Genomic DNA, 57,671 nt, shown 5'->3' with positions numbered 1-57,671 from the left:
CGACTTCGCCCCCGACTTCATGTTCGGCCCCTTCTTCGGCAACGAGGCCATGGCCGTCTACCAGGCCGCACAACGCTCCGGCGCCGCCTGACGACCCCTTACTCCTCCGGTTGATCCGTTTTGGTCCCCCCAACCGGTATTCCGGCCGCACGGCGGACGCTCTGATCCGGCGCACGAACGCCATCACGCCGCCAGGCGACTACCGGGGGACCACGGTGACCCACGCCCACGCCGCTCTCCACCACCGCACCCACACCCAGACCCACCCCCACGCCCATCGCCCCTTCCGTGAGCGGCGAGTTGCCCGTGCCCTTCCCAGTACCGGCGCTCCGGCCGCCGGGCCGCTGCCTGAACTTCCCCTGTGCCGTGTCCGGGGGCCGCGGGCGGGCGGCTCGTGAGCGCGGTGGACGCGGTCGTGCCCCGGCCGGTGGCGGTGCTGCGGCTGCTGGCGGGGCGGGGCGCGTTCAGGGCCGGTACGCAGGTGGCCGCGGCGGCCCCGGCGACCGTGTGGGACGGGTCCACGTTCGGCCACTTCGCCGCCGCCCTCGGGCTGTGCGGCTGGCTGCTCCTGGTCGCGGACGCGCCGGAGAAGGCGGCGCTGAAGACGCTGGCGCGGGTCAGGCGGATCGGCCCGGCGGTCTCCCGGCCGGCGGTGGCGATGGCCGCCGCGCCGGTGGCGGTGCTGCTGGCGGTGCTCGTTCCCGTGGCGGTGACCGCGCCGCTGTCCGTGGCGACCCTGTATCTCGCGGCCGGGGCGTGGTCGGCCTGCACGGGCCTGCTGATGGCGGTCTCCGGCCTGCACCGCGTGCGCGGGCGGCCCGTGCTGGACACGATGGCGTTCGGGGCGAGCGGTGGCGTGGTGCTCGCCGTCACCGCCGCCACCCTGTGGATCGGCTGGCCGCCGCAGACACACCTGCTGCTCGTCCTGGCCGGGACGGTCGCGGTGACCTGCGCGGCCCTCGCGGCGCTCCCCCGCGACTGGCTGCCGCTCCTTGGAACGGGTGCCGCCCGTGGGCGGCGGTTGCTGCGTCCCCTGGCTCGGGCCACCTGGCTGCTGGGGGTGGCCGACCTGTGTGACGCGCTCTGCTTCGCGGCCGTGTACCTGGTGCTCGGCGTCTCCGGGCGGTCGGGGCAGAGCGGCGTGCTGTACCTCGCGCTGCTTCCGGCGGTCGCGGTCTGCCAGCTCGCCATCTACCTGCTGCGGGTCGCGCAGCCCGCGACCTCGCGGCGGCTGCGCGGGCCCGCCGGGCGGGCCGGGCGGGCCCGCGCGGTCCGGCTCCTGGGCCGGGTCGAGCGGGCGGGGGCCGCCGTCGCCGTCGCGTGCGCGGTCCTGCTCGGGTGGGCGCTGCCGGACGGGCGCGCGACGTCGCCCGGGGTGATGGGCGGGCTGGTCCTCGTCGTTCTGGCGCTGTTCCTGACCGTCATGTACGCGGCCTACCTGGTGGAGAACACGAACAACGACGTGCTCGCCGTGACGTCGGCGGGCGCGTTCGCCGGGCTGGTGGCCACCGGGTCGCTGGCGGCCGTCGTCGTGCCGTGGGCGGGGGCCGCCGGTGGCGTGGTGGCGCTCGCCCTGGGCGTCCCGGTGAAGGCCCATGTGATGCGCCGGATGCTCATCTCGCGGAACTCGGAGTGACGACATGGACGTACTGGGCATCTCCCGGGCGCACGACTCTGCGGCGGCGCTGGTGCGCGACGGCGAGATCGTGGCGTTGGCCGAGGAGGAGCGCTTCACCCGCGTCCGGCACGACGGCCGGCTCCCCCGGCGGGCGGTCGCGTACTGCCTGGAACAGGCGGGGATCGGGCTGGACGAGGTGGACCACGTCGCCTTCCACGGGCCGCGGGCCGGTTCCCCTCCCGATGGGGAGGTCAGGGAGGCCGCCGGGCACACCGGGCCGGTCGGGTACGGGGTGCACCTCGTGGAACACCACCGGGCGTACGCGGCGGGCGCGTTCTACGCGAGCCCGTTCGACTCCGCCGCCGTGCTCACCATGGACGCGGCCGGCACCTGCCTGGCCGTGGCCGACGGCGCGCGGATCAGGCACCTGCGGCACGTCGGCCGGCCCCATTCCCTGGGCGCCCTGTACGCGGCGGTCACCGGCTACCTGGGCTTCCGTCCCGGCAGGGACGAGGACAAGGTGATGGCCCTGGCCGCGTACGGCGACGACACCTACCTCCAGCCCTTCGCCGACCTGCTGCGCCTGACCCCGTACGGCGGCCACGAGCTGGACCTGAGCTGGTTCGAGCCGCACGGGGACGGCGGGCGGCACGCGGTCTCGGCGAAGTTCCTGGACGCCTTCGGCCCGCCGGGACCGCCTGCCGTCGAGACCCCCACCCAGCACTCCGCGGACGTCGCCTTCGCCCTCCAGGCCACCCTTGAGCGGGCCGCGCTGCACCTGGCCCGCTGGCTGCGCGAGACGACCGGTTCGACCCGGCTCGCGGTGGCCGGCGACGCGGCGATGAACCCGATGCTGAACGGCCGCCTGCTGGCCGAGTCCGGCTTCGAGGAGCTGTCGGTTCAGCCGGCCGCCGCCTCGCTCGGCGCGGCGCTGGAGGTGAGCGTCGGCCTGTACGGGCGTCCCCGTCCGGCGGGCGGTCAGCTCTTCGCCGGGCCCGGGTTCACCGAGGAACGCATGGAGAAGGCGCTGCGCGACGCGGGCGTGGACTACCGGCGGCCCGGCGACATCGCCCGGCACGCCGCCGCCCGGATCGCCGACGGGCTGATCGTGGGCTGGTTCCAGGGCCGGGCGGAGTGCGGGCCGCGCGGCCTGGGCAACCGGTCGCTGCTGGCCGACCCGCGCGACCCCACCTCCGCCACGCGCATGAACGCGCGGGTCAGGCGGCGGGAGCCGTTCCTGCCGCTGGCGTCGTCGTGCCTGGCCGAACGGTCCGGGGACTACTTCGCGGACGGCCGTCCCTCGCCGGTCATGCTGGTCGGGTTCGACGTGCTGGACCACCGGCGCGGCGAGGTGCCCGCGATCACGCACGTGGACGGCAGCGCCCGCGTCCAGACGGTGAGCCGCGCCGGCAACCCGGGCTTCCACGCGCTGATCACCCGCTTCGAGGAGCTGACCGGCGTGCCGATGCTGGCCGGCGCCTCCTTCCGGGACGACGACGAGCCGATCGTGTGCACACCCGAGGACGCCGTCGCCTGCTACCTCAGGACGGGCGCGGACGCGCTGGCCCTCGGCCCGTTCTGGGCCGGGAAACGGCGGTCCGGCGAACCGGAACTCCAGCTGGAGGAGGCCCGATGAGCGGCACGAGGTCCCTGGTGGTGCTCGGGGCGGCGGACGGCTCGCTGTCCACCTACCGGGCGGCGTCCGGCATGGGCCTGCGGACGATCGCGGTGGACCGCTCGGCCGACGCGCCCGGCGTCGCGCTCGCCGACGAGTACCTGCCGGTCAGCACCCACGATCCTGACGCCGTCACCGCCGCGCTCGCCGGACGTGCCGACCTGGCCGGCGTGGTGGCCCCGTCCAGCGACGTCGCGGTGCCCGCGCTGCGGGCGGTGGCCGAGGCGTACGGGCTGCCGGGCCGGCTGTCGGAGACGGCGGCGCGGGCCTCGGTGGACAAGTGGGTGCTGCGCGGCCTCCTCGACGACCTGGGCGTGTCCTCCTACCCCTGGATCGTCGGCGACGACCCGGCCGACCTGGCGACGCGGGCGCGGGGGCTGCGCTTCCCCGTGGTCGTCAAGCCGGCCGACGCCCAGAGCGGGCGCGGGGTGAGCAGGTGCGCCGCCCCCGGCGACGTGCTCGCCGCCGCCGAGGAGGCCCGGCGCAGCTCGTACGGCGGGCTGGTGATGGTCGAGGAGGAGATCCGCGGCAGGTTGTGCAACTGTGAGTGCGTCGTGGACGACGGGCGCGTGGCGTTCGTCGCGACCAGCCTGCAGGAGGTGAGCCCGCCGCCGCTGGTGCTGACCATGAGCCGCCGGATGCCGGCCGGGCTGCCCGGCGAGGTCCTGGACACCACGCGCTCGATCATGGACAAGGTCTGCGCCCGCCTGGACTACCGGCGCGGCCCGCTGAACCTCGACCTCATCGTCACCCCGGACGGCCGGCCGTACGTCATCGAGCTCGGCCTGCGGACGGGCGGCAACGGCACCGACGACATGGTGCGGTCCTGCCACGGCGTCGATCCGGTGCTGGCCGCCGTGCGGGCGGCGGTGGGCCTGCCGATCGAGCTGCGGCCGCATCCGCCCCGGCCGGTCCTGTGGCAGGTGCTGACCGCCGGGCGCGCGGGCGAGCTGGTGTCGGTGTCCGGCGTGGAGGAGGCCAGGGCCCTGCCGGGGGTGGCCGAGCTGGTCCTGCTGGCCCGCCCCGGACAGCGGGTACGGCCCTACCGCGACGTCTCCGACCGGCTCGGCTGGTTCGTCGTGCACGCGTCCGGCCCGGCGGAGCTGGAGGCGGCCGCCGCCGCCGTGACGCGGACGCTGCGCTTCGAGGTGCGGGGCGATGGACGGCGTTGACGTGGCCCGCCCGGCCGGCGAGGAGGGCGATGTACGGCGTTGAGGTGGCGCGCTCGATCAACGAGGTCGGCGCCGGGGAGTGGGACGCGCTCGCCGACGGCGTGCCCTTCGTGCGGCACCACTGGCTGGTCCTGGCCGAGCGCGTGCTGGCCGAGCACCGGCCCCGCTACCTGCTGGTCCGCAAGGACGGCGGGCTCGTGGCCGCGGCGGTGTGCGCGCTGGAGCACCGGCTGCACAACCCGGTGCTGGAGTCCCGGTTCGGGCGGCTGACCAGGCGGTGGCCGTTCCTGCAGGTCCAGGCGCCGATGACGGCGACGTCCGGGCTGCTGGGCGGTGAGGGGCCGCAGCGGCGGGTCCTGCTGCGGGCGGTGCGGTCGCTGGTCAGGCGCGAGCGGCTGCTGTTCTGCGTGGTCGACCACCTGCCGTACGCCGCCGGGCAGCCGGGCTACAGCCGCCTGGGCTGGCTGCCGGAGACGCTGCTGGACCTGACGTGGCCGTCGTACGAGGCGTACCTGGACCATCTGCCGCGCAAGAGGCGGGCCGAGATCCGGCGGACGCAGCGCCGGGCCGAGCGGGAGGGCATCGAGGTCCGGCCGCTCCTCGCCGGGCCCGGCGGGGAACTGGGCCGGCTGCTGGACCGGATGGTGGCCGCGGTGGACCTGCGCCACGGGCCGCACGTCTTCTACCGGCCCGGCCTGTTCCCCGAGGCGGCCGGCGTCCTGGGGGCGGACCTGACCGTCCTGGCCGCCTACCGGCACGGCGCGCCGGCGGGCTGCGTGGCGCTGTTGCGCGACGGCGACGAGCTGGTCGCCCGGTGGATCGGGCGCGACTACGCGCGTACGGAGGGCACCGCCGTCTACCACGCGCTGCTCACGGCGTGCGTACGGGCCGCCGTCGGCTCGGGCGCGCGCAGGCTGCGGCTCGGCGGCGCGGCGTACGAGACGAAGAAGCAGTTCGGGGTGCGGCTGGAGCCGCGCAGCCGGTTGTTCGCCGCCCGCAGCGGGATGGTCACCCGGTTCGTGGGCGGGCTGGGCCACCGCCTGGACCCCCCGCAGCTCCCGCCCCCCAGCACGTGACCCGGAAAGGACGAGGGCCGGTGCGCGCCTCCTATCTCCCTTCGCTGACCCTGGACGAGTACCTGCGCCTGGTCGCGACCGTCCACCCGCAGGTGCACGCCGTGCTGGACTTCGACCGGCCGGGCGCGGCGCGGGCGCTCGGCGTGCTCGTCGCGACCAGCAGCGAGTTCGACTCCGACCACGGTGGGCGGGGCGACTCCTACCGCCGCGCCCAGCAGGACGCGCTGGTGCGCTGGACCGGCATCCGGGCGCTCCTCGGCCTGCTCACCCCCGATCCGGCGGACGGGCCGCCGCTGCTGCTGGACGTCCTCGGCGGGGACGGGACGGTCGCGCGGGCGGCCGCCGGGCGGCTGGGCAGCCTGGACGCCAAGCCGCTGATCATCACCGGCGACCTGTCCGGCCAGATGGTCGACCGGGCCCTGGCCCAGGGGTTGCCCGCGGTGCGCCAGGCCGCCCAGTTCCTGTTCCTGCGGGAGGGGTCGGTCGGCGGGGTGCTGCTGGCGTACGGGACCCATCACATCGACCCGGCCGACCGGCCGGACGCGGTGGCCGAGGCGGCGCGGGTGACCCGGCCGGGCGGCCGGATCGTGCTGCACGACTTCGACGACTCCGGCCCCATGGCGGGGTTCTTCGCGCGGGTCGTGCATCCGCACGCGGCGGGCGGGCACGCCTACCGGCACTTCACCCGGACCGGCCTGGCCGCCCTGTTCGCGGACGCGGACCTGCCCGTACGGGTGCTCGACCTGTACGACCCGCTGATCGTCCGGGCCGGGAGCGAGGCGGCCGCCAAGGAGCGCATGTGCCGCTACGTCGCCGACATGTACGGCCTCGGCGCGTACTTCGCCGCCCTGGGGGACGTCGAGGCGGCCTGGCGGGTCCTGGAACGGCACTTCGACCACGGGACGCACCGGCACACCCCACCCCGCCCGGTCGTCTACCGGCGTGACGGGCACTACGTCGCGGAGCTCCCGAGGACGGCCCTGGTCGCCCTGGCCACGAAACCCACCGGGCGCCCCTCGGCGGGGGGCGCGTGAACCTGGCCCTCAGCGCTCGCGGTGGTCCGCCTTCCCAGCGGTCAGCCCTCCCGGCCCTCAGCGTTCCCGGCGCTCAGCCTTCGTGGTCAGCCCTCCCGGCGCTCAGCCCGCGGTCAGCGCTCGCGGGGCTTCGGGGGTGCTCGCCTGCGAAGACGCGCAGTTGGAGGGCCAGCGTGGCGTAGTAGCCGACCAGCGTGGTCAGCTCGAACAGGCCGCGCTCGCCGAGCGCCGCCGTGACCGCCCGGTAGTCCTCCTCGCTCAGCGTCCCCGCCCCGGTCAGCTCGCGGGCGGCGTGCACGGCGGCGCGTTCGGCCGGGTCGGCCAGGTCGGGCGGCCGCCCCTCGCGCAACGCGGTCAGCTCGGCGTCGGTCAGGCCGCAGGCCCGGCCCACCGCCTCGTGCGCGGCGCGCTCGAACTCGCTGCCCCAATGGGCGGCCACCACGAGGATCGCCAGCTCCCTGGCCCGGCCGGGCAGCACCGAGCCGTAGCGCACCGCCGCGCCCAGCGCCTGGAGCGCGCCGCCGACCGGCGGGCTCAGCAGCATGGCGTTGAACGGGCCGCGCAGCCGTCCGCGCTCGTCGGCGAGGGGGAAGACCTGGGGGCCCGCCGCCCGGGGGCCGCCCGTGATGGCGCGGTAGACCTCGGCCTGGGCGTCGTCGAGGTCCTCCGGGGGCAGGGCGGGCAGCCGGGCGGTCATGCGGTGCTCCTGTCTCGGCGACGGCGCGGTCACCCGGCCTCCGCGACCGGCGGACCTGCGGCGACGTCTGCCCCCGGCTGCCGGTGAGGCGGTTAGCCGTGGCCGGATCACGGAACATCCTAGGTCTCTAGCCGCGCGGCCGTCTTGGAGCCATGACCATGGAGTTCGCCACTTCCCACAGCCACCGTCCGCCGGGGCGTGCCTCGTGACCAGGACGGGGGTGTCCGGCCCGCTGCTGGTCGTGCTCGGCCTGCTGTCGGCGGTGGCGCCGCTGGCCACCGACATGTACCTGCCCGTGTTCACCGACCTGGCGGCCGACCTGGGGACGGGGGCGGCCGGCGTGCAGCTCACGCTGACCGCGTTCCTCACCGGGCTGGCGCTGGGGCAGCTCGTCATCGGGCCGCTGTCGGACCGGTTCGGCCGCCGCGGGCCCATCCTGCTGGCCACCGCGGCGGCCCTGGTCGCCTGCGTCCTGTGCGCGCTCGCGCCGGACATCCGGACGCTCGTCGCCCTGCGCTTCGTGCACGGGTTCGCCGGGTCGGCGGGCATCGTCATCGGCCGCGCGGTGGCGGCCGACCTGACGACCGGCCGGGCGGCGGCGCGGATCTTCTCGCTGCTGGCCTCCGTGGTCGGCGTCGCGCCCGTGGTGGCCCCGCTGATCGGTGGCGCGCTGTCGCCCGCCGGCTGGCGCGTGGAGTTCTGGGTGATGGCCGGGATCTCGGCCGTGATGCTGCTCGGCTCGGCGCTCGTCGTGCCCGAGACGCTGCCGCCCGGACGCCGGCACGCGGGCGGCCTGGCCGCCACCGGGCGCAATGTGCGGCGGCTGTTCGCCGACCGGGGCTATGTCGGTTACGTCTTCTCCTTCGCGTTCGGCTTCGCGGGGCTCATGGGGTACATCTCGGCCTCGCCCTTCGTCGTGCAGAACGTGCTGGGCCTGTCCACCCCCGCCTACACCGTGACGTTCGCGGCCAACGCGCTGGGCATGACGCTGACCGGCCTGGTGGGGGCCCGCCTGCTGCGCCGGTTCAGCCCGGAGGGTCTGCTGCGGGCTGGGCAGGGGGCGGTGCTGGGGTTGTCGGCCGTCCTGCTGGTGATGCTGGGGGCGGGGCTGGGCGCGGTGGTGGTGCTGCCCGTGCTGTTCGTGCTGGTCAGCTCGTTCACGCTGATCATGGGGAACGCGGCGGCGCTGACGGTGGGACGAGCCCCGTACGCGACCGGCACGGCGGCGGCCGTGATGGGCGCGTTGCAGTTCGCGCTCGGGGCGCTGGTCTCGCCCCTGGTCGGCCTGGGCGGGGAGGACACCGGGCTGCCGATGGGGGTCACGCTGGTGGTCAGCGCGCTGCTCGGCATCGGCGCCCGCCTGCTCACCAGGGGCCTGCCGGAAACCGGCCTCGCCACCGCCGAGGCCCCCGCCCGCGGGTGAGACGGTCGGGGGCTCTTCGCGGTCGAGGGCCCCACGGTCGAGGACCCCGCGGTCGGTGGCCTTCGCGTTCAGGGCCTTCGCGGTCGGGTCAGGGGGCCGGGTGGGTGTGCAGGGCGGTGAGGAGCCAGTCGAGGGCCGGGGTCGAGGGGGCCGGGGGCGGCCAGGCGTTGATCACGGCGAGGAGCCGGAGGTAGCGCTCCCTGCGGGGGTCGTTCGCCGCTTCCAGCCTGGCCAGCAGCCGCCGCCGGAGCGCGGCGTCGTCGGGGAGGCGCAGGAGGCGCGCGTACTCCCCGGCGACCGCCGCCACGACCGGTGCGGCCTCGGGCCCGGCGGGGTCCACGCCCGCCGCCAGCGCCGTCCCCGCCCGGCCCAGCCCCAGCGACACGGCATCCCGCCGCACCCCTCCCCCGCCGTCGGCGGCACGGTCGGACGCGTGGGACGTGGTCAGATCGCGCATCGCCGTCCGGAAGGACGGGTCCGCCATCAGCTCGGCCAGTTCCACCCACGCCTCCACCTGCTCCGGCTCGGCGTCGTCCGGCAGTTCCGGGGTCATCGACACCCTGGCTCCCGCGAGCCCCGGCTCCACGTCCGGGACGGCGGCGTCCAGGAAGTCGCCGACCAGGCGGCGGCGTTCGTCCTGCGACAGTTTCGCGAGTCTGTGCATGAGCTCCATCTCCTTGGGCCCCGAGCCGCGCCGGGCCACCGCCGTCAGCACCGCGTGCCGCAGCCGCAGCGTGCGGATCCGCACCGCCAGCGCCTCGGCGTGCGCCGCCGCGACCTGTGCGAGCGTGAGCTCCCGGTCCACGACCTTCCTGACCGTGGCCAGGTCCACGTCCAGGTCGCGCAGGGTGCGGACGAGGTCGAGGCGGGCCGCGGCGGCGGCGTCGTAGAGGCGGTAACCGGCCGGGCTGCGTTCCACCGGCGGCACGATCCCCTGGTCGGAGTAGAACCTGATGGTCTTGACCGATAGCCCGGTCCGCCGCGCCAGATCGCCGATCGTGTAGAGGGTGCCGCCGTCCATGCCTCCACCTTCGCGTCTCCCCTTGGTGGAGGCTCAAGCGCCTCCCTCGTTGCGCGGCCCCGGCCGCTGACCGTAGTGTCAGCCTCGGATCGTGACTGGCGTGATCGTAAGGTGGGACTGACCACCGGGGAGCGGTCCTGGACGTCGCCGCGCGCCTGGGTGCCCTCACTTCGACGGCTCGGGAGAAGTCATGGCTGAAGAGCACCCCCATTCCTACGGCGACCACGACGCTGCAACGGTGTCGGCCGCCTACCGCAACGCGCTCGACGTGATCGCCGCCGTGGAGCCGGGCGTGGCCGGCGCGATCCGCGCCGAGCTGGCCGACCAGCGCGCCTCACTGAAGCTCATCGCGAGCGAGAACTACGCCTCCCCGGCCGTCCTGCTCACGATGGGCACGTGGCTGTCCGACAAGTACGCGGAAGGCACGATCGGCCACCGCTTCTACGCCGGCTGCCAGAACATCGACACCGTCGAGCAACTCGCGGCCGACCACGCCAAGGCCCTGTTCGGCGCCGAGCACGCCTACGTCCAGCCCCACTCGGGCATCGACGCCAACCTGGTGGCCTTCTGGGGCATCCTGGCCCACAAGGTGGAGGCCCCGGCCCTGGCCGCCGCCGGCGCCCGGCACGTCAACGACCTGTCGGAAGACGACTGGGAGACCCTGCGCAAGGCCCTGGGCGACCAGCGGGCCCTCGGCATGTCGCTGGACGCGGGCGGTCACCTGACCCACGGCTTCCGTCCCAACATCTCGGGCAAGATGTTCCACCAGCGCTCCTACGGCACCGACCCGGAGAGCGGCCTGCTCGACTACGACGCGCTGCGCGAGACCGCCCGCGAGTTCCGGCCGCTGGTGCTGATCGCCGGGTACTCGGCCTACCCGCGGCGCATCGACTTCTCCCGCATGCGGGAGATCGCCGACGAGGTCGGCGCGGTCCTGATGGTGGACATGGCCCACTTCGCCGGGCTGGTGGCGGGCAAGGTGTTCACCGGCGTGCACGACCCGGTGCCGTACGCGCACGTCACCACGACCACCACGCACAAGTCGCTGCGCGGGCCGCGCGGCGGCCTGGTGCTGTGCCAGCGGGAGTACGCCGACTCGATCGACCGGGGCTGCCCGATGGTGCTGGGCGGCCCGCTCGGCAACGTCATGGCGGCCAAGGCCGTCGCCCTGGCCGAGGCCCGGCAGTCCGCGTTCGCCGACTACGCGCGGGCGGTGGCCGCCAACGCGGTCGCCCTGGCCGAGGGCCTGGTGCGCCGGGGCGTACGCCTGGTCACCGGCGGCACCGACAACCACCTGGTGCTGCTCGACGTGTCCACGTACGGGCTGACCGGGCGGCAGGCCGAGTCGGCGCTGCTCGACGCCGGGATCGTCACCAACCGCAACGCGATCCCGCGCGACCCCAACGGCGCCTGGTACACCTCGGGCATCCGCGTGGGCACCCCGGCGCTCACCTCGCGCGGGTTCGGGACGCAGGAGTTCGACCAGGTCGCCGAGCTGATCGTCGGCGTGCTGACCGACACCACGCCGTCGGCCACCTCCAAGGCCAAGTACGACCTGCCGCAGAGCACCGCCGAGAAGACCCGCGCCGCCGCGGCCGAACTGCTCGCCGCCCACCCGCTCTACCCGGGCCTCGACCTGAGCTGAGCCTTTCTGCCGTCCCCCCGCTCCGGCCTCGGCCGGGGCGGGCCCCTCACCGCGGGTCGCGACGGGCCTGCCGTGCGAAGTAGGCGGACGCCATCCGGGTGTGGATGGGGAACGCCAGCTCGGCGGGGCCGTCGATGACCAGCCATTCGGTCGTCTCGTCCGTGGCCTCCATCGGCGGCAGCCCGGACGCGGTGACGCGCGGGCCCAGGCCGAAGATCAGCACGGTACCGTCCGGGGCGCTGACCACGTCGAAGAGCGTGACGTCGGCGGCCTCGGCCACCACGCCGGTCTCCTCGCGCAGTTCCCGCACCGCCGCCTGCTGCCAGGACTCCCCCACGTCGATGAACCCGCCGGGCAGGGCCAGCTCGCCGCGGTGCGGCTCGACGTCCCGGCGTACCACGAGCAGGCCGTCGTCGACGGGCAGCAGCGTCACCGCGACCGGCAGGGGGTTGAGGTAGCTGGTGTTCCCGCAGGCCGCGCAGGTGCGGGGCCAGGGCTGGGCGGGGGCGAAGGCGGCGCCGCAGAAGGAGCAGTACGCGTTCCTGATCACGCCGCGATCCTAGAGCCACCCCGGAAGAACCCGCGGCCTCCCGCCCGGCGGCGGGGTCAGCTTGCGACCGCGCGGTCCGCGCGGCCGACCAGGGGGTTGCCGCGGTGGGGCTGCCAGGCGGCGCGCAGGACGCGCAGTTCCTCCCGCACCCGGGCCGAGGAGATCCGCCGGATGTCGTCGCTCAGGTCGAGGACGGTGGCCGCGGCCTGGTCGACCTCGCCCGCGCGCAGAAGGGAGTGGGCCGCCCGCAGCCCGATCAGGGCACGGGTGCGCAGCTCGACCGGCCGCCTGGCCCCCATGGACGCGGCGAAGTGGCGGGCGGCGGTGGCGTGGTCGCCGAGCTGGGTGAGGGTCAGGCCGATCTGGTGTTCCAGGGACTCGCGCCGGTAGTTGCCCGTCCACTCCGACTCGGGCGCGGAGTCGGCGCGTTCGAGCTGGGTCTCGGTGCGGCCGAGCAGCCGGAGGGCGTCCCAGCGGGTCCCGGCGGCGGCGTGGGTCTCGGCGCGCATGCCGGTGATCCACGCCTGGGTGCGGGCGGGGCCGTGCCCGGCCAGCGCGGACGCGCCCGCCTCGGCCAGGGCCAGCGCGTCGCCGTCGTGGCCCAGTTCGGCCGCCTGGACGGCCATGCTGCGCAGGGCGGTGGCGCGCAGCAGCAGGTCGGCGGCCTCGTCGGCGAGGCGCACGCTGCTGATGTAGTAGCGCTGGGCCAGGGCGTGGGCGCCGGCGTCCATGGCCATGTAGGCGGCCAGGTAGCTCAGCTCGGCGGCGGCGGCGAACAGGTCGGGCCTGTGGCGGCCGGTCGTACCGTGCAGGAGGGGGGTGACCTCGCGGGACAGGTAGGCGGCGACCGCGGCGCGGCCGTGGCCGCCGCCGTAGAGGTCGTCCAGGTCGGCGAAGGCGCGGGTGGTGGCGCGGATGCGCTCGACGTCGCCCGCGCCCGCCCGGCGGGCCCCCGCGCGCCCCGCTGGATGACGCGCCGGACGACGTCCCGACAGAACGGATAAGCCGGATAAGCCGGATAAGGCGGCCAGGGTGAACGTGCGCCGGTTGAGCAGGTCGTCCTCCCCCAGCACGGCCAGCCGGGCGACCGGGTCGCCGCGCCAGGGGTCGTCGGACCACGGCCACCCGCCCGGCTCGGGCCACCCCAGATGCGCCGGGCGCAGGTCGGGCCTGCCCAGGCGGCGGCGGAACGCCTCGATCGCCGCGCGCACCGCCTCGGGGCGCGGGATCGTGCCGGTCAGCCAGTGGCCGACCGCCGAGCGGTCGTAGTGCACGCGCTCGCCACTCTCGGCGGCGACGGCGTTGACGTGCCGCGCGGTGGCCGCGTGCGTCCACCCCGCCTGCTCGATCAACGCCGCGAGCGCCCGGTTGACGACTGGGAGGGTACGCCGGGGCGGCATCTCGTCTTCACATCGCTTCACATCGCGGTGGCCTCGACGGTCCGCCGGACATGGCTCATCGTCAAGGGTGCGGACCGTGGCCCCCGGGTGACGGTCCTGAGCCGGTTGCGACGAGGGAGGTCTGATGGACGGGCTGGACGGCGAGGACCGGCGCGTGACCGGGCTGGAGGAGGCGGCGCACGAGGAGCTGACGACCGCGCTGGCGGGCCGCCCGCTGGTGTGCGTCGAACGGTTCAGCACGGCGTTGCGCACCGGTTACACCGGCCCGGCCTCGATCGGGGCGCTGCGCCCGGCTCTGAGCATCGGCTGCTACTCGGCCTGGGACCCGGCGCTGCCCGGAATGGTCGTCGCCGCCGAGGACCGCACCAGGACCCGCTCGGTCGCCGAGCGGCGCGCCTGGCTGCCCCGCGTCCGGCACGAGGCCGCCCGGCACCTGCTCAAGCTGGACCGCCCGCCGGTCGTCTTCACCTGGTACGACAACGCCCGGCTGCGCGAGCTGGCCGGCCCCGGCGGCGTGGTCGCGGCCATCGACGCCGACGTGCGGGCCGCGATCGAGGCCAAGCATCTGCTGGACGACCTGCTGCGGGCGGCCGGCGTGCCGGCGGTGGCCCGGGTCCCCTGCGTGCACGTCGAACGGCTGCCCGGACTCGCCGAGCTGCGGCGCGCGGTCGGCACCGAACGGGTCGTGGTGCAGGCGGGCGGGCGGGCGGACCGGCACGGCACCGTCGTCGTCGCCGATGAGAGGGACATGCCCCGGGCTGCCCGCCTGCTGGGGCCGTACCGGGTGGCGGCGTACGTGCCGGGCTGGCCGTGCACGATCGCGGTGCTCAGCGTGCCCGGCGGCGACGGCGGCGTCCGGGTGTACGCCGACCGCCCCGCCCACACCTCGGCCGGGATCGCCGAGCTGGGCGCGGGGCCGATGCGCAGCACGGGCGACGACTGGTCGCGTCCCTGGCCGACGCCCGCCGCCGCGCTGCTCGTCGAGTGCGCCGAGCGCATCGCGTCCTGGGCCTGGCGCAGGTACGGCGCGGCCGGCCTGTTCAGCGTGGAGGCCATCCTCACGCCGGACGAGCGGGTCTACCTGTCGTCGGTCAAGTGGCGGCACCACGAGGGCACCGAGGTGTCGTCGGTCAACCAGCAGGCCGCCGGGCTGCCCCCGTTCGTGCTGGCCCACCTGTCGGTGATGCTCGGCGGGCCGGTGACCTGGCTGGGGGACGCGCACGAGTTCAACCAGCGCACGCTGCTGCGCGCGGCCCGGCCGGGCGGCCCCTTCCACGTCAGGGTCCGCCTGGACCGCGACACCCCCGTACGCGTGGTCGCCGCCCAGGGCTCCGGCGTCTACCGTCTGGACCGGTCGGGACACCTGCGGTGGGTGCGGCGGGGGGCGCACCCGTCCGACGCGCGGGCGGGGCAGGGCGAGTTCCTGCTGGCCAACCTGCCCGAGCCGGACGTCGTCTGCCATCCGGGGGCCGACCTGGCCACCGTCGAGGGGGTCGCCGAGGGCGCGGCGCACCCGTTCGACGGCCCGGACGCCGTCTCCCCGGCCACCCGGCGGATCGTCGCGGCCGTCGAGAACCTGTTCGACGAGGTCAAAGAGCCCTGATCACGAGATTTCGACGAGCTGCCCGCAGGACCGATGAGTTCGCGCGCCCGCGGGAGTCCAACCCGGCGTCACCCCGATTCCGAGGAAGGACCCACACCGATGAGCACCACGCACATTCTCGACATCCCGGGCGGCCGCCTGCGCTACCACGTCCGCGGCAGCGGCCCCCTGCTGCTGCTCGTGGGCGCGCCGATGAACGCCGAGGCCTTCGTCCCGCTGGCCGAGGAGCTGGCCGGGGAGCACACCGTCGTCACGCACGACCCGCGCGGCGTGTCCGGCAGCACGCTCGACGACCCCGACCAGGACTCCACCCCGGCCCTGCGCGCCGACGACGCGATCGCGATCATGGACGCGCTCGGCGCCGAGTCCGCCGACGTGCTCGGCAGCAGCGGCGGCGCAGTGACCGGCCTGGCCCTGGTCGCCCGCCACCCCACCCGCGTGCGCACGCTCGTCGCGCACGAGCCGCCCGTGCTGGAGCTGCTGCCCGACGTGGCCCAGCGGCGCGCCGAGGTGGACGACATCATCGAGACGTTCCGCCGGGAGGGCCCGGGGGCGGCGTTCGGGAAGTTCATGGCCACCGCGGGCTTCGAGGGCGGCGAGGACGCCCCGCCCCCGCCGCCGAGCGAGTCGCCCGAGCAGGACCTGGCCGACGCCGCCCACTTCTTCCTGCACGAGCTGCGCGGCACCACCCGTTACGTCCCCGACGTCGCGGCGCTGAAGGCCGGACCGGCCCGGGTCGTCGTGGGCATCGGGGCCGAGTCGGGCGGCCTGCTCACCTACCGCACCTCGCAGGCGCTGGCCGACCTGCTCGGCACGCCGCCGGTCGAGTTCCCCGGCGAGCACGGCGGCTTCGTCGACCGGCCGAAGGAGTTCGCCGACGTGCTGCGCGAGGTGCTGGCCCGCTGACGCGGCGGGCCCACGGCGGCGCGCTCAGCCGCCGGAGGTCGCACCGGCCGGGAAGCCGCCGGTCGCGATCGGCCCCCAGCGGTCGATCGAGATCCGGATCAGCGACTTGTTCTGGCGGCGCATGGCCTCCCGGTACTCCTCCCAGTCGGGGTGCTCGCCGGCGATGCACCGGTAGTAGTCCACCAGCGCGTCGAGGGCCTCGGGCAGGTCCAGAACCTCTCCCCGTCCGTCCACCTGGACGTACGGGCCGTCCCAGTCGTCGGACAGCACGCACATCGACACGCGCTCGTCGCGCCGCACGTTCCGGGCCTTGGCGCGCTCGGGGTAGGTGGAGACCACGATCCGGCCCTCGCCGTCGAGGCCGCACGAGACCGGCGAGAGCTGGGGACGCCCGTCGGCGCGGGTCGTCGAGAGCAGGCCGTGATGCCGGGGGCGGAGGAAGTCGAGAAGTTCGGGCAGGTCGACGCGGCGGGCGGTCGCGATCCTCGGAGCCATCTGGGACGCCTTTCCTGTGCGGTGCCGGCTTCTCCTGTGCGGTGCCGGATTCGATCCTGCCATCCGGCGCGGGCCCCGCCTTCCGGGGCCCGGCCGAACGGCCCTAGGGTGTGGTTCGCCGACATGTCCCCGTACGTGCCCGAGGAAGGGAGCGGAATGCCGGAAGTCCGTCCGCTCCGGCCGGGCGATCCCGAGAGGATCGGCGACCACCGGCTGCTCGGCGTGCTCGGCTCCGGCGGGCAGGGAGTCGTCTACAAGGGCGTCGACGGCACAGGCCGCGAGGTCGCGGTCAAGCTGCTGCACAGCCACCTGACCCAGGACGACGCCGTCACCCGGGGCCTCCTGCGCGAGGCCGAGGCGGCGCGCCGGGTGGCCGCCTTCTGCACCGCCGCCGTGCTGGACGTGGGGGTGGCCGACGGGCGGCCGTACATCGTGAGCGAGTACGTCGCGGGCGACACCCTGCAGAGGCTCGTCCGGGAGTCGGGGCCGCGTACCGGGGGCGCGCTGGACCGGCTGGCGATCTCCACGCTGACCGCGCTGGCCGCCATCCACGAGGCCGGCATCGTGCACCGCGACTTCAAGCCGGGCAACGTGCTGATGGGGCCCGAGGGGCCGATCGTGATCGACTTCGGCATCGCCAAGGCGCTGGGGGCGACGACGATGGCCTCGGCGCCGATGGGGACGCCGGCGTACATGTCGCCGGAGCAGTTCGCGGGTGAGCGGGTCGGGCCGGCGTCCGACGTGTTCAGCTGGGCGGGGACGATGGTGTTCGCGGCCACCGGTCATCCGCCGTACGCCGGGGAGACGGTCGCCGCCATCCTGCACAAGGTCATGAGCGGCGTACCGGACCTGACGGGCCTGCCGGCCCGCCTGGTGGAGCCGATCCGGTCCTGCCTCGCCAAGGACCCCGCCGCCCGCCCCACCCCCGCCGCCCTCCTGCGCCACCTCATCAGCGCCCCCGGCACCCCCCACCCGGCCTCCCTCCAGACCCCACCACCTCCCCCCGCCCCGCCGAGCCCGCCGCACACACCCGCCGCGCCCGCCGCCCCTGGCCCGGCGCACTCCCCGGCGACGGCCCCTCCCCCGGCGACCGGGGCGACGGTTCCCCCTGCCGGGGCCGGGGCGACGGGCCCGGGGACGGTTCCGCCGCCCGGGGCCGGAGCTGCGGGCCCGGGGACGGTTCCCCCTGCCGGGGCCGGGGCTACCGGGCCCGCGTTTCACGGGGAGATGACCAGGCCGGGTGCGGATCGGCGGGTCAGCCGGCGGGCCGTGATGGTCGGCGGTGCGGCGGCCGTGGCCGCCGCGGCCACGTCCGCGTTCCTCCTCCTGCGCCCCGCGAACAGCCTCGCCGACGACCCGCACCCCGGCCCCACCGGCGACCCGGCCGGCCTCCCGGCGTCGGGCACGCCGACGGCCCCCGCGACGGCCGCGACGAGCCCCGCGCCCGGCACGTCCCCGACAGCGGACCCGACTGCGGACCCCACTGCGGACCCCACCGGATCTCCCACGGGGTCCACCGGCCCGACCCCCGCGGTCGAGCCGTTCGGCGCGCCGGTCAGGGAGCCCGTGCCGCTGCCCGCCGGCAGTGGCGAGCCGGCCGTCCTGGCCGCCGCCGGCTCCACCGTCGTCTGCGGCACGTCCAAGGGCGTGGCGCTCGTCTGGGACCTGGCCGCGGCGCCCGCGACCGTCCTCAGGCTCGGCGACGGAGGCGCCGCCGCGACCGCCGTGGCCTGCGGCGACGGCAGGGCCGCCACCGGGCACCGCGACGGCGGGACGCGGCTGTGGAACCCGGCGGGCGGCGTCCTCGGCAGGGTGAGCGCGGCCGACCCCGTCATCGCCGTCACCACCGCCGGACGCGGCGTCGCGGTCACCCAGAAGTACGACAGCCTCAAGGACCTGCACAGCGTCGTACGCCTGTGGGACATCGCCACCGGCCGCCAGATCGGCCCCGCCGTCACCGACCACTTCCAGGGCGTCAACGGCCTGGCCTTCGGCCGGTTCGGCGGCGACGACGTGCTCGTCACCGGCGACGGCGGCAACCGCGTCCGGGTACGCCGCCTGTCTGACGGAAAGGTGACACACACCTACAAGACCGGCGAGATCGGCGGCATCGAGCTGCTCGCCTGCGGCGAGCTGGACGGCCGTCCCGTCCTGGTCTCCACCCACCTGGACGCCACCCTGCGCGTCTACGACCTGGCCACCGGCAGGCGCAGGAAGAAGTGGACGTTCAGCCGCCGCAGCCCCGACGACCGGGGGACGTCCTCCCTGGTCGTGGGCGCGCTCGGCGGCAGGCCCGTCGCGGTCGTCGCGCACGCGCCGGGCCGCGGCGAGACGGTCGTCCGCGTCTGGAACCTGGCCGACGGCAAGGTCATCGGGGAGCTGGGCCCGGGGCCGGGCGCCGAGATCCGGACCTTGGCGCTGGCCGAGCTGGAGGGCCGTCCCGTCGTCGTGGGCGCCGGCGGCGACGCTCTCCTCAGCGCGTGGAGCCTCGGTCCCGCCTGACGCTCATCTGCGTTTAAGAATCGCGGCCTAGGGTTCGGGCTGTGCTGACGGACGAAGCGGTGGAACCCGTGCGGACGCGTCCGCGCCGGGTGTGGCGGCGGCGGCTGGCGACGGTGGTCGCGGTGCTCTTCGCGGCGGGGACGGCGGTCCGGCTCGGCGGCCTGGAGTCGGGCTTCCTGCTGGTCCCGCTGGTGTCCTTCACGCCGTACTTCGGGATCGCGGCGCTGCTGATGCTGGGGGTGGCGGCGCTGGCCCGCAGCAGGGCGGCGGTCGCGGTCATGCTGGCGGTGTGCGTGTGCCTGGCCTGGCTGGTGCTCCCGCGCGCCCTGCCCGGCGGGGCGGACGCCGCGACCGGCCGTCCGCTGCGCGTGCTGACCGCCAACCTCAACGGCGGCCGCGGCGACGCCCGCACGATCGTCGACCTGGTGCGCACGCTGAACGTGGACGTGCTGAGCCTCCAGGAGCTGACCTGGTCGGAACGCGACCGGCTGACGGCGGCCGGGCTGGAGACGCTGCTGCCGTACCAGGTCGCCAAGCCGGAGACGTGGGGGCCGGTGGGCAGCGGCGTGTACGCGCGCTACCCGCTGACCGAGCGTACGGGCGTGTTCCAGCCGGTCGGGCACCACATGCCGGTCGTGGAGGCGGCGTTGCCCGGCGGTTCGGTGGAGGTGGTGGTCGTGCATCCGGTGGCGCCGGTGCCCTCGACCGTGCCGGAGTGGGAGGCGGGGGTCGGGACGCTGCCGCCCGCGTCGTCCACGGGCGCGCCGCGGATCCTGGCCGGGGACTTCAACGCCACGCTGGACCACGCCGTGTTCCGGCGGCTGCTGGGCACCGGCTACACCGACGCGGCGGCGGCCACCGGCAACGGGCTGGTGCCCACCTGGCCGATGCGCCGGATCCCGCCGCTGGTCGCCATCGACCACGTGCTCACGGACGGGCGCACGCGGGCGGTGGACGCGCGGATCCTCGACCTGCCGGGCTCGGACCACCGCGCCCTCTTCGCCGACCTGCGCGTCCAGAGCTGACCCGGCCGAACTCCGGCGCCCGGGACAGGCCGGACGCGGTCCCGCGCCCGGGCAGGCCGGGCGCAGGACAGGCACGACCCCGACCCCGACCCCGACCCCGGCCGCAGGCGGGGGCAGGGGGCCGGGGCGGTCAGGCGAGCCAGGCCGCCGTGTCGGCGGGCAGGCGGTCGCCGTCCAGGGCACCGCTGGCCAGCAGGACCGTGTCGTGGGCGGGCAGCGGCACCGGGCCGGGGCCCAGGTTGACCACGCAGGTCAGGCCGGAGTCCCGGGTGAAGGCGAGCACGTCGGGGCCCAGGTCGAGCCAGGTGAGCGTGCCGTCGCCGAGCCGCTCGGCGCGGATGCGCAGCCCGTTCCTGTAGAGGTTGAGCATCGAGCCCAGATCGGCGCTCTGGGCCTCGACGGTGAGCTTGTTCCAGGCGTCCGGCTGCGGCAGCCACGGCGTGGCCGTGCCGAACCCGAACGGCGGTTCATCGCCCGACCACGGCAGCGGCACCCGGCACCCGTCGCGCCCCTTCACCGTGTGGTTCGAGCGCCGCCACATCGGGTCCTGGCGCAGCTCGTCGGGGATGTCGTCCACCTCCGGCAGGCCCAGCTCCTCGCCCTGGTAGATGTAGATGCCGCCGGGCAGCGCCATGGCCAGCAGCGCCGCCGCACGTGCCCGGCGGTAGCCGAGCTCCAGGTCGGAGGGGGCGCCGTCCCTGCGGTCGCCGTGGTCCCAGGAGGTGTCGGCGCGGCCGTACCGGGTGACGACGCGGGCGACGTCGTGGTTGGACAGCACCCAGGTGGGCGGGGCGCCGAGCGGGGTGTGGGTGGCGAGGGTCTGCTCGATCACCTGGCGCAGGCCGGCGGGCTCCCAGGGGCAGGCCAGGAACGGGAAGTTGAAGACGGTGTGCAGCTCGTCGTGGCGCAGGTAGCGGGCCAGGCGCTCCTGGTCGGGCAGCCACACCTCGCCGACCAGGACGCGGTCGTCGTACTCGTCGTTGATCAGGCGCCAGCTCCGGTAGACGTCGTGGACCTCGTCCAGGTCCTCGTACGAGCCGGTCAGGCCGTCGGGCTTGGTGAGCAGGGCGGCGGAGTCGATGCGGATGCCGTCCACGCCGCGGTCGTACCAGAAGCGCAGCACGTCGTGGAACTCGCGGTGGACGTCCGGGTTGGTCCAGTTGAGGTCGGGCTGCCCGGGGTCGAACAGGTGCAGGTACCACTGGCCGTCGGGCACCTGGGTCCAGGCGGGGCCGCCGAAGATCGACTGCCACTCGCCGGGCTCGTCCCGGAACCAGAACCGGTCGCGCACGGACGGGTCGCGCAGCGCCTCCAGGAACCACTCGCTCGCGGTCGAGCTGTGGTTCGGCACCACGTCGATGATGATCCTGATGTTCAGCTCGTGCGCCTCGGCGATGAACTCCTCCGCCTCGGCCAGGGTGCCGAACACGGGATCGATGTCCCGGTAGTCGGCCACGTCGTACCCGCCGTCGGCCAGCGGCGACGGGTACCAGGGGTTGAGCCAGATCGCGTTCACCCCGAGCGTCGACAGGTACGGCAAACGTGCCCGCAGCCCCGCCAGGTCGCCCACGCCGTCACCGTTGCCGTCGGCGAAGCTGCGCAGGTAGACCTGATAGATCGCGGCTCCCCGCCACCACGTTTCGGACATGCTGAAGACAACTCCTTGCCATAGGTGGAGGCACTCAGCCCTTGAGGCTGCCGGCGGTGAGTCCCGCCATGATGTGCCGCTGGAAGATGAAGAAGACGATGATCGTCGGGATGCTGGCGATCACCAGGCCGCCCATGACCTGGTCCTGCGACACGGCCCCGGCGGTCTGGGCCAGGCCCACGCTGAGCGTCATCTTCTCGCTGTCGCTCATGACGAGCAGCGGCCAGATGAAGTCCTTGAACGAGGTGACGATCGTGAAGATCGACGTCACGCCGAGGATCGGGCGGGAGACCGGCAGCACCACCGACCACAGGATGCGGAACGGGCCGCCGCCGTCGATCTGGGCGGCTTCGAGCAGCTCGCGGGGGATGGAGTCGAAGAACCTCTTGAGCAGGAAGATGTTGAAGCCGTTGGCCGCGGCGGGCAGCCACAGGCCCCACGGGTTGTTCAGCAGGTCCCAGCCGAAGATCGGCACGTCGTGGATGGCGAGATAGGTGGGGATGAGCACGACCATCGGCGGGATCATCAGGGTGGCCAGCATCGCGCCGAGGATGACGTTGCCGAGCGCCGGGCGCAGCTTGGACAGCGCGTACGCGGCAGTGACGTCGACCGCCATGGTGATCAGCCAGCCGCCGCCGGCGTACACGACGGTGTTCCGCAGCAGCGTGCCGATGTCGAACAGCTCCCACGCCTCCAGGAACTTCCCGAAGTTCAGCTTCTCGGGGAAGAGCGTGGGCGGCACCTGGGCGAACTCCTCGGCCGACTTCAGCGCGCCGGTGATCATCCAGTACATCGGCAGCAGGAAGACGACCGTGAACGTCACGACCGTCGCGACCAGGACCGTCCAGTAGACGCGCCGCCCCCATCGGCTGTTGAGCTGGTGCGGGGAGATGATCGTGCGGAACTGCACCTCGATGCGCCGGGGCGGCCGCCGCCGTGCCCGGCGTCCTGCCGAGGAGGGCGCGGCGGGGCGTTGCAGGGTGGCGTTCGACATGGTCAGCTCTTCTCCTCGCGGGTCAGCCGGAGCTGCACGGCGGCGAAGGCGAGCAGGACGACCATGAGCATCATCCCCAGCGCGCCGCCCGCGCCGTAGTTGCTGTAGGTGAACGCCTGCTGGAACATCAGGAAGGCGACGGTGGCGGTGGCGTTCTCGGGGCCGCCGCCCGTCAGCAGGTACGGCTCGATGAAGACCTGCATGGTCGCGACGATCTGCAACATCAGCATGAGCAGCAGGATCAGCCGGGTCTGCGGGATCGTGATGTGCCTGATCCGCTTCCACACGCCGGCGCCGTCGAGCTCGGCGGCCTCGTAGAGGTCGGGCGAGATGTTCTGCAGCGCGGCGAGGTAGATCAGGGTCGCCGAGCCCATGTTCATCCAGGTCGAGACGAGCACCAGGCAGAGCAGCGCGGTGTCGGTGGAGTAGATCCAGTTGAGGCCGGGCAGCGAGAAGAATCCGAGGATCTGGTTGAACAGGCCGACGTCGGGGTCGTAGAACCAGCGGAAGAGCAGCACCGCGACGGCCGGGGGCAGCATGACCGGCAGGTACACCACGAACCGCAGGTAGGCCCGGCAGTGGCGGAGCTCGTTGAGCAGGATCGCCACCGCGAACGGCAGCCCGTAGCCGAGCACCAGCGCGAGAACGGTGAAGGTGAGCGTGTTCAGCCACGCGGGCCCGAAGGCGGGGTCGGCGAAGGCGGTCCTGAAGTTCTCCAGGCCGACCCACTCGGGCTCGTTGACCAGGTCGGTCTTCTGGAAGCCGAGGATGAACTCCTGGACGATGGGATACCAGGAGAACAGTACGAAGCAGAACAGCGCCCCGACCATGAACCCGTAGGCCGTCAGGTTCCTCCGCAACGCCCGGCGCAGCGGCGAAGGCGGCCTCGGCCGTCGCGCGGTTCCGGCGGTGGCAATGCTCATGGGGTGTCTCCGATCACCGACTCGACGTACCGGGGCGCCGGCGGACGCGGCGCCCCGGTCTCACGTTCCGCTCAGCCCTTGCTGGCCAGCATGGCGTTCGCCTTGGTCTCGGCGTCCGCGAGAAGCTGGTCGACGTCGGCGTCCTCGCGGCTCAGCACGGCCGACATGGCCACGTCGAGGATGGCGTAGAGCTCCTGGGCGTGCGGCGGCTCCATCTTGGGCGGGATGGTGGCCGAGGCGTCCACGTACGGCTGGTAGTTCTCCACCGGCAGGGTGGCGCTGGCCTTGCGGCCGTCCTGGATGGCCTTGCCGGTGGGCGAGGCGCCGTAGACGTCGTTGTCCGGCACGCCGACCGGGTTGCCGAGCGCCTTGCCGCGGGCGAAGTCGAAGCGGCCCTTGTCGACGGTGTTGAACCGGAAGTCCACCCAGGCCAGACCGGCCTTGACCTGCTCGGGCGTGGCCTTGGGGTTGACGAAGAACGCCTCGCCGCCGCTCAGTGACGCCTTGGCCTCGGGGAAGCCGGTGATGCCGTAGTCGGTGGAGGCGCCCTTGAACTTGTTGACCACGTCGGTGACGACGTCGGGGGCGCCGAGCATCATGCCGACCTTGCCCGAGCCCATGGCCTGCATGAGGGGCTCCCAGGCGTTGAACAGCTTGGCGCCGGTGCTCTTGTCCACCCAGCGCAGGTCCTTCAGGAACTGCAGCACGGCCTTGCCCTCGGGCGAGTTGAACGCGGCGGTCTTGCCGTCGGCCGAGACCATGTCGCCGCCGCGGCCGTACAGGGCCTGGTTGAAGTGCCAGCCGCCGGTGTTGCCGCCGGAGTACTCGCCGTAGCCGATGACGCCGCCGCCGAGCGCGGCGATCTTCTTGGCCGCCTCGCGGACCTCGTCCCAGGTCTTGGGCGGGGTGTTGGGGTCGAGCCCGGCCTTGGTGAACAGCGCCCGGTTGTAGACCAGGCCGACGCTGTAGTGCACGTTGGGGACGCCGTAGACCTTGCCGTCCTTGGTGACCAGGTCGCGGACGTCCTGGCGCAGGTCGTTCCAGTTCTTGATCTCACCGGTGTACTGCGTGATGTCGAGGCCCTGGCCCTTGCCGATCACGTCGGCGTAGTTGGTGACCGGCACCACGAACACGGTCTCCATCTGGCCGCCGGCCATCTTCGGCCCGAAGGTCTTGGGATCGAAGCAGGGCTGCTGGTCGGTGCTCTTGACCGTCACGCCGGGGTGGGCCTGCTGGAACGCGGCCACGTCGTCGTCCCAGGCCTGACGCTCCTTGGGCGCGGACTTCGCGGGCTGGCAGGCGACGGTGATGTTCACCTGCGCGGCACCTGAGGCGCTGTTCTGTGCCTGGGGCTTGGTGTCGTCGTCACTGCCGCAGGCCGCGGCGCTCATGCTCAGGCCTGCCGCCAGGAGCAGCCCCACAGTCCTGCGATAGTCCGATCTCTTCATCGATCTGACCCTTCCGAAGCTTGACGAAGCCGGGGGACGGTGAGGCGCCCCGCTGTGCGCTCACAATGGCAGATCGCTCAGATGTCCGCAATGTTTCGACATGGGATTGCAAGATAACGACTAGGTCACCGGAAGCCGCCTTCAGAGGGGGTCGCGCACCCGTCCCGTCGAGGCTCTGACCACCAGCTCCGGGTCGAACAGCAGCTCGTCGGCGGGCACCGCGTGCTTGTCGATCTGCGCGATGAGCAGGTCGACGGCCGCCCGGCCCATGGCGTCGATCGGCTGGCGGACGGTGGTCAGCGGCGGGTCGGTGCAGTTCATCAGGGCCGAGTCGTCGAACCCGACCACCGAGACGTGCTCCGGCACCGACAGGCCGGCCCGGCGCACGGCCCGCACCGCGCCGAGCGCGAGCATGTCGCTGGCGCACACGATGCCGGTCACGCCCTTGGCGACCAGCCGGGCGGCGGCCGCGTGGCCGCCCTCCAGCGAGTACATGCTGTGCTCGACCAGCGCGGGATCGACCTGGTCGGCCACGGCGGCGAGCTTGCGCCGGGACGGCATGTGGTCGCGCGGCCCGAGCACCAGGCCCACCCGCTCGTGGCCCAGGCTGCGCAGATGGCCGAGGGCGATCTCGGCGGCCACCACGTCGTCGGCCGACACCTGCGGGAACCCCAGGTGCTCGACCGCGGCGTTGACCAGGACGGTGGGCAACCCGCGCTCGGAGAGCAGCTCGTAGTGCCCGTGGGAGGCGTCGGCCTGGGCGTAGTGCCCGCCCGCGAAGACGACGCCGGAGACCTGCTGCGAGAGCAGGAGGCTCACGTAGTCGGCCTCGCTGACCCCGCCGACCGTGCGCGTGCACAACACAGAGGTGAAGCCCTGCTGGGCCAGGGCGCCGCCGACGACCTCGGCGAACGCGGGGAAGATCGGGTTCTGCAGCTCGGGGAGCACCAGGCCGACCAGCCGGGCGCGGTCGCCGCGCAGGCGGGTCGGGCGCTCGTACCCGAGGACGTCGAGCGCCGTGAGCACGGCCTCCCTGGTGGCCTCCGACACGCCGGGCTTGCCGTTGAGCACCCGGCTCACGGTCGCCTCACTCATGCCGACCTTCTTGGCCACGTCTCCGAGTCGTCGGGTCATGCGCAAACTATACGACCAAATCCGCAAACACTTGCAACAGCTTGCGCCCTGCCTTGCAGCCACTGTCCACGAGAACCGCGAGTCGTGCAGGGCTCTTGAGCTGGCTCCTTCAGGACAGGCGGGATGCCAACCCACAGTCGATTATTTGCGAAATGAAGTAGAAACATTGCGTATTTCTATTGGTCAACTTAAGGTGCGGGCAACCCTCCCAGCCTGACGAGAGGTGACACCCCCCATGAAGCGCAAGCCTTCCCTCTTACGACCGCTCGCGGCGGCCGTGGCGGTCGCCCTGGCGATGATCGGCTGGACGGCCCTTCCGGCCACGGCCGCGGGCCCGAACCTGGCGGCCGGGAAGCCCGTCACGGTCAGCAGCAGCACCGACGTGTACGGCGGCGGCAACGCCACCGACGGCAACCAGGCCACCTACTGGGAGAGCGCCAACAACGCCTTCCCCCAGTGGATCCAGGTGGACCTCGGCTCGGCCGTCAGCGTGAACCAGCTGGTCCTGAAGCTGCCCTCCACGTGGGAGTCCAGGACGCAGACGCTGACGGTGCAGGGCGGCACCGACAACCCGCCGACCACCACCCTCTCGGCCTCGGCCGTCCGCACGTTCGCCCCGGCGGCGACGATCACCTTCACCGCGGCGACCGTCCGGTACGTCCGGGTGACGGTCACCGCCAACACCGGCTGGCCCGCCGCCCAGGTCTCGGAGTTCGAGGTGTACGGCCCCGGCTCGGGCGACACCCAGGCCCCGGCCGCGCCCGGTGACCTGGCCTACACCGAGCCCGTCAGTGGCCAGATCAAACTGACCTGGACCGCCGCCACCGACGACGTGGGCGTGACCGGCTACGACGTCTACGCCAACAACGCGCTGCGCGCCAGCGTCGCCGGGAACGTGCTGACCTACACCGACAACCAGCCCGGCACGCTCACCGTCTCCTACCACGTCAGGGCCAGGGACGCGGCGGGCAACCAGTCGCCTCCGAGCAACACCGTCACCCGGACCGGCAGCGGCGGGGGCGGCTCCAACCTGGCCGCCGGCAAGCCGATCACCGCCTCCTCCTACGTGCACACCTACGTCGCCGCCAACGCCAACGACAACAGCGTGACGACGTACTGGGAGGGCGCGGGCGGCAGCTACCCGAACACGCTCACCGTGCAGCTCGGCGCGAACGCCGACGTGTCCTCGGTCGTGGTCAGGCTCGACCCGGCGGCCGTGTGGAGCACCCGTACCCAGACCTTCCAGGTGCTCGGCCGGGAGCAGGGGGCCTCGGGGTTCACGAACCTGGTCTCCTCGGCGTCGTACACGTTCAACCCGGCCTCGGGGAACACGGTGACGGTCCCGGTCGGCGCGCGGGTGGCCGACGTGCGGCTGTCGTTCACGGCCAACACCGGGGCCCCGGCGGGACAGGTGGCCGAGCTCCAGGTGATCGGCGTGCCCGCGCCGAACCCGGACCTGACCGTGACCTCGCTGTCCTGGACGCCGCAGGCGCCGGTGGAGACCGACGCCGTCACGCTGTCGGCCGTGGTGAGGAACGCCGGCAACGCGCCGTCGGCCGCGACCGACGTCGCCTTCTCCCTCGGCGCCGCCAAGGTCGCCACCGCGAACGTGGGCGCGCTGGCCGCCGGCGCCTCCGCGACCGTGACCGCGAACATCGGCGCCCGGGACGCCGGCAACTACCCAGTCACCGCCAAGGCCGACGACGCCGGGACCGTCATCGAGCAGAACGAGTCCAACAACTCCCTCACCGGCCCGTCCCCGCTGGTGGTCAAGCCGGTGGACACCTCCGACCTGGTCGCCTCGCCGGTCTCCTGGACGCCGGGCAACCCGGCCGGCGGCAGCACGGTCACGTTCTCGGTCGCGATCAAGAACCAGGGCACGGTCGCCTCGGCGGCGGGCGCGCACGGCGTCACGCTGACCGTCGCGAACGAGGCGGGCACGGTCGTCAGGACCCTCACCGGCTCCCACAGCGGCGCGATCGCCGCCGGCGCCACCACCGCGCCCGTCACCCTGGGCACCTGGACGGCCGCCAACGGCAGGTACACGGTGAAGACCGTCATCGCGAACGACGCCAACGAGCTGCCGGTCAAGCAGGCCAACAACACCAGCACCCAGCAGCTCTTCGTGGGCCGCGGCGCGAACATGCCGTACGACACCTACGAGGCCGAGGACGGCGTGACCGGCGGCGGCGCGCAGGTCGTCGGCCCGAGCAGGGACGTCGGCACGGTGGCCGGCGAGGCGTCGGGCCGCCGCGCGGTGACGCTGAACCAGAACGGCTCCTACGTCGAGTGGACCACCAAGGCCGACACCAACACCCTGGTCACCCGCTTCTCCATCCCGGACGCCCCGGGCGGCGGCGGGACGAACTCGACCCTGAACATCTACGTCGACGGCGCCTTCCACAAGGCCATCGACCTGACCTCGAAGTACGCCTGGCTGTACGGCGCGGAGGCGAGCCCCGGCAACTCGCCCGGCGCCGGCCCGGCCCGGCACATCTACGACGAGGCCAACGTCATGCTGAACACCACCGTCCCCAAGGGCAGCACGATCAGGCTGCAGAAGGACCCGGCCAACACCACGACCTACGCCATCGACTTCGTCAGCCTGGAGCAGGTCTCCCCGGCCGCGAACCCCGACCCCGCGCACTACGCCGTACCGGCCGGGTTCTCCCAGCAGGACGTGCAGAACGCCCTGGACAAGGCGCGCCAGGACAGCAACCTGACCGGCGTCTACCTGCCCGCCGGCACGTACCAGACGACGGGCAAGTTCCAGGTGTACGGCAAGGCCGTCAAGGTGGTCGGCGCGGGCCCCTGGTACACCAGGTTCGTCTCGCCCTCCGGCCAGGACGGCACCGACGTCGGCTGGCGCACCGAGGCGTCGTCGAACGGCTCGACGTTCGCCGGGTTCGCCCACTTCGGCAACTACACCTCGCGCATCGACGGCCCCGGCAAGATCTTCGACCTGTCGAAGGTCTCGAACATGACGATCGACAACATCTGGGTCGAGCACCAGATCTGCATGTTCTGGGGCACGAACGTCGACCACGTCACGATCAGGAACTCGCGGATCAGGAACACCTTCGCCGACGGCGCGAACTTCACCAACGGCAGCACGAACAACCTGATCACCAACGTCGAGACCCGCGCCACCGGCGACGACAGCTTCGCGCTGTTCGCGGCGATCGACAACGTCAACGCCGACCAGTCGGGCAACGTCTTCGAGAACATCAGCTCGCTGCTGACCTGGCGGGCCGCGGGCGTCGCGGTGTACGGCGGCCAGAACAACGTCGTGCGCAACGCCTACATCGCCGACACCCTCGTCTACTCGGGCATCACGATCAGCTCGCTCGACTTCGGCATCCCGATGCGGGACTTCGGGCCGGGCCAGACGAAGTTCGAGAACATCTCGCTCGTGCGCTCCGGCGGGCACTTCTGGGGACAGCAGACGTTCCCGGCGCTGTGGATCTTCTCCTCGTCCAAGAAGTTCACCGCGATCCGGGTGACCGACGTGGACATCGTGGACCCGACCTACAGCGGGATCATGTTCCAGACCGGCTACTCCAGCCCGAGCACGCCGCTGAACCCCGTCACCGACACGGTGTTCACGAACGTGTCGATCTCGGGGGCGCGCAGGAGCGGTGACGCCTTCGACGCCAAGTCCGGCTTCGGCATCTGGGTGAACGAGCTGCCCGAGCCCGGCCAGGGCCCGGCGATCGGGTCGGCCACGTTCAACGGTCTGCGGCTGAGCGGCAACGCCACCGACATCCGCAACACGACGAGCACGTTCACGCTCAACGTGAACTGAGCCCGTCCCGACGTGTCGTCCGGGTCCGCGGGGGCCCGGACGGCACGTCGGCGATATGACCAAAGTGGTATGGAAGCCGCGTGGACAACTTTAAAGTTTCTTTACATAATCCGATGAACCCGCTGGTCGCGGGCCCGCGCTCGGGCGACGAAAGGGTTGTCCACCATGAAGCGAACGCGCCGTCTCCTCGTCGTGCTGCTGGCCTCCGTCCTGGCGGCACTGGGCGTCCTCGTCGTCCAGACCTCCGCCCAGGCGGCCAACCTCCTCACCAACCCGGACTTCGAGACCGGGTCCCTGTCGCCGTGGTCGTGCACCGGCGGGCTGGGGTCCGTGGTCTCCACCCCGGTCCACTCCGGCACCAAGGCGCTGGCCGCGGCGGCCAGCGGGTCCGACACCGCGCAGTGCACCCAGTCGGTGTCGGTGCGGCCGAGCACGACGTACACGCTGAGCGCCTGGGTGCGCGGCAGCTACGTCTACCTCGGCGTCACCGGCGGCTCCTCCTCGTGGACCTCGTCGGCGACGGCGTACACGCAGCTCAGCGTGTCGTTCACGACGACGGCGAACCAGAGCACCGCCGTCATCTTCCTGCACGGCTGGTACGGGCAGGGCACCTACTACGCCGATGACGTCAACTTCGACGGCCCCGGCGGCACCGCCACCCCCACAGTCACCCCCACAGTCACCCCGACCGTGACGCCGACGGTGACCCCCACCGTGACCCCGACCGTCACGCCCACCGTGACGCCCACGGTCACCCCGACCGTGACGCCCACCGTGACGCCCACCGACACCACCTGCCCGACCAAGCCGCGCCCGGCCGGCAAGGTGATCCAGGGCTACTGGGAGAACTGGGACGGCGCCATCAACGGCGTGCACCCGCCGCTCGGCTGGATCCCGATCACCGACCCGCGCATCAAGCAGCACGGCTACAACGTGATCAACGCCGCGTTCCCCGTCATCCGCTCCGACGGCACCGTGCTGTGGGAGGACGGCATGGACGCCACCGTCAAGGTCGCCACCCCGGCCGAGATGTGCCAGGCCAAGGCCGCGGGCGCGACGATCCTCATGTCCATCGGCGGCGCGGCGGCCGGCATCGACCTCGGCTCCGGCGCCGTCGCCGACCGCTTCGTGGCGACCGTCGTGCCGATCCTGAAGAAGTACAACTTCGACGGCATCGACATCGACATCGAGACCGGCCTGACCGGCGGCGGGAGCATCACCCAGCTCTCGGCCTCGCAGTCGAACCTCATCCGGATCATCGACGGCGTGCTCGCCCAGATGCCGGCCGGGTTCGGCCTGACCATGGCGCCGGAGACGGCGTACGTGACGGGCGGCAGCGTGACGTACGGGTCGATCTGGGGCGCGTACCTGCCGATCATCAAGAAGTACGCCGACAACGGCCGCCTGTGGTGGCTGAACATGCAGTACTACAACGGCAGCATGTACGGCTGCTCCGGCGACTCCTACTCCGCCGGCACCGTGCAGGGCTTCACCGTGCAGACCACCTGCCTGAACAACGGCCTGACCATCCAGGGCACGACGATCACCGTCCCCTACGACAAGCAGGTTCCCGGCCTGCCCGCGCAGCCGGGAGCCGGCGGCGGGTACATGGCGCCCTCGCTGGTGTCGCAGGGCTGGAACGCCTTCAACGGCCAGCTCAAGGGCCTGATGACCTGGTCGATCAACTGGGACGGCTCGAAGGGCTGGACGTTCGGGGACAACGTCAGAGGTCTGCAGGGTCGCTAGGGACAGGACGCGGCGGCCTCCCGGCGCGCCAGGGGCGCCGGGAGCGCCGCCGCGTCCGCAAGGTAACGCCAGGTAACGCTTGGCTGTGAATCCGTCCCACTGGTTTGCCGCGTTTGCGGGTGCATGGAAGCCTCTAGGCAAAAAGCGCCGAGGACCAGGTGGGGATTCAGGTGTCAAGAGTTTGCGGGGGGACGGTGTCGCGGCGTTCCGGCCGGTTGACCGCCTGCGTGATGGGGTTCGCCGCCCTGGCCGTGCTGGCCGCCGGATGCTCCCTCGGCGCCACCGCCGGCCAGGAGACCACCGGCGCACAGCCGCCGCAGGCGTCCCCGCCCGCCGCCACCGCGAAGGCCCAGAAGCCGCCGCCCGTGGAAGCCGACTGGCCGCGCTGGGGGCTGACCCACACCGGCGTCAGCGCCAACAACATCACCCCGCGCCTGGAACAGGACGTCGCCCGCGCGCTGTCCGAGACGCCGATGCTGCAGAACCAGCACATCATGGGCTTCGGCGCGCTCAACCCCGAGCCGCGCCGGGGCGACTACTTCTGGGAGGACCTCGACAGCCGGACGAACTTCATGCGGGAGTCCGGCGGCACCGGGATCATCACGCTGTGCTGCGCCCCCGACTGGATGAAGGGCGGCCCCGAGGGCCCGACCGAGGAGTCGGCCTGGAAGGAGCACCTGGAGGACGCGCCGTACCCGGAGTACTTCGACGAGTTCGCCAAGCTGGCGGCGACCGTGGCCGAGCGGTACCGGGACGTGAAGTACTTCATGGTCTGGAACGAGTTCAAGGGCTTCTGGCGTGACCACAAGAAGCCCGCGGACTACAAGGGCTACACCCAGCTGTACAACAAGGTGTACGACGCGGTGAAGGCGGTCCGTCCCGACGCCAAGGTCGGCGGCCCGTACCTGGGCTTCGACAGCGACAGCAAGGGCGACACCGAGCTGCGCGGCCCGTGGGGGGCGGTCAACCAGCACGCCCTCGACGCCTTCGAGTACTGGTTCAAGAACAAGAAGGGCGCCGACTTCGTCGTCGTGGACGGCGCCTCCCCCACCGAGACCCACGAACTGCTGCCGGACGCGTTCGGCGCCCTGGCCAAGTTCAGCGCGATCACCAAGTGGCTGCGCGAGAAGACCGGCGACCTGCCGGTGTGGTGGTCGGAGTGGTACTTCGTGCCCGAGGACGGCACCGTCTGGGACGAGCCCATGCGGCTGGCCGTGCAGGCCGCCTCGATGATGGAGTTCGCCAAGAGCGGCGCCAGCACGGCCCTGTACTGGAACCCGCAGGCCAAGGACGGCGAGTGCAGGGCCTGCATGTGGGAGCCGCGCACGGGCGCGCTGATGCCGACGGGCAAGCTGGTGAGCGACTTCACCCGGTGGTTCCCGGCGGGCGCGCAGATCGACCCGGTCACCTCCTCCGACCCGCGGGTGCGGGTGCTGGCCCAGCCGCAGCGGCTCCTCGCGGTCAACACGGTCGACAAGCAGGTCACCACGACGGTGGACGGCAAGGAGCTGACGCTCAAGCCGTACGAGATCAAGTGGAGCGACCGCTAGCTGTTCTGCCCCGTGCGGTGATCATACGGGCGTGATGGCGGTCCGGTATGACGGCCGCCATTGATCCGGCTGACTCGCCTTGACACGATGCGCAAGATTCCGAGTAAATCTGCTGAGGGAACTTGCGCATGTTGAAGCTCCGACCAGGGCTGAGCGCGCTCGTCGTGATCGCGACGCTCGGCCTGACCACCCCGCCCTCGACGGCGGCCCCGCTCGGCGCGCCCGCCTGCGCGCCCGACACGACCGTCACCACCGACTCGGGCCAGGTGTGCGGGATCGCGGGCGAGGGCCTGCGCTCCTGGCTCGGCATCCCGTACGCCGCGCCGCCCGTCGGCGACCTGCGCTGGACGCCCGCGCGCCGGCCCACACCGTGGCCCGGCGTGCTCTCCGGCACCGGGCGGGGCAGCCCGTGCCCGCAGGCGGAGCTGCTCGGCTCCCCCTCCGAGGACGAGGACTGCCTCAAGCTCAACGTCGCCGCCCCCGCCGGGGCGCGGAAGCTGCCCGTCATGGTGGAGTTCCACGGCGGCGGCTTCCGGTACGGCTCCCCCTCCGACGGCTCCTACCTGGCCAGGGCCGGGAACGTGGTGCACGTCGGCGTGGGCTACCGGCTGGGCGTTCTCGGATTCCTGTCACACCGGGCGTTCGGCCCGAACGCCGGCAACTACGCCCTGTCCGACCAGCAGGAGGCGCTGCGCTGGGTCCGGCGCAACATCGCCCGCTTCGGCGGCGACCCCGCCAACGTGACGATCTTCGGGGCCAGCGCCGGCGGGTCCAGCGTCTGCGCGCACACGGCGTCGCCGACCGCCAAGGGCCTGTTCGAGAAGGGGATCGTGCAGAGCGGCGAGTACAACTCGCTGCTCGGCGCGAACACCTTCTGGCAGCCGCAGGACTGCAAGGCCGAGCTGCCCACGCAGGCCGAGGCGCAGGCCCAGGGCGCCAGGTTCGCCACCGCGCTCGGCTGCGAGCAGGCCGCCGACCCGGGCGCGTGCCTGCGGGCCAAGCCGGTCAAGGCGCTGCTCGACCAGTCCTCCGACGGGCTCGGCCCGGACCGCGGGACGATCGCGCCCATCGTGGACGGCCGCATCCTGACCATGTCGCCGTCGCGGGCGTTCGCCAAGGGCAGGGTGAACAGGGTCTCGCTCATGCACGGCGTGGGCCGCGACGAGGTCCAGCTCCCGTCCGCCGACACCCCGGCCGAGTACGAGACCCTGGTCCGCCAGCAGTACGGCGCCCTCGCCCCCGAGGTTCTCGCCCGCTACCCGCTGGCCAGGTTCCCCGCGCCCGCGGCGTTCATCGCGTACCGGACGATCGTGGCCGACAGCAACTCGGTCTGCCCGGCGCTGCTCAACGACGAACGGCTGGCCGCGCACCTCCCGGTGTACGCCTTCCAGGTGGACAACACCGACGCGCCCCCGCTGTTCTTCCTCGACCAGACCAAGCCGAACGGCGCCTTCCACGTCAGCGAGATGCCCTTCCTGTACTCCGACGTCAAGGACCTGGACGCCAACCAGCGCTCCTTCGGCGCCCAGCTCGTCGCCCAGTGGACGGGCTTCGCCCGCACCGGCGACCCGACCGCGGAGGGGACCCCGCTCTGGCCCCGTTACACCCGCGCCGACCCCGCCGTCATGTCCCTGGCCCCGGCCGGTGACAGCCAGCTCACGCGGGAGATCGCCAGGCAGCACCAGTGCGCGTTCTGGAACAAGGAGGCGACGTCATGATCCGGCTGTTGACCGCGCTCTGCCTCGCGCTGTTGCAGGGGCCCGCCCCCGCGCAGGCGGCGGCCGGGGGCGACTGGCCCATGTGGCAGCAGAGCCCGCTGGGCTGGCGGCACAACGCGGCCGAGCGGGCGATCAACCCGCGCACGGTCGGCGGCCTCGCGCTGAAGTGGGCCTTCGCCTACCCCAAGGAGGCCGGCACGCCGCGCAGCCAGCCCGCCGTCGTGGGCGACACCGTGTACTTCGGCTCCCCCGAAGGCAAGCTGTACGCCAGGGACGCCGCCACCGGCGCCGCCCGCTGGGAGTTCGACCTGACGACCGTCGGCACCGGCCGCACCCAGGTCCAGGACGGCCCGGCCGTGGCCAGGGGCAAGGTGTACTTCGGCGACGTCCGCGGCTGGTTCTACGCCGTCGACCAGCGCACCGGCCGCCTGGCCTGGGCCCGCAGGCTCGACGACACCGTCACGGCGATCGTGACCAGCTCGCCCCTGGTCTTCGGCGACCGCGTCTACGTCGGCGTCTCCAGCGGCGAGAACATCATCGGCAAGGAGCACGCCTGCTGCACCTTCCGCGGCCACCTCGACGCCATGGACGCCGACACCGGCCGCCCGATCTGGCGCTTCAACACCGTGCCGAAGGCGCGCCAGGACGGCACCTGGCCCAACGGGGTCCCCCGGTACGCCCCCTCGGGCGGCGGCGTGTGGGGCTCCCCCGCCCTCGACCCGCTCACCCGCACCCTGTACGTCGGCACCGGCCAGAACTACACCGGCAGCGCCGGCCACTACGACTCGGTGCTGGCCCTGGACATCGACACCGGCCGGCCGCGCTGGACCCGGCGGATGACCGACGTGGACACCTGGCGGCTGGAGTGCTCGCTGCCCACCCCCGAGGACCGCGAGTACTGCCCCAACTTCCCCGACGGCACCGCGCTCGACTTCGACCTCGGGGCCGCGCCCAACGTGTTCAGGACCGGCGGGCGCACCCTGGTCGGGATCGGGCAGAAGGCGGGCGTGTACCACGTGCTCGACGCCCGTACCGGGAAGGTCGTCTGGCAGCGGCAGCTGTCGAAGCCGATGCCCGGCGGCGGCCTGTCCGGCGTCCAGTGGGGCACCTCCTTCGACGGGGAGCGCCTGTACGTCGCCACGTACATGGCCCGGCCCGGCACCCTGTTCGCCCTCGACCCGGCGACCGGGCATCTGCTGTGGGAGACGCCCAACCCGGCCGACGGCTGCGCCACCGGCGGCGCGGCCCAGTACCCGCAGGTGTGCCAGCTCGGCCACACCCCGGCCGTCTCCAGCACGCCCGGCCTGGTGTGGGAGGGCAGCATGGACGGCAAGATGCGGGCCTACTCGGCGCGCACCGGCGAGGTGGTGTGGACCTACGACACCATGCAGGAGGTGCAGGGCGTCAACGGGCTGACCGGGCGCGGCGGGGCCGTCTCGGGCGGCGGCGGGGCCGTGGTGTCGCACGGCATGCTGTACGTCCAGTCCGGGTACTCCTTCACGCCGTACCCGAACCCGTACGGGTCGGTGTTCCTGGCCTTCAGCCTTCCGTAGGGCAGCCTTCCGTAGGGCAGCCTTCCGTAGGGCCCGCCGGGGCGGTCGAGCCGCGTACCACCAGCTCGGTCGCCAGCTCCACGTGGTGGGAGTCGATCCGCTCGCCGGCCGCCAGCCGCAGCGCGGTGCGCAGGGCCGCCCGGCCCATCTCGCGCAGCGGCTGGCGCACGGTCGTCAGCTGCGGCGAGGCCATCCGCGCGATCTGGGTGTCGTCGAAGCCGACGATGCTCAGGTCCTCCGGGATGCGCAGGCCGCGCGACCTGGCGGCCTCCATGACCCCGAGCGCGATCTCGTCGCAGCCGGCGAAGATCGCGGTCGGGGGCCGCGGCAGGTCGAGCACGCTCGCGCCGTTGACCAGGCCGTCCTGGTAGTGGAAGTGGGCGGTGCGGACGTAGCCGGGCGGCTCGGGCGCCCTCGCGGCCTCCATCGCCGCGCGGTAGCCGTGCAGGCGGGCCTGGTTGCAGGCCGAGGTCGGCGGGCCGCCGATGTAGGCGATGCGGCGGTGGCCGAGGGAGAGCAGGTGCTGGGTCGCGGTCAGGCCGCCGGCGAAGTTCGTCGAGCCGACGCTGGTCACGCTGGTGGTCGGCAGGTTGAGCGGGTCGATCACGACCAGCGGCAGCCGGGCCCGCGACAGCGCCCCGAGCTGCGCGCCGGTCAGCTCGCTGGTCACCACGATGAGCGCCCGCCGCCCGGCGGCGACCAGGTCGCGCGCCCAGCCGCCGGTGCGCTGGTGGCTCTTCCTGATGCTGACGACGACCGACGTCTCCAGCTCGTCGCCGGCCTCGATCGCGCCGTGGATGATCTCGGTGGAGTAGGCGTTGAGGTCGTCGTCGAACTGCACCTCGACCGTGGCGGGGCCGCCCGCCTCGCCGCGGCGCGGCGTGGCGGGCACGTAGTCGTGCTGCTGGAGCAGCGACTCCACCAGCGAACGGGTCGCCGGGGCCACGTCGCTGCGGCCGTTGAGCACCTTGGAGACGGTGGCGACGGACACGCCGGCCGAGGCCGCGACGGTGGCCAGCGTGGCGCGCCTAGGAGCCGGCATCTGTTCCTCCTCGGATCTCCACGGGGGTGACCAGCCGCCTGCCGGCGCCGACCGGCCGCGCCGGCCCGGTCAGCCGGACCACGCCGCGGCACGGCAGGTCGGCGGCGGACGTGCCGACGAGCACCTCGACGTCTCCAGGCTCCACCACGCGCCGCAGGTCACGCCCGGTGAAGGCGGTCCTGTCGGTGTGCACGAGGAAGGAGACCCGGCTGCTCGCGCCCGGTTCGAGACGGACCCTGGCGAAGCCGGTGAGCTGCTTCACCGGCCTGGTGACCTGGGCGAGGACGTCGTGCAGGTAGAGCTGCACGACCTCGTCGCCGGCCCGGTCGCCGGTGTTGGCGACGGTGACCGAGACGGTGAACTCGCCGTCGGCCGGCACCTCGTCGGCGCTGAGGCGCAGGTCGCCGACCTCGAAGGAGGTGTAGGAGCGGCCGTGCCCGAAAGGGAACAGCGGGGTGGGATCGAGGTTGCTGATGCCCTTGCTGTCGGCTCCGAGCGGGGGCTGCAGGTAGGTGCCCGGCTGCCCGCCAGGATGGCGGGGTATCTGCACGGGAAGCTTGCCTCCAGGCTGGACACGACCGGTCAGTATACCGGCGATCGCCCCGCCGCCCTCCTCCCCGGGCATGAACGCCTGGACCAGCCCGGCGGCTCCGGCGTGCACCTCGCCCAGCGCGTAGGGGCGGCCGGAGACGACCACCACGACGACCGGCGTGCCGGTCGCGAACAGCTCGGCCAGCAGGTCGGCCTGGAGGCCGGGCAGCCGCAGGTCCTCGGCGTCGCAGCCCTCGCCCGACGTGCCCTGGCCGAACAGGCCGGCCAGGTCGCCCACGACGGCCACGCACAGGTCGGCCTCGCGGGCGGCGGCGGTCGCCGCGGCGAAGCCGGACCGGTCGCCGCCCTGCACCGCGCACCCCGGCTCGTAGGTGATCTCGGCGCCGGGCAGCTCGGCGCGCAGCGCGTCGAGCACGGTCGGGGCCTCGACGCCGAGCCCGAGCCCGGGGTGGCGGGGCAACACGTGGTTGGGGAAGGCGTAGCAGCCCATGAACGTGCGCGGGTCGTCGGCGCACGGGCCGACGACGGCGACCCGGCCGAGGCCGGCCCGCAGCGGCAGCGCGGTCCCGGCGTCGAGCAGCACGATCGAGCGTTCGGCCAGCTCGCGGGCCAGGGCGCGGTTGGCGGCCGAGTCCAGCTCGGCGTTCTCCGCACCGGCGACCGAGCCCTCCGGCGTCCAGCCGGGGTCGAGCAGGCCGAGCTGCACCTTCTGGGTGAGCAGCCGGCGCGCTGCGCGGTCGACCAGCGACTCGGGAAGCTCGCCCCGGCGCACCCGCTCGACCAGGCCGGCGCCGAAGCCGAGCGTGTCGGGCAGCTCGACGTCCACGCCCGCGGCGAGCGCCTGCGCCCCTGCGTCGCCGGGGTCGGCGGCCACCTGGTGCATGGTCGCCAGGAACGGGACCGCCCAGTAGTCGGACACGACGGTGCCGGTGAAGCCCCACTCCTCGCGCAGCAGCTCGGTCAGCAGCCAGGAGTCGACGGCGGCGGGCACGCCGTCCACGTCGGAGTAGGAGTTCATCACCGAACGGGCGCCGCCCAGGGTGACGGCCGCCTCGAACGGCGGCAGGATCATGTCCATCAGCTCGCGGCGGCCCATCGGCACCGGGCCGTGGTTGCGGGCGGCCCGTGAGGCCGAGTACCCGGCGAAGTGCTTGAGCGTGGCGATCACGCCGGCCTTCTCCAGGCCGCGCACGTACGCCGCGCCGAGCATCGAGACGAGGTACGGGTCCTCGCCCATCGTCTCCTCGACCCGGCCCCACCGGTAGTCGCGCACCACGTCGAGCACCGGGGACAGGCCCTGGTGCACGCCCACGGCGCGCATGTCCCGCCCGATGGCCGCGGCCATGCGCTCGACCAGGTCCGGGTCGAAGGTGGCGGCCCACGCGATGGCCGCCGGGTAGACGGTGGCGCCATAGGTGGTGAAACCGGTCAGGCATTCCTCGTGCACGACGGCCGGGATGCCGAGCCTGGACAGGCCGACGACCTCGCGTTGCAGGCGCACCACCTCGGCGGCGCCCTCGGCCACCGTCACCGGGACGCTGCCGAACACGCGAGTCAGGTGGCCGAGCCCGTGCCGCGCGGCCTCTCCCAAGGGGACGGTGCCCGAGGCGGCGAAAACGTCCTGCATCGGGGCCACGTTGTGGGTGCCGGTGGCGTCCGGGTCGGGGACGGGGGGCTCCTCCCCGTGCGCCATGTCGTTGCCCACCCACCGGCTGCCGAGCTGGGCGACCTTCTCCTCCAGCGTCAGCTCCTGAAGGAGGGCCTCGACCCGCTCGGCCACGGGAAGCGCCGGGTCCAGCCACGGACCGAGGACCCGATCCGCCGGGGTCCGATCTAGAGCCGTCATGAACTGCACTCCTTCAAGAGTTCCTGCCGCAAATTTTCGAAACATTTCGAGGCCATGCCCGCCACCTGCACAATGCCGCAAAGCTGATGGAATGGCCAGCTAGTTGCCCGCGCGACAGTACTACACGGGCCCGGCGCCCGCCCAGAGCCGGTTTCCCCGGTAAGGGTCTTGACACGGTAATGGTCGAAATCTAGATTGACGTGCCGCGCGGTCATGTCGCAAATGTTTCGACGAGTTCACTCAAGGGCGAGTGGACGAGCGGCATTGGGGGGTTGCCGATCCGACCGCGGGGCCAACGCGTCCCAAGGACAACCGAGCCGCGGCCAGGCCACGGCATTCGAGTACGGAGATCAGCGTGGAGACCAGGTCAACCTCTCGCCGCACCTTCCTCAGCCTCTCCATGGGGCTGCCCCTGGGAGCCGCGCTCGCCGCCTGCGGCACGTCCGGCCCCACCCGCGCGGGTGGCGGCAGCCCGACCGGAGGTGGCGGCGGCGGCGCCAAGGCCACCTACTGGTACCTGTCGGTCGAGCCGCAGGAAGGCGTGCGCCGCCGGGCGATCGAGCGCTTCAACAAGGCGAACCCCGGCACCCCGATCGAGGGCACGCCGTTCCAGAACGACGCCTACAAGACCAAGATCAAGACCGCCATCGGCGCCGGCCAGGCCCCCACGCTGATCTGGGGCTGGGGCGGCGGCACGCTGCGCAGCTACGTGCAGGCCGGCCAGGTCGAGGACCTGACGTCGTGGTTCGCGGAGAACGCCGCCGTCAAGGACCGGCTGTTCCCCTCCTCCTTCGGCGCGGCCACGGTCGACGGCAAGATCTACGCCATGCCGTGCGAGACCGTGCAGCCGATCGTCCTGTACTACAACAAGGAGGTCCTGGAGAAGGTCGGCGTGCAGCCGCCGACGACCTGGGGCGAGATCATGGACATCGTGCCCAAGATCAACGCCAAGGGCATCGCGCCGTTCTCGCTCGGCGGCCAGTCGCGCTGGACGAACATGATGTGGCTGGAGTTCCTGTTCGACCGGATCGGCGGCCCCGAGGTGTTCCAGGCGGTGTTCGAGGGCCAGAAGGACGCCTGGTCCAACCCCGCCGCCCTCGACGCCCTGACCAAGATGCAGGACCTGATCAAGGCGAACGGCTTCATCAAGGGCTTCTCCTCCATCACCGCCGACTCCAACGCCGACCAGGCGCTGCTCTACACCGGCAAGGCCGCCATGATGCTGCACGGCGGCTGGACGTACGGCGGCATGAAGAACGACGGCGGCGACTTCGTCCCCGGCGGCCACCTCGGCTACATGAACTTCCCGCCCGTGGACGGCGGCAAGGGCGACCCGAGCAACACCGTCGGCAACCCCGGCCAGTACCTGTCGATCTCCGCCAAGGCCACCCCCGAGCAGAAGGAGCTCGCCAAGAAGTTCTTCACCAGCGGCGTGCTCGACCAGACCGAGGTCAAGGAGTGGGCGGACACCGGCGCCGTCCCGATCGTCAAGGGCGCCGACGCGGCCTTCGCCTCCTCCCCCGACGCCGACTTCCTGAAGTTCGTCTACGGCATCGCCAGCAACGCCCAGACCTTCGCCCAGTCGTGGGACCAGGCGCTCAGCCCGACCGCGGCCGAGGTGCTGCTGGACAACATCGCCAAGCTCTTCCAGCTGTCCATCTCGCCGCAGCAGTTCCAGACGAACATGAACGCGGTCATCGGCAAGTGAGCGTGATCCCGATCCCCGCCGGGCGGGGGACGCCGGCGGCCGCCGGGCGAGGGGGCCGCGGCTCCCTGGCCTGGCTGGCCGTCCCGGCGTTGCTGTTCTTCGTCGCCTTCGGCGTGATCCCGCTGATCGGCGTCCTCGTCCTCAGCTTCACCTCCTGGGACGGGCTCGGCGACATCGGCTTCGCCGGCCTGTCCAGCTGGCAGGCCGTGCTCTCCGACCCCGGGCTGCCGCACGCCCTGTGGGTGACGTTCCTGGTGATGGCCGCGTCCTGGGCGCTGCAGACGCCGGCCAGCATCCTGCTCGGGGTGTTCCTGGCCGGTCAGCAGCGCTACCGCGCCTTGTTGTCGGTGTTCTACTTCATCCCGCTGCTGCTCAGCTCGGCCGCCATCGCCATCGCCTACAAGTCGCTGCTCGACCCGAACTTCGGGCTCGGCGCCGGGCTCGGCCTCGACCTGCTGGCCCAGGACTGGCTGGGCGAGCCCGTCCTCGCCTTCAGCGTGGTGATCTTCGTGGTGTCGTGGCAGTTCATCCCGTTCCACTCGCTGATCTACCAGGGCGGCGTGCGGCAGATCCCGCGCTCGATGTACGAGGCCGCCCAGCTCGACGGCGCGGGCCGGGTCCGCACGTTCTTCAGCATCACGCTGCCGCAGCTCAAGTACACGATCATCACGTCCTCGACGCTGATGGTGGTCGGGTCGCTGACCTTCTTCGACCTGATCTTCGTGCTGACCGTGGGCGGGCCCGGCGACGCCACGCGGGTGCTGGCCCTCGACATGTACAAGCGGGGGTTCCAGGCCAACCTGATGGGCCCGGCCAGCGCGATCGCGGTCATCCTCGTCCTCGTGGGCCTGGCGCTGGCGCTGCTGCTGCGCCGTCTGGGCGGCCGCGACGCCTCGGCGAGCCAGCTGGAAGGGGCCTGACATGGCGACGACGCTGACCGAGCCGGCACGGCGGGCCGCCGGCGCGTCCCCGCGGGCGGGCGGGCCGGCCGCGGCCCGGCGCAACTGGGTGGCCGGGGTGGCCGGGTGGATCTGGCTGGCGATCGTGGTGGTGCCGATCTACTGGATCGTCATCACCAGCTTCAAGGAGCAGCGCTCCTACTACGCCTCCAACCCGCTGGCGCCGCCGTCGGAGCCGACGCTCGGGGCGTACAAGGTGGTGCTGGAGTCGGACTTCCCGCTGTACTTCCTCAACAGCCTCGTCGTCACCCTCGGCGCGGTGGTCCCGGCCGTCGGGGTGTCGTTCATGGCGGCGTACGCGATCGTGCGGGGCGGCGGGCGGTTCCTGCGCGGGGTGAACTCGCTGTTCCTCATGGGGCTGGCGATCCCGCTCCAGGCCACGATCATCCCGATCTACCTGATCATCATCCGGCTGCACCTGTACGACTCGCTGCTGGGCATGATCCTGCCCTCCATCGCGTTCGCGATCCCGCTGTCGGTGCTGGTGCTGTCCAACTTCATCAGGGACGTGCCCAAGGAGCTGTTCGAGTCGATGCGGCTGGACGGCGCCACCGACTGGGGCCTGCTCTGGCGGCTGACGTTCCCGCTGACCCGCCCGGCCGTGGTCACGGTGACGATCTACAACGCGCTGACGATCTGGAACGGCTTCCTGCTGCCGCTGATCCTGACCCAGAGCCCGGACAAGCGCACGCTGCCGCTGGCGTTGTGGACGTTCCAGGGCCAGTACAGCGTGAACGTGCCCGCCGTGCTCGCCTCGGTCGTCCTGACCACGCTGCCCATCCTGATCCTGTACGTGGTGGGCCGCCGTCAGCTGCTCAGCGGGCTGACCGCGGGCTTCGGCAAGTGAGCGACGGTCCTCCCCCGCGCGGGAGGACCGTCCATCGCCGCGCGCACCAGGGCCTCGGCGTCCCTGGCCAGGACGGCGCGCGCCCGCGGACGGCGGGCCGACGGCGCGGCGGACAGCGGAGCCAGCAGCCGCACCTCGACGGCCAGCCGCCGGGTCGCGGTCACCCGCAGCACCGAGGCGAGCAGCGAGTCCTCGCCCACGTAGCAGGCGCGGGTGGAGGGCCGGTCGCCCTCGCGGTAGCGCAGGGTCGCGGGCCGTACGACGGCGCCGGCGTCGACCGCCGCCTGGAACACCGCCGGGCGGAAGTCGCCCATCCCCTGCCCGCACCACGTGGTGCCCTCGGGGAAGGCCACGACGGTGTCGCCCGCCCGCAGCGCCCCGGCGACCGCGGCGACCGCCGAGGGCAGGGCGGACAGGCGTTCCCTGTCGATGAACAGCGCGCCCGAGCCCGCGGCCAGCGTCCGGACGACCGGCCAGGCAGCGATCTCGCGCTTGGCCAGCGGGCGCGAGGGCAGCGCGGCCGCGATGACCAGCGGGTCCAGCCACGACACATGATTGGCCACCACCAGCGCCCCGGCCTCCCCACCCGCCTCCGAACCCCCGGCCATGTCCCGTGGTTCCTCGGCGACGAGTTCCAGGCGGACGCCGAGGGCGCGCAGCATGAGCCGGGCCCACGTCCCGGTGGCGCGCGCCCGTACGTCGGCGCGCACGTGGCGGGCCGTCAGCGCGACCGGCACCCCGGCCAGCACCACCAGGACCGCGGCGAGCAGCCGCAGCGCCCGGCGCGCCATCCCCGCGCCCAGGACCGCGGCCCGCACGCACATGTCCGGCGTGCACGGGCCCGTACGCAGCCACGGGCCGGTCACGGCGTCCCGCCCAGGAAGTGGCGCAGGTAGCGGGTGTTCACCTGGGCCATCGACAGCAGCACGAAGAAGTCGGCCGTGCCGAAGTCCCGGTCGTGCGCGGGCGGCCCGCACACCCACGCGCCCAGCCGCAGGTAGCCGCGGAGCAGGGCGGGCGCCACGAACCGGTCGGAGCGCGGCGCGCCGTCGCCCAGCCAGGGCACGAGCGGTGTGACCCGGTACTCCTCGGGACCGAGCGGCACCCGCGCGGCCACGCCGGCCGCCAGCGCGCCGCCGTCGTCGAGCGGCACCGAGCAGCAGCCGGCCAGCCACTGGTGGCCGCCGCTCACCATGTACCGGGCGATCCCCGCCCACATCAGCGCGACCACCGCGCCGTCCCGGTGATCCGGATGAACGGTGGTACGTCCGGCTTCGACCAGGTTTTTCCTGATGGGAGCTAGGGCGCGCAGGTCGAACTCGGTGTCGGAGTAGAGCCGGTCGGCCCGTCCCGGCGGCAGCAGCCGGTACGTGCCCACCACCCGCCGCCCCTCCCGTACCAGGAGGTGGTCGCAGTAGGCGTCGAACCTGTCCACGTCGAGGCCGGAGACCGGGCTGTCGAGCCGCGCCCCCATCTCCTCGGCGAAGACCTCGTACCGCAGCCGCTGGGCGGCCCGGAGGTCGGCGGGGCTCGTGGCCATCCCGACCGTGTACCGGCTCGTGTCAAGAGAGATCGTCATGGGCGCGAGTCCTTCCCTGAAAGCGTCTCGCGACCATGTCGTCATGCCGACATGACGGCCGGCTCTCTCGGCGGGGGCACCCAGGCGTCGGAGCGGTGAACTAGCTCGCGGCCTCCCTCTCGCGGTCGCGGCGGTTGGCGTACAGGCTGGTCAGGGTCACCGTGGTCAGGACGACGACGATCACGCCGAGCGAGGCGAGCGTCGGGATCTGCGGCATCCAGTCCCAGACGCCGTGCGCCCAGTGCAGGATGAGCTTGACCCCGATGAAGGCCAGGATGACGCTCAGCCCGTGGTTGAGGTGGCGCAGCTTGGCCAGGACGCCCTGGAGCACGAAGTAGAGCGCCCGCAGGCCCATCAGCGCGAACGCGTTGGTGGCGAAGACCAGGAACGGGTCCTCGGTCACGCCGTACACGGCGGGCACCGAGTCCACGGCGAAGACGATGTCCGTGCCGAGGACGGCGATCGCGGCCAGGGCCAGCGGCGTCAGGGCCAGCCGGCCGCCCTCGCGCACGGCCAGCCGGGAGCCGCGGTAGTCGTCGGTGACCGGCACGAAGCGGCGCACCAGCCGGACGCTGCGCATGGAGGAGATGTCCACCTGCTGCTCGTGGCCGCCGAGCACGTCCTTGAGGATCTTGCCGGCGGTGACGATGAGGATCGCGCCGAACAGCAGGAACGCCCACGTGCCGCTCTGCAGCGCGGCGGCGCCGAGCCAGATGAAGATCCCGCGCAGGACGAGCGCGCCGACGATGCCGTACAGCAGGACCTGCCGGGCCAGCGCGGGCGGGACCGCGAAGGCCGCCAGCAGCAACATGAACACGAACAGGTTGTCCACCGACAACGACTTCTCCACCACGAACCCGGTGAAGAACTCTACGGCGACGCCGCCGCCGTGGGCGGCCCACAGGTAGAAACCGAAGATCACCGGCAGGATCAGGTAGAAGACCGACCAACCGGCCGCCTCGCGCATGCGGACCTCGTGCGGGCGCCTGGTCAGCAGCAGATCCAGGCCCAGCAGCAGCACGAGCCCGGCGATCGCGACCAGCCACAGGGTGGGCGTGGCGATGGTGGTCAGGGCGGGGGCAGCCTGGGATATGCCCGTGGGCATGGGTCCTCCTCGAACGCGCGTCATCGTTCGAGGTCTCCTTCGCCCGTGCGCCGATCGCGCGGGCGGCCGCCCGGGGACGTCAGGGACGTCCGTACTGACCGGGCCGGCGCTTGCGAAGTACTCCCCTCGGCCACCTCAGCCTAGGCGATGTCACGACATGTCACCACCTATTGGCTCCCGCGATCCGCGCGGGCCCACGCGGGGCCGGGCGGCCCCTTCCCGGAGGGAGACGGGACGGTCACCGGCCGCCACCCTGACTCGGGGTCGGAAAAGCGCTGACTGCGCCATTTACCGTTAGGAAACTTTCCTTTATATTTGGGAGCATCCCCCAGCATGAAGGAACGGTGACATGCGCAGAGTATGGACCTTCTTAGCCATGGCGGCGGTCTCCGTCGCCACCGTCGTCGCGCTCTCCCCGCCGGCCTCGGCGCACGGTTACATCTCCGACCCGCCGAGCCGCCAGGCCAACTGCGCGGCCGGCAAGGTCAAGAACTGCGGCCAGATCATCTGGGAGCCGCAGAGCGTCGAGGGCCCCAAGGGCCTGCGCAACTGCAGCGGCGGCGACGCCCGGTGGGCGCCACTGGACGACGACAGCAAGGCCTGGCCCGCCGCGACCGTGGGTGACACGGTCAACTTCAAGTGGCTCATCGAGGCCCGGCACGCGACCAGCACGTGGGAGTACTACGTCGGCGGCACCCGGATCGCCCTGTTCAACGACCACGGCAGGGAACCGGGCGCGACGGTGACGCACTCGGTCAGCCTGGGCGGCCGTACCGGGCGCATCAAGCTGCTGGCCATCTGGAACATCGCCGACACCGAGAACGCCTTCTACAACTGCGTCGACCTCCAGGTCGGCCCCGGCGGCCCCACGCCGACGCCCACTGCCACGCCCACTGCCACGCCCACCCCGACCCCGACCCCCACGCCCACGGTGACCCCGACCCAGGGTCCGGCCGGCAACTGGACCGCGGGGACCGCGTACAAGTCGGGTGACCAGGTGGTCTACAACAACGTCACCTACCGCTGCGTGCAGCCGCACACGGCGCTGCCCGGCTGGGAGCCGCCGAACGTGCCCGCCCTGTGGCAGCGGGTGTGATCGTCTGACTCCGGTGCACGAAAGGGGTGCGGTCGGCCAGAATCGGGCCGACCGCACCTTCTCTTCTGGAAGGCACCGATGAAACGACTTCTCCTCGTCCTCACCGTCGTCGTGGTGGCGGCGGCCGTCTGGGGCGGCGTCCTGCTGCTGTCGGCCACGGCCGACGAGGGGCAGGGCAGGCAGCGACTGGCGGTGGCGCCCTCGGTCGTGCGCGAGAGCGTGATCGTCGACGGCGGCGGTCAGGTCGTCGGGAAGCTGGACGCCGACTGCGCGACCGGCCGGTTCCCGGCCTTCTGCCATCGGGTGCGCGCCGAGCTGACCGCGCTCGACCAGCGCCTGCTCACCCGGGGCGGCCTGGTGGTCGCGACGACCCTCGACCCGCGGGCTCAGCAGGCGGCGCAGCGGGCCGTCGAGGCCCGCGTCCGGCCGGGTGACACCCCTGTCGCCGTCGAGGCCATGGTGGCGCCGGGCAGCGGCGAGATCAGGGCGCTGGCCGCCAGCAAGGGCGACGGGGCGCACGGGTTGTCGCAGGGCTCGACGGCGATGGCGTACACGCTGGCCGCGGCGCTGTCCGGCGGCTTCCGCTACGACGACGGCTTCCCCCGATCCCGCTCCTACCAGGCCGCCGGCCAAGAGTCCTTCACCAACTGCAAGGGCCAGAACGTGGGCGATCCCGCCTTCACCTTCACCGACCCCGGCGGCGGGAGCGGCGGCGCGTTCACCACCCTGCGCTCGGGCGCCCGCGCCGCCCCGAACACCTTCTTCATGCGGCTGGAGGAGCGGATCGGTCTCTGCGCGACCGTGCGCGCCGCGCAGCGGCTCGGCCTCTCCCGCTTCGACGGGATGCCTCTGGTGGAGTACGAGGCGTTCACGCTCGGCGCCAACGAGACGGACACCGTCACCGTCGCCGCGACCTACGCCACGCTGGCCGCCCACGGCCTGCGCTGCGCGCCGCGGGCGGTCAAGGAGGTCCGCGACGACTCCGGCAAGGTGCTGCACGCCCTCGGCCCCCGTTGTGAGCAGGCGCTGGACGCCGCCGTCGCCGACGCGGTGACGGGCCTGCTGCGCACCGACGGCCTCGGCCGGGACGCGGCGGGCCTGGCGAGCAGGATCCCCGACTACAAGTCGACCTGGTACGCCGGTTACACCCCCGACCTGGCCGCCGCCGTCAGCCTCGGCTTCACCGGCGTGCCGCCGACGCCCGCGCTGACCGACGTCCCCATCGGCGGACGCCGGCACGACGTCGTGGACGGCACCACGATCCCCGGCCCGATCTGGCGGGCCTCGATGACCGAGGCGCTGCGCGGGGTCCCGGAGACCCGGTTCCCGGAACCGGACACGACCCGCTTCGGCGGCTGCCGCCTCGCCTGCCCGAAGTAGGAGGCCCGCGGTCAGCGGGCGAGGAGTTCGGCCAGGCGGTTCATGGAGTGGGCGCCGCCCTTGGGGCCGTCGGCGCGCACGATCGCGTCCCGGGCCTCGACGGACGGGTGCACCGACCGGGCCACGTACCGGGTGCCGCCGCCGGTCTCCTCCAGCCGGACGGTCTCCAGGGCCACCTCGCCCGGCGTGCCCTCGAACTCCCACGTGCGCACGTACCGCTCCGGCGGCACGACGGCATGGTAGACGCCACTGAAGGCGTACTCCCCGCCACGGGCGTCGATGTTGACGAATCGCCACCGGCCGCCCGGCGCGACCTCCATGGCCTCCACCCGGGTGTCCAGCCAGTGGGGGCCCCACCAGCGCGGGATCAGCGCCGGGTCGGTGACGGCCCGGAACACGACGTCCCTGGGGGCGTCGAAGGCCCGGATCATGATGATGTCCTGGCGGCCGGGTTCGATGACGAATTCGGTCTCACCCATGGTCACGTCCTTCCTGGCTGCGCCGGAGGTTCCTGATCTCCTGGTCGAGCCGGTCGAAGCTGCCGGTCCAGCGGTCGCGGTAGCGGTCGATCCACGCGGAGGCGCCCTCCAGCGGCGCCGTCTCCAGGCGGCACGGCCGCCACTGCGCGTCGCGTCCGCGGCTGATCAGCCCCGCCCGTTCCAGCACCTTCAGGTGCTTGGACACGGCCTGCAGGCTCATGTCGAAGGGCTCGGCCAGCTCGTTGACCGTGGCCTCGCCGTCGGCCAGCCGGGCGAGGATGGCCCGCCGGGTGGGGTCGGCCAGGGCGGCGAAGGTGAGGCTGAGCTGGTCGTCGGGCATCGGTGCGTACGTTCCTTCCAGGGCGGCGCCGACCCTAATGGTCCACGATCGCGCCGCAGGAGACGTTCACGGTCGCCGACGTCATGGTCCTGGCCCGGTCGGAGGCGACGAACGCCGCCACGTCGCCCACGTCGGCGAGGGTGGCGAGCCGTCCGAGGAGGGTGGGCTCGCGCAGCTCCGCCTCCAGCGCGTCCTTGCCCGGGTACGAGGCGGGGATGCTCTCCGGCACGCCCCCGGTGATCAGGGTGACCACGCGCACGCCCTGCCGCCCGGCCTCGCACGCCCACTGGCGGCGGATGCCCTCCATGGTGTCCAGCGACACCTTGAACCCGCCCAGCCCCGGCTGCGTCTGCGGTCCGCCGCCGCCGAACAGCAGGACGACGCCCGACCCGGTCATGTGCCGCACGGCCGCCCTGATGGTGAGGAACTGGGTGCGCGCGGCGACCTGGATCGGCCGCAGGAAGTCCTCGACGGAGATCTCGGCCAGCGGACGCTGCACGTCCTGGACGGAGACGGCGTTGAACGAGACGTCGATGCGGCCCTCGCGGGCGGCCACCGAGCCGGTGAACGCGTCCACGGCCTGCTCGTCCAGCGCGTCCACGAGGGCGGTCTCCGCCGTGCCGCCGGCCGCGCGGACGTCGTCGGCGACCTTGTCGAGCGGGGCCCGGGTGCGGCCGGCCAGGAAGACGCGGGCGCCCTCACGGGCGAAGGCGCGGGCCACCGCGCCGCCGATCGAGCCGCCTCCGCCGTAGATCACCGCGACCTTGTCCTGAAGAAGCATCTCCACCTCCTTGTTCAACCCTTTGGTTTATCAACCTATAGGTTGATTACGCGGCCATGTCAAGAACTGGACACTTCTGAAGGCTCTACCCGATCTTGTCAGGACCCCGGGGCGGTGTTACCTCTTGCGGGACGGGCGTCAATCGCGCGTCTTCTGTACCCAGGAGGAACTGTGTCGACTGGACCCTGGTTACGCAGCGCCGTGATCGCCCTCGCGGTCACCGCTGCTGCCCTCCCCATGACCGGCGCCGCGCGGGGCGAACCCGGCGGACAGGCCCCGATCGTCCACGACTTCCAGGCCGAGCAGCACGGCAGGCCGGACCTGGACAACCGGCAGGGCCGGGTCCCGCCGCCCGCCGGGGTCGCCGCGCGGGCCGCGGGCGCCGAGATCCGCTGGAACGCCCTCGGCACCCCCGCCGTCGTCACCGGCGCGGCGCCGCTCGCCGAGGGCCTGGGCGAGGACCCCGAGAAGGCCGCCCGCGCCTACCTGGCCGCCAACGAGCCGCTGTTCGGCCTGTCGGCGGAGGAGGTCGCCGGGCTGGAGAAGGTCGCGGTCAACCCGCTCGGCGCCGGTCACGCCGTGCTCCTGCGCCAGAAGTTCGGCGGGCTGCCCGCAGGGGTGGACGGGCTCGTCGCGGTCGGCGTCGTGCACGGGAAGGTGCGCCACGTGACCTCCTCGCTCGCCCGCGAGCAGGCCGCGCCCCCGGCCGCCGCGATCAGCGAGGCGCGGGCCCTGGAGATCGCGGCCCGCGACGGCGGCATCGACCTGGCCACGGCGACGACGAAGCAGGTCACGAAGGTGGCCGTGCCCGCGCCGGACGGCGTGCACAGCGCGTACCAGGTGGTCCTGATCGGCGGCGGGGAGGGCGAGGCCGCGGCCTACACCACCCACGTGGATGCGGTCAGCGGCGGCATCCTCACCCGCGAGAACCTGGTCGACCAGTTCGACCCCGAGAACCCGCGCTGGGCCGCCTTCCCGGCCAACCCGCCCGGCGACTACTCCTCCACCGACACCCGGCGGACCTGGTGCCAGGCGGCCGGCCCCGGCTGCGACCTCGCCACCGGCGGCGACCCGGCGACCGGCCGCCCCTGGGACGTCGACCACGCCACCGGCACGCCGACCCTGACCAGCGCGGGCAACGCCACCCGGACGTACGAGAACCGCGCGAACGGCGACCCGTTCACCGTCGGCACCCGCGCGAACGCGCCCTCCCCGGACCGCCGCTACGTCTACCCGTGGCGCAACACCTGGTACCGGGCCAAGTGCGACCCGGCGACGTTCGACCAGCCGGGCGAGGCGGACCTGGAGGCGGCGATCGCCAACCTCAACGTCATGCACAACCGCATGCACGACTGGTCCTACCGGCTCGGCTTCACCGAGTCCGCCTGGAACATGCAGGTGGACAACGGCGACCGCGGCGGGCTCGGCAACGACCCCGAGCAGGGCAACGCCCAGGCGGGGGCGCGCGTGTCGTCGGTACGCGACAACGCCAACCAGATCACCGGCCCCGACGGCGTCGCCCCGATCACGAACATGTACCTGTGGCAGCCGATCGCCGGTTCGTTCTACTCCCCCTGTGTGGACGGCGACTACGACATGTCGGTCATCGGCCACGAGTACACCCACGCCATCTCCGGCCGCATGATCGGCGGCCCGAACGCCGGCTGGAGCGGCGCGCAGGCGGGCGCCATGAACGAGAGCACCTCCGACCTGTTCGCCATGGAGTACCTGAACGAGTACGGCTTCCGCTCCTCCGGCGCGACCCCGTACGTGATCGGCCCGTACGTCACGGGCGACCGCGCCCGCGGCATCCGCAACTACGACATGTCCAGGTCGCCGCTGAACTACAGCGACATCGCCTACGACCTGGTCGGCGCGCAGGTGCACGCGGACGGCGAGATCTGGACCGCCACCCAGTTCGACGTCCGCGAGGCGTTCGTCAAGCGGTACGGCAAGGGCACGCCCGCCCGGCAGCGCGACTGCGCCGACGGCAAGGTGGCGGTGGACCGGTGCCCGGGCAACCGGCGGTGGGCGCAGCTCTCGTACGACGCCCTGCTGCTGATGGCCTCCGGCGCGGTCAGTTACGTCGATCACCGGGACGCGATCCTGGCCGCCGACGCCATCCGCTTCGACGGGGCGAACCAGGACATCCTGTGGCGGGCGTTCGCCGAGCACGGCCTCGGCAAGGGCGCGGCCAGCAACGGCCCGAACGACCCCGACCCGACGCCGAGCTTCGCCGACCCGGCCGGCCGCAACGGCCTCCTCCAGCTCAAGCCGCTCGGCGAGGCCAAGGACGCGGCCCTGCGGCTCTACGTGGGCGACTACGAGGGCCGCGCGGTGCCGGTCGCCGACACCGACCCGGCCACGCCGCTGGGCGACACCGTGGAGATGACGCCGGGCACGTACCGGTTCGTGGTGGCGGGGGCCGGGTTCGGGCACACGCGGCTGACGTTCCCGGTGGTGGCCGGGGTGAAGCTGCCGCTCCCGCTGTCGCCGCCGCGCAACCTCGCCTCGGGCGCGGCGGGCGCGACGGCGGCCGGCGACGGCGTCAACCAGGCCCGGCTGATCGACGACACCGAGGCCACGAACTGGGCCTCGCGCACCGGCGCGCCGGCCGGCCGGTCGGTCGTCGTGGACCTGGCGGGCGACCGCCCGGTCACGGTGCGCAGGGTCCAGGTGAGCGCGATGCTCCGGCCCGACGTCGGCGACGCCGCCGACCCGGGCGGGCAGAACAGGTTCTCGGCGCTGCGCGCGTTCGAGGTGCTGGCCTGCGCCGCCGACTGCGCCGACCCGGCGAGCTTCCGGAAGGTCTACACCAGCCCGGCGGACGCGTTCGACGCCACGTTGCCCCGGCCGCGCGGCGCGGACCTGCTGGTGCGCTCCTTCCGGGTGCCGCCGACCAGCGCCACCCACCTGATGTTGCGGGTGGTCAGCAGCCAGTGCACCGGCAACCCGCGTTACGCGGGCGAGCAGGACGCCGACCCCGGCTCCGCGACCGACTGCGCCACGGCGAGCCCGGCCCGCGAGCAGGTGCGGGCCGCCGAGTTCCAGGCGTACGCCCACTGACCCGGCGGCGGTCCGGCTGACCGACCGGCCCGCCGCTCCCAGGAGCGGGCCGGGCGGTCAGAGACCGGCCCGTCGCCCGTGGGAACGGGCAGGGCGGTCAGCTCGCGGGAACGGGCCGGGCGGTCAGAACGGGTAGTGCGCCTGTTCGGTCGCCAGGGTGATCCAGCGGGTGTTGCTGAACGCCTCCAGGCCCCACCGGCCGCCGAAGCGGCCGTACCCGGAGGAACCGGCCCCGCCGAACGGCGCCTGCGGCTCGTCGCCCACGGACTGGTCGTTGACGTGCACGATGCCGGTCCGCAGGCGGCGGGCCACGCGCAGGCCGTGGGTGCCGTTCTCGGTGATGATCCCGGCGGTCAGGCCGTGCTCGGTGTCGTTGGCCAGGGACACGGCCTCATCGTCGGTGGCGAAGGTGTCGACCACGCACACCGGGCCGAACGCCTCGCCGTAGTACAACCTGGCGTGCTTGGACACGCCGGTCAGCACCGTGGCCGGGTGCACCGCGCCCTCGGGCTCGCCGCCTCCGGCCAGCACCGTCGCGCCCTTGTCGACCGCGTCGGCGACCAGGCCGGCCACCCGCGCCGCGGCGTCCGCGCTGACCAGGGGCCCGATCACCGTCTCCGGCCGGGACGGGTCGCCGGAGGGCAGCGCGCGCACCTTGTCCGCGAACCTGCGACCGAACTCCCCGGCCAGCGACTCGTGCACCAGCACGCGGTCGCCCGACATGCAGATCTGGCCCGCGTTCATGAAGACGCCGAAGGCGGCGGCGTCCACGGCGTGGTCGAGGTCGGCGTCGTCCAGGACGATGATGGCGTTCTTGCCGCCCAGTTCGAGCAGGGCGGGCTTGAGGTGGCGGGCGGCGTGGGTGCCGATGATCCGGCCGACCTCGGTGGAGCCGGTGAAGTTGACCGCGCGTACGCGGGGGTCGGCGATGAGCGCCTCGGCGATCACGGCGGCGTCGGCCGGGTCGTTGGTGACCGCGTTGAGCACGCCCGCGGGCAGCCCGGCCTCGTGCAGCAGGTCGGCGACGAACAGGCCGCAGGCGATCGGCGCGTCCTCGCTGGGCTTCATGACGACGGTGTTGCCCGCGGCCAGGGCGGCGGCCACCGAGCGCACGCCGAGGATGATCGGCGCGTTCCACGGGGAGAAGGCGGCGACCACGCCGAGCGGCTCGCGTACGGCCAGGCCGAGCACGCCCTCCTCCTGCGCGGTGAGCACGTCGCCGCGCGGCGCGGTGATGGCGGCGGCGGCCTCGCGCAGCATGTTCGCGGCCAGCCCGACGTTGAACAGGGCCCACGGGCGGGTGCCGCCGACCTCGGCGGCCATCAGCGCCACGGCCTGCTCGCCGCGTTCCTGGAGCAGGTCGGCGGCCCTGAGGAAGATCGCCCGGCGGGCGAACGGGCTGGTGGCGGCCCAGCCGTCGAAGGCGGCCTGCGCCGCGTCCACGGCCGACGTGACGTCCTCGACGCCCGCGGCGGCCACGGTCGCGTACACCTCGCCGGTGTACGGGGCCAGGTCGGAGGTCGTACGGCCGCCCTGCGCGGGGACGTTCTTGCCGCCGATCAGCAGGTCACGGGTGATGGTCATGTGGTCTCCCCTGATATCTCGGTCAGGACGCGCTGGGCGACGCCGAACGCGGCGTTGGCGGCGGGTACCCCGCAGTAGATCGCGCTCTGCAGCAGCACCTCGCCGATCTCGTCGGCCGTCAGTCCGTTGCGCACGGCGGCGCGGACGTGCATGGCCAGCTCGTCGAGGTGCCCGTGCGCGACCAGCGCGGTGAGGGTGACGCAGCTTCTGGTGCGCCGGTCGAGGCCGGGCCTGGTCCAGATCTCTCCCCAGGCGTAGCGGGTGATGAGGTCCTGGAAGTCCCTGGTGAAGGCGGTGGTACGGGCGACGGCCCGGTCGACGTGGGCGTCCCCGAGCACTTCCCGGCGCACCCGCATGCCGGAGGTGGCGGGCAGGTGCGCGAGCAGCGCGGCGGTGACCCGTTCCGGCTGGTCGACGCCGGCCAGGTGGGCCGCGCCCGGGACCTCGACGAGCGTCGCGCCGGGGATGCCGTCGGCCAGCTCCCTGGCGTGCGCGGGCGGGGTGGCGGGGTCGTCGCGGCCGCCCAGGACCAGCGTCGGGACGGCGATGCCGGGCAGCTCGGCGCGCAGGTCGTAACCGGCCAGGGCGTCGCAGCAGGCGGCGTAGCCGGCGGGGTCGGCGGCGGCGAGGTCGTCCAGGAGCGCCTGGTCGGGGGGGCCGGCGAACCAGCGTCCGGCCGTGGGTTCCAGCAGCGGCGCGGTGCCCCGCTCGCGGACCAGCGCCGCCCGCTCGCGCCAGCCGCCGGGCTCCCCGAAGCGGGCCGAGGAGCAGATCATCGCCAGGGACAGCAGGCGTCCGGGGTGGCGCAGGGCGAGCGTGGCGCCGATCGCGCCGCTGATCGAGATGCCGGCGTAGTGGAAGGCGTCCAGGCCCAGGCCGTCGGCCAGTTCCAGGACGAGCCCGGCCAGGCCGTCGATCGTGGACACGCCGAGGGACGGCGAGCCGCCGTGTCCCGGCAGGTCGAAGCGGACCACGCGGAACCGGCGGGCCAGCGCGGCGACCTGCGGCTCCCACACCCGGGCCGAGGTGCCGACCGACGGGCCGAGGACGATCGGCTCACCGTGTTCCGGGCCGTCCACCCGGTGCTGCAACAACGTCACTCCTCCTCCAGCGCCCGCTTGACCAGGGCGGCGGCGGCGCCGGGCGGTCCGGCGACGGTCAGGGCGGCGCGCATGCGCCCGGGATGCACCCGCAGGTCGGCGACCAGTTCCGCGGCGTCGCGGGCGGAGCCGGCGACCAGGCGCAGCGCCTCGCGCAGCGGCTGCCATTCGGCGTGCCAGGCGCCGGGCGGGCGCTCGTCCTCGGCGGCCATGGAGGCGTACAGGACGGCGGCCTGGGCGGGCACCTGGCGGGCCGCCGCGGCGATCATGGTGGCCCGTACGGGATTGTGCTTGTGCGGCATCGACGACGAGCCGCCGCCGACGCCCTCGGACACCTCGCCGATCTCGGTACGCGACAACACCAGCACGTCGGCGGCCAGCTTGCCCAGCGCCCCGGCCGTGAACGCCAGCGCCCCGGCCAGGTCGGCGACGGGGGTGCGCAGCACGTGCCAGGGCAACGTGGGCGCGGCCAGCCCCAGCTCGCCGGCGAACCGCCGGACCACCTCCAGCGCCTCCTCCCCTCCGCCACCACCGGGGGTGGCGGAGTCGGCGGCGGGGTCGGCGGGGGCGGTGAAGCGGTCGAGGGTGCCGGCCGGGCCGCCGAGCTGGGCCGGGAGGGCTTCGCGGGCGGCGCGCAGGCGGTCTCTGGCGTCGATGGCCAGCTTCCGCCAGCCCGCCGCCTTGAGCCCGAACGTGGTCGGCACGGCCTGCTGGGTGAGCGTACGGGCGGCCATGAGAGTGTCGCGGTGGGCCCGCGCCAGCGTGGCGAGCCCGGCGACCACCCGGTCGAGGTCGCCCAGGACCGGCCCGAGCGCCCGGTACGCGACCAGCATGAGCGCGGTGTCGAGAATGTCCTGACTGGTCGCGCCCGCGTGCACGTGCTCCCCGTACGGCCCGGCGGCGGCGCGCAGGTCGGCCACCAGCGGGATGACCGGGTTGCCGCCCGAACGGGCCCGCGCGGCCAGCCCGGCCGGGTCGTACAGCTCGGCGCGGGCCGCGGCGGTCACGGCGTCGGCCGCCTCCAGGGGCGCGCGCCCGAGCCCGGCCAGGACCCGGGTCAGCGCGGCCTCGGCGTCCAGCATGGCCTGGAGGACCGCCACGTCGCCGGTCGCCTCGACCCCGCCACGCATGGGCGAGAGCAACCCGAGATCCCCCGAACCACTCGCGGCGGGGTCAGCCGAAGTCAAGGAAGACCGTCTCCTTCTCGCCCTGCAGATGGATGTCGAAGCGGTGGACGCCCTCCCGCTCCTCCACCGCGACCAGCGTGCGTGCCCGCTCGGGCGGCAACGAGTCGAGGAAGGCGTCGGGCCGCAGGTAGATGCGGGTGAACAGGTGGTGGAGCAGGCCGCGGGCGAACACGCACACGCTGATGTACCCGTTGCCCGGCTCGACCGTGCGCAGGGTCCAGTGGCCGTCGGCGTCGGTGGGGACGCGGCCGAACCCGGTGAAGTCGACGCCGTGCCGGCCGATGACCGCGCCGTCGACCGGGTCGCGGCGCAGCGAGCCGGGCGCGCCGGACAGGTCGCCCGTGGGGTCGGCCTGCCAGAACTCCAGCAGCGCGTCGGGGATCGGGGCGCCGGCGCCGTCGTAGACGCGGCCGTGCACGGTGATGCCGCCGGTGGCGAGGTCGCCGCCGCCGGGGAAGGGCAGCGCGTAGCCGTAGAACGGGCCGACCGTCTGCGAGGGCGTGGGGTTCATCGGCCTTCCTCCATCCAGGTCGCGGCGGGCCCGTCGAGCACGATGTCCCACCGGTAGCCGAGCGACCACTCGGGCTTGGACAGGTCGTGCGCGTAGGTGGAGACCAGCCGCCGGCGGGCGCCGTCGTCGGTGACCGACTGCAGGATCG

At 73.2% G+C, this 57,671-nt stretch carries 46 protein-coding genes and 1 riboswitch (2 of these 47 only partly in view); of the genes, 23 read left to right on the top strand and 23 right to left on the bottom strand.

From position 1 onward, the window contains the following. The 6 genes from AB0J97_RS11705 to AB0J97_RS11680 all read left to right on the top strand — a co-directional run. Window positions 1–91, top strand: partial view of a peptidase gene (locus tag AB0J97_RS11705; RefSeq protein ID WP_364087276.1) — the 3' end only. Its footprint begins 968 nt before the window's first position; 91 of the gene's 1,059 nt are visible here — the last part of the coding sequence; its start codon lies beyond the left edge, outside the window; its stop codon occupies window positions 89–91. Window positions 92–361: 270 nt separating this feature from the next. Then, complete coding sequence (locus AB0J97_RS11700) at window positions 362–1,636, top strand: hypothetical protein (protein ID WP_364087274.1); 1,275 nt, start codon at window positions 362–364, stop codon at window positions 1,634–1,636. A 4-nt stretch (window positions 1,637–1,640) separates the two neighbouring features. Continuing rightward, window positions 1,641–3,254, top strand: coding sequence for a carbamoyltransferase C-terminal domain-containing protein (locus tag AB0J97_RS11695; RefSeq protein ID WP_364087272.1), 1,614 nt, complete (start codon window positions 1,641–1,643; stop codon window positions 3,252–3,254). Continuing rightward, a complete protein-coding gene (locus tag AB0J97_RS11690) occupies window positions 3,251–4,465 on the top strand; it encodes a hypothetical protein (protein ID WP_357707944.1) in 1,215 nt (404 codons plus the stop codon). The genes AB0J97_RS11695 and AB0J97_RS11690 overlap by 4 nt, the downstream gene beginning before the upstream one ends. A gap of 29 nt (window positions 4,466–4,494) precedes the next feature. Beyond that, a complete protein-coding gene (locus tag AB0J97_RS11685) occupies window positions 4,495–5,541 on the top strand; it encodes a GNAT family N-acetyltransferase (RefSeq protein WP_364087269.1) in 1,047 nt (348 codons plus the stop codon). Between the two features lie 20 nt (window positions 5,542–5,561). Next, on the top strand, window positions 5,562–6,575 hold the full coding sequence (locus AB0J97_RS11680; protein WP_364087267.1) for a class I SAM-dependent methyltransferase: 1,014 nt from the start codon (window positions 5,562–5,564) through the stop codon (window positions 6,573–6,575). A gap of 73 nt (window positions 6,576–6,648) precedes the next feature. Here the strand turns inward: AB0J97_RS11680 and AB0J97_RS11675 are convergent, their stop codons facing one another. Beyond that, window positions 6,649–7,272 carry a carboxymuconolactone decarboxylase family protein gene (locus tag AB0J97_RS11675; protein WP_364087265.1) on the bottom strand — a complete coding sequence of 208 codons (624 nt, stop codon included), beginning with the start codon at window positions 7,270–7,272 and terminating at the stop codon, window positions 6,649–6,651. Window positions 7,273–7,477: 205 nt separating this feature from the next. Between AB0J97_RS11675 and AB0J97_RS11670 the strand changes: the two genes are divergently transcribed. Continuing rightward, window positions 7,478–8,695 carry a multidrug effflux MFS transporter gene (locus AB0J97_RS11670; RefSeq protein ID WP_364087263.1) on the top strand — a complete coding sequence of 406 codons (1,218 nt, stop codon included), beginning with the start codon at window positions 7,478–7,480 and terminating at the stop codon, window positions 8,693–8,695. 88 nt (window positions 8,696–8,783) lie between these two features. Here AB0J97_RS11670 and AB0J97_RS11665 read toward each other — a convergent pair whose 3' ends face one another. After that, window positions 8,784–9,716, bottom strand: a complete 933-nt coding sequence (locus tag AB0J97_RS11665; protein ID WP_364087261.1) for a MerR family transcriptional regulator — start codon at window positions 9,714–9,716, stop codon at window positions 8,784–8,786. Window positions 9,717–9,797: 81 nt separating this feature from the next. Further along, a riboswitch (ZMP/ZTP riboswitch) is annotated at window positions 9,798–9,884 on the top strand. Between the two features lie 22 nt (window positions 9,885–9,906). Between AB0J97_RS11665 and AB0J97_RS11660 the strand changes: the two genes are divergently transcribed. Next, window positions 9,907–11,361, top strand: a complete 1,455-nt coding sequence (locus tag AB0J97_RS11660; RefSeq protein ID WP_357707935.1) for a glycine hydroxymethyltransferase — start codon at window positions 9,907–9,909, stop codon at window positions 11,359–11,361. A gap of 46 nt (window positions 11,362–11,407) precedes the next feature. Here AB0J97_RS11660 and AB0J97_RS11655 read toward each other — a convergent pair whose 3' ends face one another. Next, window positions 11,408–11,911: an NUDIX domain-containing protein gene (locus AB0J97_RS11655; protein WP_357707934.1), complete on the bottom strand. Its 504-nt coding sequence runs from the start codon at window positions 11,909–11,911 to the stop codon at window positions 11,408–11,410. A gap of 56 nt (window positions 11,912–11,967) precedes the next feature. Then, on the bottom strand, window positions 11,968–13,311 hold the full coding sequence (locus tag AB0J97_RS11650; protein WP_364087258.1) for a hypothetical protein: 1,344 nt from the start codon (window positions 13,309–13,311) through the stop codon (window positions 11,968–11,970). 124 nt (window positions 13,312–13,435) lie between these two features. Between AB0J97_RS11650 and AB0J97_RS11645 the strand changes: the two genes are divergently transcribed. Together AB0J97_RS11645 and AB0J97_RS11640 are read left to right on the top strand one after the other, a co-directional pair. Then, entirely contained in the window at window positions 13,436–14,914 is a 1,479-nt protein-coding gene (locus AB0J97_RS11645) for a hypothetical protein (protein WP_364087256.1), read from the top strand. 99 nt (window positions 14,915–15,013) lie between these two features. Next, complete coding sequence (locus AB0J97_RS11640; RefSeq protein ID WP_357707930.1) at window positions 15,014–15,820, top strand: alpha/beta hydrolase; 807 nt, start codon at window positions 15,014–15,016, stop codon at window positions 15,818–15,820. A gap of 24 nt (window positions 15,821–15,844) precedes the next feature. On the opposite strand, the gene AB0J97_RS11635 is transcribed toward AB0J97_RS11640, so the two are convergent. Further along, window positions 15,845–16,315: a PPOX class F420-dependent oxidoreductase gene (locus AB0J97_RS11635; RefSeq protein WP_357707929.1), complete on the bottom strand. Its 471-nt coding sequence runs from the start codon at window positions 16,313–16,315 to the stop codon at window positions 15,845–15,847. Window positions 16,316–16,471: 156 nt separating this feature from the next. On the opposite strand from AB0J97_RS11635, the gene AB0J97_RS11630 reads away from it, so the two are divergent. Then, entirely contained in the window at window positions 16,472–18,817 is a 2,346-nt protein-coding gene (locus tag AB0J97_RS11630) for a protein kinase (protein WP_364087253.1), read from the top strand. A gap of 41 nt (window positions 18,818–18,858) precedes the next feature. Continuing rightward, window positions 18,859–19,842: an endonuclease/exonuclease/phosphatase family protein gene (locus AB0J97_RS11625; RefSeq protein WP_364087251.1), complete on the top strand. Its 984-nt coding sequence runs from the start codon at window positions 18,859–18,861 to the stop codon at window positions 19,840–19,842. A 130-nt stretch (window positions 19,843–19,972) separates the two neighbouring features. On the opposite strand, the gene AB0J97_RS11620 is transcribed toward AB0J97_RS11625, so the two are convergent. From AB0J97_RS11620 to AB0J97_RS11600, 5 genes are all read right to left on the bottom strand, one after another. Beyond that, a complete protein-coding gene (locus AB0J97_RS11620) occupies window positions 19,973–21,490 on the bottom strand; it encodes a glycoside hydrolase family 13 protein (protein ID WP_364087249.1) in 1,518 nt (505 codons plus the stop codon). A 34-nt stretch (window positions 21,491–21,524) separates the two neighbouring features. Then, entirely contained in the window at window positions 21,525–22,484 is a 960-nt protein-coding gene (locus AB0J97_RS11615; protein ID WP_364087246.1) for a carbohydrate ABC transporter permease, read from the bottom strand. Between the two features lie 2 nt (window positions 22,485–22,486). Then, a complete protein-coding gene (locus AB0J97_RS11610; RefSeq protein ID WP_357693562.1) occupies window positions 22,487–23,407 on the bottom strand; it encodes a sugar ABC transporter permease in 921 nt (306 codons plus the stop codon). A 71-nt stretch (window positions 23,408–23,478) separates the two neighbouring features. Next, a complete protein-coding gene (locus AB0J97_RS11605; RefSeq protein WP_357693564.1) occupies window positions 23,479–24,855 on the bottom strand; it encodes an extracellular solute-binding protein in 1,377 nt (458 codons plus the stop codon). Between the two features lie 141 nt (window positions 24,856–24,996). Then, complete coding sequence (locus AB0J97_RS11600) at window positions 24,997–25,989, bottom strand: LacI family DNA-binding transcriptional regulator (RefSeq protein WP_364087243.1); 993 nt, start codon at window positions 25,987–25,989, stop codon at window positions 24,997–24,999. A gap of 235 nt (window positions 25,990–26,224) precedes the next feature. Between AB0J97_RS11600 and AB0J97_RS11595 the strand changes: the two genes are divergently transcribed. The 5 genes from AB0J97_RS11595 (at window position 26,225) to AB0J97_RS11575 (ending at window position 36,361) form a co-directional block, all read left to right on the top strand. Then, a complete protein-coding gene (locus AB0J97_RS11595; protein WP_364087241.1) occupies window positions 26,225–29,794 on the top strand; it encodes a discoidin domain-containing protein in 3,570 nt (1,189 codons plus the stop codon). 165 nt (window positions 29,795–29,959) lie between these two features. Continuing rightward, window positions 29,960–31,540, top strand: a complete 1,581-nt coding sequence (locus tag AB0J97_RS11590) for a glycosyl hydrolase family 18 protein (protein ID WP_364087239.1) — start codon at window positions 29,960–29,962, stop codon at window positions 31,538–31,540. 194 nt (window positions 31,541–31,734) lie between these two features. Further along, window positions 31,735–33,090 (top strand): xylan 1,4-beta-xylosidase, encoded by a 1,356-nt coding sequence (locus AB0J97_RS11585; RefSeq protein WP_364087238.1) that lies wholly within the window; start codon window positions 31,735–31,737, stop codon window positions 33,088–33,090. A 128-nt stretch (window positions 33,091–33,218) separates the two neighbouring features. Next, window positions 33,219–34,808 carry a carboxylesterase family protein gene (locus AB0J97_RS11580; protein WP_364087237.1) on the top strand — a complete coding sequence of 530 codons (1,590 nt, stop codon included), beginning with the start codon at window positions 33,219–33,221 and terminating at the stop codon, window positions 34,806–34,808. Next, on the top strand, window positions 34,805–36,361 hold the full coding sequence (locus AB0J97_RS11575) for a PQQ-binding-like beta-propeller repeat protein (RefSeq protein ID WP_364087235.1): 1,557 nt from the start codon (window positions 34,805–34,807) through the stop codon (window positions 36,359–36,361). Before AB0J97_RS11580 ends, AB0J97_RS11575 begins: the two co-directional genes overlap by 4 nt. Here the strand turns inward: AB0J97_RS11575 and AB0J97_RS11570 are convergent. Beyond that, complete coding sequence (locus AB0J97_RS11570) at window positions 36,348–37,403, bottom strand: substrate-binding domain-containing protein (protein ID WP_364087233.1); 1,056 nt, start codon at window positions 37,401–37,403, stop codon at window positions 36,348–36,350. The two genes, AB0J97_RS11575 and AB0J97_RS11570, sit on opposite strands and share 14 nt — an antisense overlap. After that, window positions 37,390–39,801, bottom strand: a complete 2,412-nt coding sequence (locus AB0J97_RS11565) for a glycoside hydrolase family 3 N-terminal domain-containing protein (RefSeq protein WP_364087230.1) — start codon at window positions 39,799–39,801, stop codon at window positions 37,390–37,392. The genes AB0J97_RS11570 and AB0J97_RS11565 overlap by 14 nt, the downstream gene beginning before the upstream one ends. A 355-nt stretch (window positions 39,802–40,156) precedes the next feature. Here AB0J97_RS11565 and AB0J97_RS11560 point away from each other — a divergent pair, with 355 nt between their 5' ends. Genes AB0J97_RS11560 through AB0J97_RS11550 form a run of 3 tightly spaced genes read left to right on the top strand, consistent with a single transcriptional unit; the run spans window position 40,157 to window position 43,315 of the window. Beyond that, window positions 40,157–41,509 carry an extracellular solute-binding protein gene (locus AB0J97_RS11560; protein WP_357693582.1) on the top strand — a complete coding sequence of 451 codons (1,353 nt, stop codon included), beginning with the start codon at window positions 40,157–40,159 and terminating at the stop codon, window positions 41,507–41,509. After that, on the top strand, window positions 41,506–42,429 hold the full coding sequence (locus tag AB0J97_RS11555) for a sugar ABC transporter permease (protein WP_364087228.1): 924 nt from the start codon (window positions 41,506–41,508) through the stop codon (window positions 42,427–42,429). Before AB0J97_RS11560 ends, AB0J97_RS11555 begins: the two co-directional genes overlap by 4 nt. 1 nt (window position 42,430) lies before the next feature. Beyond that, window positions 42,431–43,315: a carbohydrate ABC transporter permease gene (locus AB0J97_RS11550; RefSeq protein WP_364087226.1), complete on the top strand. Its 885-nt coding sequence runs from the start codon at window positions 42,431–42,433 to the stop codon at window positions 43,313–43,315. Here the strand turns inward: AB0J97_RS11550 and AB0J97_RS11545 are convergent. From AB0J97_RS11545 to AB0J97_RS11535, 3 genes are all read right to left on the bottom strand, one after another. Continuing rightward, complete coding sequence (locus AB0J97_RS11545) at window positions 43,276–44,181, bottom strand: lysophospholipid acyltransferase family protein (protein WP_364087224.1); 906 nt, start codon at window positions 44,179–44,181, stop codon at window positions 43,276–43,278. The two genes, AB0J97_RS11550 and AB0J97_RS11545, sit on opposite strands and share 40 nt — an antisense overlap. Further along, window positions 44,178–44,894, bottom strand: a complete 717-nt coding sequence (locus tag AB0J97_RS11540) for a GNAT family N-acyltransferase (protein ID WP_364087222.1) — start codon at window positions 44,892–44,894, stop codon at window positions 44,178–44,180. Before AB0J97_RS11540 ends, AB0J97_RS11545 begins: the two co-directional genes overlap by 4 nt. Window positions 44,895–44,994: 100 nt before the next feature. After that, complete coding sequence (locus AB0J97_RS11535; protein WP_364087220.1) at window positions 44,995–45,999, bottom strand: TerC/Alx family metal homeostasis membrane protein; 1,005 nt, start codon at window positions 45,997–45,999, stop codon at window positions 44,995–44,997. A gap of 349 nt (window positions 46,000–46,348) precedes the next feature. On the opposite strand from AB0J97_RS11535, the gene AB0J97_RS11530 reads away from it, so the two are divergent. Both AB0J97_RS11530 and AB0J97_RS11525 read left to right on the top strand, forming a co-directional pair. Then, entirely contained in the window at window positions 46,349–47,095 is a 747-nt protein-coding gene (locus AB0J97_RS11530) for a lytic polysaccharide monooxygenase (protein ID WP_364087217.1), read from the top strand. Between the two features lie 78 nt (window positions 47,096–47,173). Next, window positions 47,174–48,475 carry a hypothetical protein gene (locus AB0J97_RS11525; RefSeq protein ID WP_364087215.1) on the top strand — a complete coding sequence of 434 codons (1,302 nt, stop codon included), beginning with the start codon at window positions 47,174–47,176 and terminating at the stop codon, window positions 48,473–48,475. An 11-nt stretch (window positions 48,476–48,486) separates the two neighbouring features. Here AB0J97_RS11525 and AB0J97_RS11520 read toward each other — a convergent pair whose 3' ends face one another. The 3 genes from AB0J97_RS11520 to AB0J97_RS11510 are packed head-to-tail and all read right to left on the bottom strand — an operon-like array spanning window position 48,487 to window position 50,075. After that, on the bottom strand, window positions 48,487–48,954 hold the full coding sequence (locus tag AB0J97_RS11520; protein WP_364087213.1) for an SRPBCC domain-containing protein: 468 nt from the start codon (window positions 48,952–48,954) through the stop codon (window positions 48,487–48,489). Next, entirely contained in the window at window positions 48,947–49,294 is a 348-nt protein-coding gene (locus AB0J97_RS11515; protein WP_364087210.1) for a metalloregulator ArsR/SmtB family transcription factor, read from the bottom strand. Before AB0J97_RS11515 ends, AB0J97_RS11520 begins: the two co-directional genes overlap by 8 nt. Before the next feature lie 34 nt (window positions 49,295–49,328). After that, window positions 49,329–50,075: an SDR family oxidoreductase gene (locus tag AB0J97_RS11510; RefSeq protein ID WP_364087208.1), complete on the bottom strand. Its 747-nt coding sequence runs from the start codon at window positions 50,073–50,075 to the stop codon at window positions 49,329–49,331. 171 nt (window positions 50,076–50,246) lie between these two features. Here AB0J97_RS11510 and AB0J97_RS11505 point away from each other — a divergent pair, with 171 nt between their 5' ends. Then, on the top strand, window positions 50,247–53,141 hold the full coding sequence (locus AB0J97_RS11505) for a M36 family metallopeptidase (protein WP_364087206.1): 2,895 nt from the start codon (window positions 50,247–50,249) through the stop codon (window positions 53,139–53,141). 123 nt (window positions 53,142–53,264) lie between these two features. Here the strand turns inward: AB0J97_RS11505 and AB0J97_RS11500 are convergent, their stop codons facing one another. The 5 genes in view from AB0J97_RS11500 to pcaH are tightly spaced (at most 2 nt apart) and all read right to left on the bottom strand, a layout consistent with a single transcriptional unit that may run on beyond the window. Further along, window positions 53,265–54,725, bottom strand: a complete 1,461-nt coding sequence (locus tag AB0J97_RS11500) for an aldehyde dehydrogenase family protein (protein WP_364087204.1) — start codon at window positions 54,723–54,725, stop codon at window positions 53,265–53,267. Beyond that, window positions 54,722–55,819 (bottom strand): 4-carboxymuconolactone decarboxylase, encoded by a 1,098-nt coding sequence (gene pcaC, locus AB0J97_RS11495; protein WP_364087384.1) that lies wholly within the window; start codon window positions 55,817–55,819, stop codon window positions 54,722–54,724. The genes AB0J97_RS11500 and pcaC overlap by 4 nt, the downstream gene beginning before the upstream one ends. Before the next feature lie 2 nt (window positions 55,820–55,821). Then, window positions 55,822–57,012: a 3-carboxy-cis,cis-muconate cycloisomerase gene (pcaB, locus tag AB0J97_RS11490; protein ID WP_364087202.1), complete on the bottom strand. Its 1,191-nt coding sequence runs from the start codon at window positions 57,010–57,012 to the stop codon at window positions 55,822–55,824. After that, window positions 56,999–57,523, bottom strand: a complete 525-nt coding sequence (pcaG, locus tag AB0J97_RS11485; protein WP_364087199.1) for a protocatechuate 3,4-dioxygenase subunit alpha — start codon at window positions 57,521–57,523, stop codon at window positions 56,999–57,001. The genes pcaB and pcaG overlap by 14 nt, the downstream gene beginning before the upstream one ends. After that, window positions 57,520–57,671: the 3' end of a protocatechuate 3,4-dioxygenase subunit beta gene (pcaH, locus tag AB0J97_RS11480; protein WP_357693612.1), read on the bottom strand. It continues 601 nt past the right edge of the window; only the last 152 of its 753 coding nucleotides appear in the window; its start codon lies off the right edge, out of view; it ends in the stop codon at window positions 57,520–57,522. Before pcaH ends, pcaG begins: the two co-directional genes overlap by 4 nt.

The organism is Nonomuraea sp. NPDC049607, assembly GCF_040675375.1.
Taxonomy (GTDB): Bacteria; Actinomycetota; Actinomycetes; order Streptosporangiales; family Streptosporangiaceae; genus Nonomuraea.
Note: the sequence above shows the minus strand (reverse complement) of the source record. Positions and strands in the feature narration are given on the sequence as shown.

Excerpts from the sequence above, each read along its gene's own strand:
- AB0J97_RS11695 (WP_364087272.1), top strand. The coding sequence starts at position 1,641 with ATGGACGTACTGGGCATCTCCCGGGCGCACGACTCTGCGGCGGCGCTG.
- AB0J97_RS11690 (WP_357707944.1), top strand. The coding sequence starts at position 3,251 with ATGAGCGGCACGAGGTCCCTGGTGGTGCTCGGGGCGGCGGACGGCTCG.
- AB0J97_RS11685 (WP_364087269.1), top strand. The coding sequence starts at position 4,495 with ATGTACGGCGTTGAGGTGGCGCGCTCGATCAACGAGGTCGGCGCCGGG.
- AB0J97_RS11675 (WP_364087265.1), bottom strand. The coding sequence starts at position 7,272 with ATGACCGCCCGGCTGCCCGCCCTGCCCCCGGAGGACCTCGACGACGCC.
- AB0J97_RS11665 (WP_364087261.1), bottom strand. The coding sequence starts at position 9,716 with ATGGACGGCGGCACCCTCTACACGATCGGCGATCTGGCGCGGCGGACC.
- AB0J97_RS11660 (WP_357707935.1), top strand. The coding sequence starts at position 9,907 with ATGGCTGAAGAGCACCCCCATTCCTACGGCGACCACGACGCTGCAACG.
- AB0J97_RS11650 (WP_364087258.1), bottom strand. The coding sequence starts at position 13,311 with ATGCCGCCCCGGCGTACCCTCCCAGTCGTCAACCGGGCGCTCGCGGCG.
- AB0J97_RS11645 (WP_364087256.1), top strand. The coding sequence starts at position 13,436 with ATGGACGGGCTGGACGGCGAGGACCGGCGCGTGACCGGGCTGGAGGAG.
- AB0J97_RS11640 (WP_357707930.1), top strand. The coding sequence starts at position 15,014 with ATGAGCACCACGCACATTCTCGACATCCCGGGCGGCCGCCTGCGCTAC.
- AB0J97_RS11635 (WP_357707929.1), bottom strand. The coding sequence starts at position 16,315 with ATGGCTCCGAGGATCGCGACCGCCCGCCGCGTCGACCTGCCCGAACTT.
- AB0J97_RS11630 (WP_364087253.1), top strand. The coding sequence starts at position 16,472 with ATGCCGGAAGTCCGTCCGCTCCGGCCGGGCGATCCCGAGAGGATCGGC.
- AB0J97_RS11620 (WP_364087249.1), bottom strand. The coding sequence starts at position 21,490 with ATGTCCGAAACGTGGTGGCGGGGAGCCGCGATCTATCAGGTCTACCTG.
- AB0J97_RS11615 (WP_364087246.1), bottom strand. The coding sequence starts at position 22,484 with ATGTCGAACGCCACCCTGCAACGCCCCGCCGCGCCCTCCTCGGCAGGA.
- AB0J97_RS11610 (WP_357693562.1), bottom strand. The coding sequence starts at position 23,407 with ATGAGCATTGCCACCGCCGGAACCGCGCGACGGCCGAGGCCGCCTTCG.
- AB0J97_RS11605 (WP_357693564.1), bottom strand. The coding sequence starts at position 24,855 with ATGAAGAGATCGGACTATCGCAGGACTGTGGGGCTGCTCCTGGCGGCA.
- AB0J97_RS11600 (WP_364087243.1), bottom strand. The coding sequence starts at position 25,989 with ATGACCCGACGACTCGGAGACGTGGCCAAGAAGGTCGGCATGAGTGAG.
- AB0J97_RS11595 (WP_364087241.1), top strand. The coding sequence starts at position 26,225 with ATGAAGCGCAAGCCTTCCCTCTTACGACCGCTCGCGGCGGCCGTGGCG.
- AB0J97_RS11590 (WP_364087239.1), top strand. The coding sequence starts at position 29,960 with ATGAAGCGAACGCGCCGTCTCCTCGTCGTGCTGCTGGCCTCCGTCCTG.
- AB0J97_RS11580 (WP_364087237.1), top strand. The coding sequence starts at position 33,219 with ATGTTGAAGCTCCGACCAGGGCTGAGCGCGCTCGTCGTGATCGCGACG.
- AB0J97_RS11575 (WP_364087235.1), top strand. The coding sequence starts at position 34,805 with ATGATCCGGCTGTTGACCGCGCTCTGCCTCGCGCTGTTGCAGGGGCCC.
- AB0J97_RS11570 (WP_364087233.1), bottom strand. The coding sequence starts at position 37,403 with ATGCCGGCTCCTAGGCGCGCCACGCTGGCCACCGTCGCGGCCTCGGCC.
- AB0J97_RS11565 (WP_364087230.1), bottom strand. The coding sequence starts at position 39,801 with ATGACGGCTCTAGATCGGACCCCGGCGGATCGGGTCCTCGGTCCGTGG.
- AB0J97_RS11550 (WP_364087226.1), top strand. The coding sequence starts at position 42,431 with ATGGCGACGACGCTGACCGAGCCGGCACGGCGGGCCGCCGGCGCGTCC.
- AB0J97_RS11540 (WP_364087222.1), bottom strand. The coding sequence starts at position 44,894 with ATGACGATCTCTCTTGACACGAGCCGGTACACGGTCGGGATGGCCACG.
- AB0J97_RS11535 (WP_364087220.1), bottom strand. The coding sequence starts at position 45,999 with ATGCCCACGGGCATATCCCAGGCTGCCCCCGCCCTGACCACCATCGCC.
- AB0J97_RS11530 (WP_364087217.1), top strand. The coding sequence starts at position 46,349 with ATGCGCAGAGTATGGACCTTCTTAGCCATGGCGGCGGTCTCCGTCGCC.
- AB0J97_RS11525 (WP_364087215.1), top strand. The coding sequence starts at position 47,174 with ATGAAACGACTTCTCCTCGTCCTCACCGTCGTCGTGGTGGCGGCGGCC.
- AB0J97_RS11520 (WP_364087213.1), bottom strand. The coding sequence starts at position 48,954 with ATGGGTGAGACCGAATTCGTCATCGAACCCGGCCGCCAGGACATCATC.
- AB0J97_RS11515 (WP_364087210.1), bottom strand. The coding sequence starts at position 49,294 with ATGCCCGACGACCAGCTCAGCCTCACCTTCGCCGCCCTGGCCGACCCC.
- AB0J97_RS11510 (WP_364087208.1), bottom strand. The coding sequence starts at position 50,075 with ATGCTTCTTCAGGACAAGGTCGCGGTGATCTACGGCGGAGGCGGCTCG.
- AB0J97_RS11500 (WP_364087204.1), bottom strand. The coding sequence starts at position 54,725 with ATGACCATCACCCGTGACCTGCTGATCGGCGGCAAGAACGTCCCCGCG.
- pcaG (WP_364087199.1), bottom strand. The coding sequence starts at position 57,523 with ATGAACCCCACGCCCTCGCAGACGGTCGGCCCGTTCTACGGCTACGCG.